The organism is Mesonia aquimarina, from assembly GCF_003667275.1.
In the GTDB taxonomy this organism is placed as follows: Bacteria; Bacteroidota; Bacteroidia; order Flavobacteriales; family Flavobacteriaceae; genus Mesonia; species Mesonia aquimarina.
Window position 1 is genome coordinate 229,770 of sequence record NZ_RCNV01000003.1, and the last position, 57,671, is coordinate 287,440.

The following is a 57,671-nucleotide window of genomic DNA, read 5'->3' on the forward strand; positions in this document are numbered from 1 at the left end:
TGATCTACAATAGAAGAGTTGGCTGTTCCATCTTGATCTACTTGACTTACGTTGTCTTGAGCAAATACAACTGCTCCGAACATTAGCGCTGCTGCGCTCAAAATTACTTTTTTCATGACTTTAAATTTTGATTGTTAATAATTAATTGATTTATATTGATTTAAAAATTAAATCCTAGTTAGATTGCGTTACTCTAGCCGAATTAGCCCCGGCCTGGTTAATACTACTTATATTTGGCACATTTCCACTTTGCGAAACTATCGCTGTATTGTCTGCTTCAATTATCCCGCTACTCTTTTGAGAAACACTAGAAATATTGTAATTATCAGTTTGAGTAACATCTGAAAAATTAGAATGGTTACCCACGCCATTATTCATAGCGCCAGATTGATTGACGAGTGATAAATTGTTATCGCCATTTTGATTGAGTAATGATTTATTATAGTTTCCGGTTTGAGTTACAAACTCGCCATTACTATATGGAAATAAAGCAGCATTACTAGCTGAGGTAACCTGCTTACTCTTGATTTTATTATGATCTCCTGTCTGAGACAGAACAGAAGTATTACCCTCTGTCGCATTTGGCTTTGCAACCTGTCTTGTAACGATGCGGTTATTATCACCCATCTGCATTACATTAGCTGAATTGTTATCAAAAGTTTGTTTTACTCTAGAGAAATTACTCTCACCCATTTGGGTAACATTTGCTAAATTTTGTTCCGCATTACCATTAACTCCCTGTCTAATAATAGACTCGTTATCACTTCCGGATTGTAGCACTTTTGCATCATTTCCATCTCCTTCTTGCTTAACTGTAGATTTCTGAACAAGTGAACCTAAAAGCGGAATACTTACTTGATCTACATCTGCAACGTTATTTTGACCGCTTGCCGTATTTCCTCCAACATTACCAGATTGACTAATAATAGATTCATTAAGACCTGATTGATCTACAAATGCTTTATTATTGGTGAACTCTTGATCAATATCACTAACATTATCGCCTGTCTGATTAACTTCAGCTTCGTTTAAGTTTCCTACTTGATTTACATCGCTGTTGTTTTGAGCAAAGACCACTGCTCCAAACGTTAATGCTACAATATTGATATATACTTTTTTCATGATAAATAATGCTATTCTATTTATTTTAAGTTGCAATTGACTTTTTAATTACCCCTTTAAATCTGATACTAAATTACAGCGGCAATTGCCTCATTTAAAAAAAATCATTTCTTTTTCGACAAAGCGAAAGAAAGAAACGATTAATTACACAAATTCATCATTTTAACCCCTTAACACCTTGTTTTACAGATAATGACAGCATCCGATTAAATTCATTTTATATAGATTAAGTGACAAACATTCATGTTGAAAAGATCAAAAAAGCAGATTCGTAAAACTTTCATCTAAAAAGTTTAGACATAAAAAAAGCTCGAGAAAATTCTCGAGCTTTTTTAGTACATAGTTTAAATTACGCTAATTTATCTGGTAAATAGCAACTCTCTATATTTTGTTAGCGGCCATAACTCATCATCGATCAATAATTCTAATTTATCACAATGATATCTTATAACATCAAAATAAGGACGAACTTCATTGCAATAAGCAAAAGCTTTGTCTTCCTGATTTTCTAACTTATTGGCTTTTTTACGCTCATTAATCATTTCAGTGATTCCTTTGTTGATTTTTTCAATATGCGTAGAAACTTCCTCTATTAATGTTAATTGCTCTGAAGCATGTTTTTTGAAATTAGCTTCACCGTAAATCTCTTTTAAACCTTTTACATTTTCAATCAAAATATTTTGATAACGAATAGCGGTTGGAATTACGTGATTTCTTGCTATATCTCCTAAAACACGTCCTTCTATTTGAATATGCATTGCATACTCTTCAACTTCAATCTCATGACGAGCTTCAACTTCAACTCTATTCATCACGCCTAAGCTTTCATACAACTCAATAGTTTTATCAGAAAGTTTAACCTTTAATGCTTCAGGAGTTTTTTTGTTGTTACTTAAACCACGTTTTTCAGCCTCTTTTTCCCAAGCTTCTCCGTAACCATCACCTTCAAATCTAATTTTCTTAGATTTTTTAATATAATCACGAAGCACATTAAAAATAGCATCGTCTTTTTTCATCTTCTTCTCCTTGATCAACTGATCAACCTCAACTTTAAACTCTTTTAATTGCTTCGCAACAATAGAATTTAAAACAGTCATTGGATTTGCACAATTTGCAGTAGAACCTACCGCTCTAAATTCAAATTTATTTCCAGTGAATGCAAATGGAGAAGTACGATTTCTGTCGGTATTATCTAAAAGAATTTCAGGAATTTTACCAACTACATTTAATTTTAATTCTGTTTTTTCTTGTGGTGACAATTTACCATCAGTTACCTTCTCTAGTTCATCTAACACTTCTGTCAACTGTGAACCTATAAATACAGAAATAATTGCCGGTGGCGCTTCATTGGCTCCTAAACGATGATCATTAGATGCACTTGCAATGGTTGCTCTTAATAACTCTTCATTCTCATAAACCGCCTTTATAGTATTTATAAAGAAAGTTAAAAACTGAAGATTTTTCATTGGCGTACTCCCTGGACTTAAAAGGTTTACACCTTCACTTGTCGCTAAAGACCAGTTATTATGTTTACCGCTTCCATTTACACCTGCGAATGGTTTTTCGTGAAATAACACTTTAAAATGATGACGGTCTGCAACTTTTTCCATTACATCCATCAGCAACAAATTATGGTCTACTGCTAGGTTTACTTCCTCAAAAATTGGCGCTAACTCAAATTGGTTAGGCGCTACTTCATTGTGACGTGTTTTTACAGGAATACCTAATAACATGCATTCGTTTTCCATATCGCGCATAAAATTTAATACACGAGAAGGAATAGCTCCAAAATAATGATCATCTAACTGCTGTCCTTTAGCAGGTGAATGACCTAAAAGTGTTCTTCCAGATAAAGTAATATCCGGACGAGAAGCTGCCAAAGCAGAATCTATTAAGAAATATTCCTGCTCCCAACCTAAGGTAGCATTTACTTTAGTTACTTTTTTATTGAAATATTTTACAACATCTGTAGCTGCTTGATCTAAACTTTGTAACGAACGTAAAAGTGGTGCTTTATAGTCTAGCGCCTCTCCTGTATATGACACAAATACAGTAGGAATACAAAGTGTGCTTCCTAATATAAAAGCTGGTGAAGTTGGATCCCAAGCAGTGTAACCACGTGCTTCAAATGTATTTCTAATTCCTCCGTTAGGGAAACTAGAAGCATCTGGTTCTTGTTGTACTAAAGCGGTACCTCCAAATTTTTCGATAGCAGAGCCATCCTCAACCGTTTCAAAAAAAGCATCGTGTTTTTCTGCTGAAGAACCCGTAAGTGGCTGAAACCAGTGCGTGTAGTGTGTAGCTCCTTTAGAAATCGCCCATTCTTTCATTCCTGTTGAAATATGATCGGCTAAGTTCCGCTCTATTTTAGAACCGTTTTCTATGGCATCCATAACACTTTTATACGAGTCTTTGGTTAAAAACTGACGCATAACCGGTTCGTTGAATACATTTTTACCGAAAATCTCTGATCTTCTAGCAGGATCTTTAACCTCAATTGGCTGTCTGCTTAAGGTTTCTTTTAAAGCTTGGAATCTAAGTTTTGACATGATTACATTTTGTGTGTTGCAAGGCACAAAAGTAGTAATTTTTAAAACACCCCCTTTATTTAAATCAAATTTTCTGTAAAATTTACATTTTATTAAGATTAACCCCTAAAATTTTTAAGAAATAAAAGTTAAACCAATAAATAACGAATATGCCACAAATAAAACTAAGCCTTTGTATCGGCTAAATTCAAATCGTTTTGGCAATAAAACTAAAGGTAACAATACAAGTGCAAAACCTAACATCCAAAAAATATCATTACTTAACACTTCTTCTGACTGAATATTTATAGGAAGAATAACAGAAGTAATTCCTAAAACTGAGGCAATATTAAAAATATTTGAACCTATCAAGTTTCCTAAAGAAATTGCTTTTTCTTTTTTAACAGCAGCTATTACAGAAGCTGCTAATTCTGGCACGCTGGTTCCTATGGCAATCATAGTTACCGAAATAACACGCTCACTCACCCCCATAATTGTAGCTAAATCTACCGCTCCTTCTACCAACCACTCTGAACCGTAATAAAGCGCTACACCTCCAATAAGTAGCCAAACAATTATTTTAAACCAAGAAGTGGTTTGTAATTTTTCATCTACCTCTTCGGCAACTACTTCATCTTTTTTACGAGCTCGCTGAATTAAAATCACTAAATAAACGATCATAATTCCTATTAATATTAAACCTTCTATTCGAGAAATACTACCTCCTGTATAAAGAAACACATAGAGTAAAAAGGAGAAAAACAACATGACAGGCCAATTCAGTTTAAAAAAGTCTCTATCTACTGAAATGGATGAGATCATAGCGGTAATACCTAAAACCAAACCAATATTAGCTACGTTAGAGCCAATAACATTTCCTAAACTGATATCTGAAAAACCATCTAGCGCAGCTTGCAAACTAACCAAGAGTTCTGGCAAAGAAGTTGCAAAAGAAACCACGGTCAAACCAATGACCATAGTAGAGATGTTTAGTTTAAATGATAAAGCCACTGAAGATCGGACTAAAAACTCTCCACCAACAACCAACAAGGTTAAGCCTAAAATTATAAAAACTCCTGCCATCTATTTTTTTTCGCGAAGATAACATAATTTAATGGCAACAAAATTTTTTGTATTTTAAGCAAAAGAAGATTTAAAAAATAGTTTAAGATGAAAAAAAATTGCTTCAATAAATTTTTACTAGTGCTTATTCTTTGTGTATTTTTTTGCGGTTTTACAACTTCGAAGAAATATACATTTAAAAATAATTTAAAAAAAGTAGAGGTAACGTCTCGTATCTACACTATAAACTCAACAACTACAAATGAAGATTTAGTGTTAATAGAAGAAAATCTGCAGCGTAACCTACAAGGAACTTCAGTAGAATTCTCGGAAATTAAACGTAATAAAGAGAAAGAGCTTACACATTTAAGCATTAGCACTAAATTTAAAGACGAAAATACATTCAGAAAGAATATTACTCTACAAAAAACAAGTGCGTTCCCTATAAAATTATCAGCTAATAATACTGATTTACTCATTCAGCATAAAGATAAAAGTATAACCGCTATTTCTAAAAACGGAGTTACTTATAATGAAGAAAAAAGTAATTCCGAAAAATTAGGTGAAAATCCATTATACATTTTTAATGGAAAAAAATTGAATTCAAAAAATAATGAACTTTTATTTGAAGCTAAAGATGGCTATTTAAAAATTACTACATACAATCCAGAAGAAGCCATTGCACGATACGGGAACGAGGCTAAAGAAGGTGCTATACGTATTGAAGAAGTAAAATCAACTAAATTTACCTCACAAAAAACTTTAGTTAACTCAAAACATATTAACGCCATACAATATCCTGATTTAAATAACGATGTAAAAAACAGTATTAATGGTAAAACAAAACCCTTATTTTTCATTAATGGTAAAAAGGCTACAGGAAAAGAAATAAATCAGCTTGAAGAAAATAATATTGAAAAAGTAGTTATCTTAAAAGACAAAAACGCTACAAAAAAATATGGTGAGAAGGGTAAAAATGGTGTCGTAGAAATCACCTTGAAAAAATAAATATGACACCGTAAAACCTTATAATTTTCTTAAATAGAAGATCCTTAACAAATTAACTATTAAGGATTTTGTATTTTTAAAATAAAAATCATGGGACTAAAAACACATTTTTTTAACGGTTTGGCGAAACTCAACAAATTAGTTTTACCTAATTACACCAAGAAAGGCTTAGAATTAGAAAAAGCAACTAAATTGCAGTTAGCGATAATTGGTTGGAAAGCTTGGGTAACAAAACATGCTGGAAAATCAAATCAAAAATTACTTGAAAGTTAATAAGTGATTATAGAGTTAACATCATTTCCACCCAGTTTATTTCTACCTTCAAGAAAAGATAATTCTATTAAAAAATTACATTGAATAATTTTACCTCCTAATTTCTCTATCAAATTACATGCAGCTTGAGCTGTACCTCCGGTAGCTAAAACATCATCGTGAATTAAAATTCTTTCCCCGTTATTTATAGCATCTGTATGAATCTCTAATTCATCGGTACCATATTCTAAATCATAAGATGCTTTAGTTGTTGAAAAAGGCAACTTCCCTTTTTTTCTGATAGGCACAAAACCTACGTTTAATTCTTTAGCCAATAATACACCAAAGAAAAAACCCCGAGATTCAACAGCAGCTACTTTATCAATTTTCTGCTTGTCAAGTTTTTTAATAAATTCAATTAAACAATAATTTACCGCTTCAGGAGATAATAACAAAGGCGTAATATCTTTATAAGAAATTCCTTGCTTAGGAAAATCAGGAACAATTCGTATATAATCTTGAATATTCATTATATATTTTTATGTAAATATAACTAGTTTTAAAAACTAAAAAATAATCATCACGTTTTTTAAAAAAATCTTTTGCAGAACTATAAAAAAGCAATATATTTGCACCCGCAAAAGGCCTCGTGGCGCAACTGAATAGCGCACCTGATTACGGCTCAGGAGGTTGCAGGTTTGAATCCTGCCGAGGTCACAAAACAAAAACGCAATTATCTTACTTATAGATAGTTGCGTTTTTTTATTGTTTTAATAATTAAGGTAATAAAAAAAAGCACTAAAATAATTCAGTGCTTTTTTTTTTAAAACCGTTTAAAATATTAGTTATTTTGTTGCGTTACAGTTGCCATATTTCCATTTCCATTCTGCATTACCGTACTATGCTGATTTTGATTTTTTTGGTTAACGCTAGAAATGTTATTATCTCCTAACTGCTGCACTAGCGAGTAATGATTATGTCCTGTTTGGCGTACATTATTTTCATTATCACTCCCTTCTTGATATACTGTAGATTCGCTATCTTGAACAATCTGATAAACTTTACTGTAGTTATTATCTCCTATCTGGTCAACATCGGAATTCATTCGTTTTCCTTGCTGCTCATCGTAAGCAAAGTTATTATGTCCCTCTTGGTAAATATTAGAATTTAAACTTTTTCCACGTTGTTCAATTAAGGCACTATTATAAGTGCTCCCGGTCTGCTCAATATAAGCAATTGAACTTCCTGTTCCTCCTGTACTTCCACCATTATCTCTATCTTGATCGATAGTTGCCGTGTTTAGATCACTAGTTTGTAAAATTTGTGCTTGGTTTCTTCCATTTTCAGGATTATCATTGTTTTGATAAATATTAGCCGTGTTATTATTTGCTAATTGATCAATATCTGAATTATTCAACGAACTAGATTGTACGACAGTTGCAGTGTTTCCATTTCCATTTTGTAAAACATCAGAAGTATTTCTATCTGCTTGAACACCATTCACTGTTAGCTGTGAAGTTGTAGTTGTATTTCCGTCTCCATTTTGTTCAACAATACTCAAGTTATTTGGTTCAACATCTGCCCCAACAGCTTGGTCAGAACCCTCCTGTGTAATTGTAGCCGTATTACTATCTCCTAATTGATCTATATCTGCTTTATTCTCTCCTCCAGATTGGTCTATTGTAGATGTATTTGTATTTCCATCTTGGTAAACATCAGCAATTTGATCATCATTATGCTGTGTAATTGTAGATGTATTATTATTTTGCAATTGGGTTACTACAGCTTCGTTATTTCTGTTTTCCCCACTATCACCATCAAACTGATTTACAGTTGATTTATTTGATGCTCCGTTTTGCGTTACATCTGCTATGTTAGAGAACCCAACTGTATTATTATCCCCCTGAGTTACATTAGACTCATTACTACCGGTTTGATCTACTGTAGCAACGTTATCGTTACCTACTTGACCTACATTACTATCATTCTGAGCAAAAGTAAATGCCCCAATCATTAGCGCTGCTGCGCTTAAAACTACTTTTTTCATGCTATAAGATTTAAATATTTCTACAGAAATTAATTCTAGTACAAATATGATCTCTAGTCTTTTTTTTAGAAAAAAGAATATAAAATATTTGATGTAAGGTGTTTTTTTACGGATAAACGGTTATACAGAAGATTATTCTAAAATACTATTTACTTAACCCCGAATAAACACCGGCTCATTTTCCTTCTCGGTATATTTTTCACTGAATTGGTAGCCATCATAATCAAACCCTTTAAGATCGTTTAAGCTTTGGGCATCGGTATCAATAATATACCTTGCCATAGAACCGCGTGCTTTTTTTGCGTAAAAACTGATGATTTTCAACTTCCCATTTTTAAAATCTTTAAAAACCGGTGAAATAACCTCAGCTTTCAATTTATCTAATTGTACTGCTTTACTGTATTCATTACTCGCTAGGTTGATGAACAGTTCGTCTTTTGTTAATTCTTTATGGAGTGCTTTGGTAATTTTATCTTGCCAAAATTCATATAAATCATTTTTTCGGCCTAGTCCTAATTTTGTTCCCATTTCTAAGCGATAAGGCTGAATAAGGTCTAAGGGACGTAAAACACCATACATTCCCGATAAAATACGCAAAGTGTCTTGTAACAAGTCTATCTTATCAGCCGGAATAGAATACGCATCGAGTCCGGTATACACATCGCCGGCAAATAAATAAGCGGCAGGACGTGAATTGGATTGGGTATGTTCTTCCTGAAAATCTTGGTAACGTGTATAATTTAGATCAGCCAATTTATCGCTTATGCTCATTAAATCGGCAATTTCTTTTTTACTGAAGCGAGAAAGTTTACGGTTAATTTTAGCTGCATCTTCCACAAATTGAGGCTGCGTTCCGCGTTGTGTTGGTAAAGTACTTTCTTGATCTAACGATTTTGCCGGTGAAACTACAATTTTCATCTACTGGAATTTTAAGTTTACCGTAAAAATAGAATTTATTGAAGAGATTTTTTAGCTTTTTAATTGTTGTTTTTGCAATATGGCTTTATCTGAAAATATCCTAATATATAAATTTCCGTCACCCTGAACTTGATTCAGGGTCTCACTGATTTAACCATGAGATGCTGAAATCTAAGATTTAACGGAGTTAATCAAGCTCAGCATAACAGTATTTAAAAAATACAATTTATTGTACTAAAAAATCGAGAAAGTTTATTAGCAATAGGGATAGCAGCGGCATCCTTTTTTTTCTTTCATAAATGGCAAAAAAAGATATAGCGGATAGCCCGACCTGAAAACGCTAGTTTGATAGGATTGCCCTTATAATACTTCTTTTTGATTTTTGGCATAGTTTCGCCACTTCTCGATACAAAGTTGTATATCTTCCGGAATATCAGAATTAAAACGTAACCACTCCCCTGTTTTGGGATGCTCAAAACCTAGAGTTTTGGCGTGTAAGGCTTGGCGTGGTAATACTTTAAAACAATTATCGACAAACTGTTTGTATTTTGTAAAGGATGTTCCTTTTAGGATTTTATCGCCGCCGTAACGTTCGTCGTTAAAAAGGGTGTGGCCAATATGCTTCATATGCACACGGATTTGGTGCGTTCTACCGGTTTCTAACTTACAAGAAACCATAGTGACATAGCCAAAACGCTCCAAGACTTTATAATGCGTTACCGCCGGTTTTCCTTGATCGGCTTCCTCGCCCTGATAAACGGTATTTTGCAAACGGTTTTTAGGGTGACGCCCAATATTTCCTTCTATTTTTCCTTCCTCTTCATCAACATTTCCCCAGACCAAAGCTACATATTCACGTTCACTGGTTTTATTGAAAAACTGTTTAGAAAGATGCGCCATCGCGTCTTCAGTTTTGGCAACTACTAACAAGCCGCTGGTTTCCTTATCGATTCTATGAACCAATCCGGGTCGGTCGCTACTGTTATTCGGTAGGTTTTCAAAATGATATACCAAGGCATTGATCAGCGTTCCCGAATAATTCCCATGACCGGGATGCACCACCATTCCTGCAGGTTTATTGACTACCAAAAGTGTATCATCTTCATAAACAATACTTAGCGGAATATCTTCCGGGGTTAATAAAAACTCGTATGGGGGATGCTCAAACAGTACTTTTACCTCATCGCCTGCTTTTACCTTGTAGTTTTGCTTTACCGTATCGCCATTTACATAAACGTTTCCATTTTTAGCGGCTTGCTGAATTTTATTACGGGTCGCATTTTCCACAAAATTCATCAAAAACTTATCTACGCGTAAAGGCTCCTGTCCTTGCGAGGCTACAAAACGATAATGTTCGTAAAGCTCATCACTCCCTTCATTAAAATCTTCTTCTTTCTGCATCTTATTCTTCACTATTATAATTTCTAGAACCGTCGCCTAAAATTAGATTGATGACTGTTGTTTTCATTAATTCATCTCCTTCTTGTAGCGTTTTCCCGTTGGCACGCATTTCTAAAACTACATCTTTACCAATATCCGGTTTATAGGTAATATCGCCTATTTTGAAGCCTAAGGAACTTAAGGTAGGGATTACCTGACGTTTGGTACGGCCTATTAATCTTGGGATTTCTATTTTTGCATAACCCGAAGGATTTAAGGTTAAGTATATTTTACGATTTTCCTTTACTTGCTTACCGGCCGCAGGAACTTGCTCGATCACCGAATATCGTGGGAAATCAGGATTATAATTTGCCGAGTCCAGAATTTCTCTTCTCAAATCCATTTCAGTTAATTTTTTATCAACCACATCTAAACTTAATCGCGATAAATCGGGTACCTTAATGCGTTGCTCATGATTAGTGGTATAATCTAACCATTGCATACTGGCAAAACCTAAAATAACCACCAGCAAGCCCGCAATGATTAATTGGATAAGAAATTTTTTACTAAAAATAAATTTGAAAAAGCTCATTATTCTTGAAGATTATTGGGCAAAGATATAAAAACACCCGTATTTTTGTTTGAAATTATACAAGTGAAATTTAAAAAACGTCAATTCACTTAATTTATTTAGTATGAAGAAAAAAATTGCCATCGCTATGGGCGGCTATTCTAACGAATATAAAATTTCTTTGAATAGCGGAAATCTGGTTTATAAGCATATCAACACAAAGGTTTATGAAGCCTATCGCGCCCATATCTTAGAAGAAGGTTGGTTTGTAGTGACCGATGATGAACAAAAATACCCGATTGATAAAGCTGATTTTTCTGTTACGATTAACAATGAAAAAATCAATTTTGATTGTGTTTTTAATATTATTCACGGAACACCGGGCGAAGATGGTATTTTTCAAGGCTATTTAGAAATGCTGAATATCCCACAAACGGCTTGCGATTATTACCACGCAGCGCTAACGTTTAACAAAAGAGATTGTATTAGTATTTTAAAAGCTAACGGAATACAAACCGCTAAAAATTATTTTCTAAATAAAGGCGATGAAATTTTGGAAGATGAAATTATTGATCGCGTTGGTTTACCTTGTTTTGTAAAAGCGAATAAAGCTGGAAGTAGTTTTGGCGTTTCTAAAGTAAAACGAAAAGAAGATTTAATTGAAGCGATTCACTTTTCCTTCCAAGAAGATGAAGAAGTTATTATTGAATCATTTCTGGATGGAACTGAAGTTTCCGTGGGTGTGATTGAATATAACAATGAAGTGGTTGCGCTTCCCGTTACCGAAATTATATCTGAAAATGATTTTTTTGATTACGAGGCTAAATATTTAGGGCAATCGCAAGAAATAACACCGGCAAATATTTCTGAAAAAGATACCCATAGCGTTCAAGAACAAGCAAAGCGCATTTTTAAAATTTTAAAGTTAAAAGGACTTACAAGAGCCGAATTTATTTTTCATAACAATGAACCGCATTTTGTGGAAATTAATACGTGTCCCGGTTTAAGCGAAGCGAGTATTCTACCGCAACAAGCCAAAGCTGCCGGAATCACGTTAAAAGATTTATTCAGCAATGTTATTGAAGCCGCGTTGAAGAATCGCTAAGTCTTCAGTTTTACTTATCTTCACTTTTGAAAAATTAATCGATTATGAAAAGAGCTGTTTTTCCGGGATCGTTTGATCCGATAACCTTGGGACATTATGATATTATAGAACGCGGATTAAAATTATTTGATGAAATTATCCTTGCCATTGGCGTAAATGCCGATAAAAAATATATGTTTTCGCTAGAACAGCGGAAAGAATTTTTAGAAGCCACCTTTGCCCACCAACCCAAAATTAAAATTAAAACCTATCAAGGCTTGACAGTCGATTTTTGTAAAAAAGAGAAAGCCGAATTTATTTTGCGTGGTTTACGTAATCCGGCAGATTTTGAATTTGAAAAAGCCATTGCCCATACCAATCGAAAATTAGAGCAAATTGAAACGATTTTCTTATTGACTTCTAGCGGAAAAAGTTACATCTCCTCTTCTATTGTTCGTGATGTTATACGCAATAATGGCGATTACACCATGCTAGTTCCTGATGCGGTTAGGGTAAAGAAGTAGGTTTTAGAGTTTAGAGTTTAGAGTTTAGAGTTTAGAGTTTAGGGTTTAGGGTTTAGGGTTTAGGGTTTAGGGTTTAGGGTTTAGAAAGTTAACTTATTATTTTTAAGTGAAAAGAATTTTTAAAATAATACTGAAGATACTTGTCGTACTTATTTGCCTTCCAATTTTATATGGCCTTATAAGTTTACTTCTTAGTTATATCAGTATTAATACTACTCCTTCAACTAATAGTACTAACCTAGTGTATCTACATACAAATGGGGTTCATTTAGATATCATTATTCCCAAAAAAAATGCTTCAGAAAAATTATTACAAGATTTAGCCCTAGACGAAACCGATGCCTTTTTATCGTTTGGTTGGGGCGATAAAAACTTCTATTTAAATACACCGGAATGGAGTGATTTAACGTTTAACAATGCAACAAAAGCGCTTTTCTTAAAAAGTGCTACCTGGATTCATTTGACAAAATATCAGCATAAAAGAAGTGATTGGACACCAGTTTATTTGAATAATGCCCAATTAAAAAAGCTTAATACTTACATTTTGAATAGCTTTTATCTAGATAAAAACCAGCAGAAAGTTTTATTACAAGGAAAAGGATATACCGACATAGATGATTTTTATGAAGCAACCGGAAGCTATCATTGCTTTTTTACTTGCAATACTTGGGTAAATCAAGCTTTTATTGAAAGTGATTTAAAAGCGTGTCTATGGACTCCTTTTGATTTTGCCCTAATAGACAAGTACACGGATTGAAAATTAATTTCAATATGTCATGCTGAACTTGTTTAACTTCGTTGAATCTTCAATTTCAGCATCGCATCTGCATAATTCCCGATAATCACTATGAGACCCTAAATCAAGTTTAGGGTGACGTTATTATTTAAGAAGATCAAAACAAACACTTCACTCCTACACCCCCATAATAATTTCTTGGATTTCCAGGGTAATAATAACGTGGTTCGCTGTTGCCAAAGCCAATGGCATTCGGTAAAATGCTTACTGCGTACTGTTCATTAAACACATTATTTATTCCGGCTTGAAAGTTAATCCTTAAAAAATCGATTGCTTTTAATTCATAAGCGGCTTTTAAATTGACTAATTGATAAGCATCACTGTATTTTGAATTCGCGTCGTTCAACGGTATTTCGGAAACAAATAAGGCATTGCTATAGAATGAAAATCCGTTTTTCGTTTGCACATCTAATCCAAGATTTATTTTTCTATCGGGAACGCCGGTAAGTTCATTTCCACTATAATTATTCCCTTGATCGGTAAATTCATCAAATGAATATTCATTAAAACTCGCAGAAAAGTAAGGTTTCAACCGAATAAAATCAGAGAGTTCTACATTATAATTCAGCAAAATTTCTAATCCGTTATGATCGGTTTTTCCGGCGTTAATTCCAACATAGCGATCTTCAGCAACACGCCGCGCGACCAACAAATCGGATACTTGAATCGTGTACACGGAAATTTCTGTATATAAATTTTTAAACCAGGTTCCTTTAAAACCGATTTCATAATTCCAGCCGGTTTCGGGATTTAATTGGGTATTAATTCTTCCTTCGGGGGTTAAGGTTTCATCTACCGTGGGAATTGAAAACCCTTTGCTAATGCTAGCATACATATTTTTAGTGGAAGAAATTTTATAAAGAGCGGCAATTCGTGGTGACCATTCGGTATTGAATTGATAATCGCCCGATTGATCGATTTCATCTTCTACAAACAAATCAGTTATTTCATAATCCGTTTGATTGACATTAAGCCCTCCTTCTATTTTCCAACGTTTAGAAAGTGATAAATTTAACTGACCAAAAAAGTTATAGTAATTTCTATCTTGATCGGCGTTGGCGATTATATTTCCGCGAACGCTTCCTTCACCCGGAAAATCTTCATATAAATTTTCAAAATTACTTCCGCTGTAATTTTCACTTAAAACCTCTGCACCAAAACTCGTTTGTAGCGGAAGCTTAAAAAATTCAGTAGTAAAATTAAAACGCGTTCGTACCCCCAAATTATAACTTTCTTCTTTTAAAATATCAAAAGGTCGCGGCTCATACGCATCTTTATAATTGGTAAAAATACTGGTTGAATTTTTGAAGTCTTCAGAAAATTTATAGGAATACGATAAACCTACTAAAACTTTATCATAGGATTCAAATCCTTTTGCTTGTTTCCACGTAAACGCAGCTTGACTCGGGTTTTCATTAAAATCTGTTTTACTAATCGAACTCGGAATAAAAGCCTTCAAACGCGTAAAATTTCCAATAAAAGATAAGGTAGATTTCGCAGAAGCATATAAATTTCCATTTAAGGTTAACGATTTCCGATCGTACGCTGAATTTTCTCGATAACCTTCTTGCTCTAGATGTGTATAATTTGCGAAAATATTTCCTGAAGTTGAACTAAAACCGGTATTCACCGAATTTTTTAATAATTGATAACTTCCGAAGGTGGAAGAAACTTCAGCAAAATTTTCATTATACCGGGGTTTTTTAGCATATAGGTTTAGTACACCACCCAAACCTGAACCGTAAATACTGGAATTTGGTCCTTTTATAGTTTCAATATGATCGATACTTTCTGGCGCAATATCGTTAATAACCGTTTGTCCGTCGCCAGAACTTATTGGGATTTCATTAAAATATGCTTTTACGCGATTGGTACCATATTGTGCTCGCGCACCAATTCCGCGAATGGAAATTCTGTTGGTATTTAACGCGCCTTCTTGGGTAAAAATACCGGGTTTTCTATTAAAAGATTCGGTTAATAAAGTAGCTGAATTACGCGTTAATTCTTCAGCATCCAAATAATTTACCGCCGCCGGGATCGATTGCATTTCATCTTCAATAGAAGTCGATTGAATCAATACTTTCTCTAAGGAAGTGCTATCTTTTTTTGTAGGATTTTGTTGTGCTTTCGCAGAAATTACCCCGAAAAAGCACAACAACACCCCTATTTCTATTTTTATCAACTGAAAAATAGACTTATTTGTCATTTGGTGTTACTCTCCAAATAATTCCGCCGTCATCATCATTTACTAAAAGTGAACCATCTAAAGCTTGTGCCACGCCAACCGGGCGACCGTGGACTAAGGATTCTTCTTCATTCTGAATAAAACCGGTTAAAAAATCTTCAGGTTGTTGTGGCTTCCCATTTTCAAAAGGGATAAAAACTATTTTATACCCGCTTAAAATTGAGCGATTCCAAGAACCGTGTTGCCCTACAAAAGCACCGTTTTTATATTTTTCAGGAAATTTATCGCCGGTATAAAATTGGAATCCAAGTGAAGCAGTGTGTGAACCTAAAGGAACATCAGGAATAATTGCTTTTTGAACCATTTCTGGATGTGGGTCGTCTTTCCAACGTGGATCTTTAATTTGCCCGTAATACGAATACGGCCAACCATACCAACCGCCTTCTTTAACGCTCGTGGCATAATCGGGAACCAAATTATCGCCTAATTTATCGCGCTCATTTACGGCAGTCCATAATTCACCGGTTATGGGATTCCAGTCCATTCCGACAGGATTTCTTAACCCGGAAGCATAAATTTTTTCGCCGGTTCCATCAGGATTAATTTCTAAAATCCCGGCTCTTCTTTTTTCTTTTTCCATACCGTGTTCTCCCACATTGCTAGAAGAACCCACTGTAATGTATATTTTAGTTTGCTCTTTATTACTTATTAAATTTCTGGTCCAATGATGATTATAACCTCCTGCCGGTAGCGCTAAAATTTTCTCGGGTTCTCCTTCAATTTTTGTTTGTCCTTTCTTATAAGGATACCGAACCAAACCATCAACATTAGCAACATAGAAATAATTGTTAAGAATTAACATTCCGTAAGGCTGATTTAAATCTTCTAGAAATAGAAAACGCTCTTCTACTTTACCGTCGTTATTATTATCACGTAATAATGTTATTTGATTGGCACTACTGCTAGCATCGTTACTTTCGACAACAAAATAATCGCCATTTTCAGCTACATAAGTTCTCCGTGGATGTTTTAAATTATCAGCAAAACGTTCAACGGTAAAACCTGCCGGAGCTATAGGTTTTTCATCTGCTTTCCAATTAACGATCTCACTTCTTTTTCTAACAGATTTTGTGCTAAATGGTGCCGGAAGCGTTAATTTACCCACAGCGGTTTCTACGGTAGTTGAAGTACTATCTTGTTGAATTTCTTCTTTTTCCTGTTCGGTTACTTTTCGGTTATTTTTACAACTCCCAACCAACAAAACAAGGCTGAAAAATAAGCCGAAATAAAGATAATTTCTTTTCATAAAAATTCATTTTTCACTAAAGTAAGCGATTAATAAGAGGAAGATTATTTAAATTTTCTAAATTAATAGTATTTTAACAGAACAAATTCTAGTACTAAAGTTTACGAACAATTATGGCAAGCCATTAGATTTCTTTACTTTTGGGTACTTCAATTTTTATTTTATGAAAAAAGTCCTCTTATTTTTTCTGATTACAAGTTTAGCGAGTTGTGATTTTTCTAAGTATCGTTTAGTCAAAGAATACGATTTTACAACACGTTTTGAAAAATCTGAAGGAAAAGAAACGGCAACCTATCCTGAAATTATAAAGTTTTATAAAGATCTAGACGATGCGTTTACCTCTATTTCTATGGAAGAATACGGAGAAACCGATAGCGGAAAATCATTGCATTTAGTAATTTACAATCCTGATAAAGACTTCGATTTTAAAAATTTACAAAAAGATAAAAATATTCTTTTTATAAATAACGGAATTCATCCCGGTGAAAGTGACGGCATTGATGCTACTATGATGATGTTACGTGATTTTGCACAAGATTCCATCGAACTTCCAGAGAACACGATTATTGCCACCATACCGGTGTATAATATTGGTGGCGCTTTAAACCGTAATTTCCATTCGAGAACCAATCAAAACGGACCAAAAGCTTATGGTTTTCGAGGCAATGCTCAAAATTATGACCTTAATCGCGATTTTATAAAAACCGATACTAAAAATACACGCGCTTTCGCGGAAATATTTCATCAGTTAAAACCCGATTTTTTTATTGATAATCACGTCAGTAATGGCGCAGATTATCAATACACACTTACGCATCTTTTCACCCAGTACAATAAGTTGTCAGGAAAGTTAGGCAGCTATCTAGAAGAAAGTTTTCGAGTGCAATTAGAAGATAGTTTGGCTAAAAAAGATTGGCCAATTACACCCTATGTAAATGTATTTAATGAAAGCCCAGAAGTTGGTTTTTCGCAATTTTTAGACAATCCGCGCTATTCTACGGGTTATGCTTCGCTTTGGAACACTCCGGGAATGATGGTAGAAACGCATATGCTAAAACCTTACAAGAAACGCGTAAAAGGAACCTATGAATTAATGCTTTCGGCAATTAAAATTTTAGATAATGAAGGCAGAAAAATTAAGAATTTAAAAACGGAAGCCGATAGTATTTTTCAGCAAAAAAACGAATATTATTTTAATTATGAAGTAGATAGTTCTAAAACTTCAACACTTGCTTTTAAAGGGTACGAAGCTGAAAAAATTAAGAGTAAGATTACCGGAAAAGATCGCTTAAAATATGATCGAAATAAACCGTACACGAAAGATGTAAACTATTATAATTCTTATAAACCTAGCGATACGGTAAGCATTCCGAAAGCCTATATAATTCCGCAGGCTTGGTGGAAAGTGATCGATTTATTAAAACTGAATCAAATTGAAATGACCGCGTTCGAAAAAGATTCTATTATGGAAGTTGAGGCTTACAGAATTGAAGATTACCAAACGCGAGAAAATGCCTACGAAGGTCATTATCCGCATTTTGCCACAAAAGTTTCTTCTTCAACTAAAAAAGTTAAATTTAGAAAAGGAGATTTTATTGTTGCAACAAATCAACGAGGAATTCGCTATTTATTGGAAACCTTAGAACCTATGGCGGTCGACTCCTTTTTTAATTGGAATTTCTTTGACAGCATTCTTCAGCAAAAAGAACATTTTTCTCCCTATGTTTTTGAAGATTTAGCCTGGAAACTTTTACAGGAAAATCCTAAATTGAAAGAGAAGTATGAAGCCAAGAAAAAAACTGACCAAGAATTTAGTGATAATTGGTATGCACAATTAGATTGGATTCATAAACAAACTTCGTATTATGAAGAAGCGCATTTAGAATACCCTGTTTTTAGGATGCTGAATTAAATATTCTTTTGGAAAAAGCAGCTTGATATTTTCATAAGATTTTTTGAGTGCTTTCTGCGATTTTTCAAAATTTCGCCATTCAACTTTCGTAATTCCCTCCTTCTCTTGCGGAACTAATTTTCCATCAAAGCTGGTTCTCATTTCAAACCAATAGGTTTCTTTCAACTTATATTTGCCATTCCGCTTTAGAATATGGTACGTGGTTTGTAAAAACTGAGTGATTTCAAGCCCTTCGACCATAGTTTCTTCTTCCACTTCCCGAATAGCCGTTTCCTGTATTGTTTCATTTTTTTCTGCCTTTCCTTTTGGCAAATCCCAACGGTTATTTCGATAAATAAATAAAATTTCACCTTTATCATTAAATACCATTCCGCCACCGGCCACAATTGTTTTCAGCTTTTTTTTAAGGTGCTTTAGAAGTTTTTCTTCTTTTTTATGGTAAAGATTTACATAAAACAAGTCGCCATGCACCACTTGTTTGATAATCCTTTTTATCTTTGCCTTTTTTATAGGAATTGATGTATATTGGTCTCCAATATCCTTTTTTGTAGAAAGAATTATAGGAATGTCATTTACAAAAACTTTATACATTTTCAAGTATGATTTTAGATAAAGAAACAGCTAAAAAAACAGCTGAATTGCTTTTGCAAATTAAGGCAATAAAATTAGATCCGCAAGAACCTTTTACATGGGCCAGTGGTTGGAAGTCGCCAATTTATTGTGACAACAGAATTGTACTTTCATACCCACCTATTAGAAACTTTATACGCGAAAACATGGCTAAAAGCGTTGAAGAACTTTACGGAAAACCCGATGTGATTGCAGGCGTAGCTACCGGAGCCATTGGTATTGGGATGTTAGTAGCCGAATATTTAGGTTTGCCGTTTGTTTACGTTCGCCCGGAACCCAAAAAACATGGAAGACAAAACCAAATTGAAGGTTATTTAGAAACCGGACAAAATGTAGTTGTTATTGAAGATTTAATAAGTACCGGAAAAAGCAGCTTAAACGCTGTAAAGGCATTAAAGAAAGCCGGCGCTAATGTTAAAGGCATGCTCGCTATATTTTCTTACGGGTTTGATGTTGCCAAGGAAAATATTGATAGCGAAGAACTTCAAGTAAACGTGTTGAGTAATTACGATAATTTGGTAGATCAGGCCTACCAAACTAATTATCTGAATAAAGAAGAAGCAGAAACCTTAAAAAGATGGCGATTGGATCCTGCCAATTGGTCTCCAAAATAAACTTATGCACTTAGAAAGTAACAAAAATACCGTACAAAAAAGTCAGCAAGAAACCTTTACGTTTTTAACTGATGTTAGCAATTACAATAAAATAATGCCGGAGAGCATTCAGAAATTTGACATTTTAAGCCAAGACAGCTTTTTGTTTCAGTTAAAAGGAATGCCGGAAATCGCATTACAAATACAAGAAACCAATCCTAATGACACTGTTGTTTTAGGCTCTAAAAGTGATAAATTATCATTTACACTTAAAGCAAATATCAAAGCTATTGACGATAATACAAGTGAAGTACAATTACTATTTGATGGTGAGTTTAATAGTATGATGGCGATGATGATAAAATCTCCGCTTAAAAAATTCATCAATACCTTGAGTGATAACTTAGGTAAGCTTTAGTATAACATTTTTACTTCTTTTACTTCAAAAGATTTTAAAACAGCATCTTCAAACATGACTTCTAAATGGCCTTGTTTGGAGATGTTTTTTATGATACCTGGTTCTTGTTTTCCATCAGGGAACTCAAACATAGAGGGTTTTTCTAAACGAAATAAATAGGTTTTGTAACGTTTTATAATTTCTTCTATAGGGAGTTTTATGGCTGACAAAACTTCTTTCTCTACTTCTTCCACCACAGTTTTTAACAAATAATCTAAATCGTAATCTATTCCTGTTTGTAGTTTTAAAGAGGAAGCTTGTGCTAGACCTGAGAAATTGGTTTGATTTACATTTAAGCCAATCCCGATGATGCTGGCTTTAATGGCATCTCCTTGTAGAATATTTTCGATTAATATGCCACATATTTTTTGTTGTTCTGCCAATATGTCGTTAGGCCATTTTAAATTTAATTTAGGTATATTTAGTTTAGAAAGTGCTTTTAAAACACCAATAGCCGCAAGGGCACTAACTTTAAATTGTTGATCTAAAGGAAGTGATAAATCATTCAACAAAATGCTACACGTAAGGTTTTTGCCCTCTTCAGTGATCCAAGTCGACCCCATTTGCCCTTTACCGGCTGTTTGTTTATTGGCTATTACGCAACAGTTTTCGATAGCAGAATTTTCACGAAATAGGTCGCGCAAAAACGTGTTTGTGGAATCAGTGGCAAGAACTTTGATACTACGCATAAAGAATACAGAGTTATTATAGAAATATTGTTATGTCTAGAAGGCAAAAAAAAGCTAAAAAATAATAACTTTGCTGAAAATAAATAAAATTAATGGTAAAAAAAGAAAATAACACAGACCAACTTATTGCGCATATCCTAGAAGGAATTGAAGAAGTTAAAGGACAAGACATTCAGTTGTTAGATTTAAGAGAGATAGATAATACCGTTTGTGATTATTTTGTGATTTGTAGCGGAACTTCAAATACACAAGTCAACGCCATTGTAAACTCCATTCAAAAAACAGTTAGCAAATCTATTAAAGACAAACCCTGGCATGTTGAAGGAACAGAAAATGCCGAATGGGTTTTAATAGATTATGTAAATGTAGTAGTTCATGTTTTCCAGAAACACATTCGTGAGTTTTATGATATTGAAGGACTCTGGGGAGATGCAAAAACAACTACTATAGAAACGAATTACTAAAAAAAATTATCAGCTAAAATGGCGAAAGAGCAAAAAAATAAAAAACCAGAAAACAAAAAGCCTAAATTTAATTCTTATTGGATCTACGCCGGAATTATTCTTATTTTTTTAGGCATCAATTTTTTTGGTGGAAGTTTTAACGAACCCAACGAAATAAATTCGGCAAAGTTTGAAGAATTTCTCAAAGATGGTGATGTAAAAAAATTAGTGGTTATCAATAAACAAAAAGCAAATGTTTATTTAACCGATAAAGCCAAAGAAAAAGACATTCATAAAAAGAAATCAGAGCCCGGTATTATTCCAACAGGAGAAACACCAGCCTATACGTTCTTTTTTGGAGACTTAAAAAAGTTTCAGGAAGATGTCGAAAATATAGAAAAAGAAAATAATGTTTCCGCTAACATTACTTTTGAGCAAGAAACCAATATGTGGGGCGATATCTTATTAACCTTCCTCCCATTTATTTTAATTTTTGGTATTTGGATTTTCATAATGAGAAGAATGAGCGGCGGTGGCGGTGGCGGCGCCGGAGGCCAAATTTTCAACATCGGAAAATCAAAAGCCAAACTATTTGACCAAAATACGGATGTTAAAACTTCTTTTAAAGATGTAGCCGGTCTAGAAGGTGCAAAAGAAGAAGTACAAGAAATTGTAGATTTCTTGAAACAACCTGAAAAATACACGTCCTTAGGAGGTAAAATTCCTAAAGGAGCTTTACTTGTAGGTTCGCCGGGAACCGGTAAAACTTTACTCGCTAAAGCTGTAGCGGGAGAAGCTAAAGTGCCGTTTTTCTCTTTATCAGGCTCAGATTTTGTTGAGATGTTTGTTGGTGTTGGAGCTTCCAGAGTTCGAGATTTATTTAAACAAGCGAAAGAAAAATCTCCTGCCATTATTTTTATTGATGAAATAGATGCTATTGGTAGATCTAGAGGAAAAAGTAACTTTTCAGGATCTAACGATGAGCGCGAAAATACCCTGAATCAGCTATTAACAGAAATGGATGGTTTTGGTACCAACACCAATGTAATTGTACTTGCAGCTACTAACCGCGCCGATGTTTTAGATAAAGCTTTAATGCGTGCAGGACGATTTGACCGTCAGATATTTGTTGATTTACCTGATGTTCGTGAACGTAAAGAAATCTTTGAAGTGCATTTACGTCCACTTAAAAAGATAGCAAACGAATTAGATGTAGAGTTTTTAGCAAAACAAACTCCGGGATTCTCGGGAGCAGACATTGCTAATGTTTGTAATGAAGCTGCTCTAATTGCTGCCCGTAAAGGAAACAAAGCTGTAGGTAAGCAAGACTTTTTAGATGCTGTAGACAGAATTGTTGGCGGCTTAGAAAAGAAAAATAAAATTATTACACCAGAAGAGAAAAAAGCAATTGCATTTCACGAAGCCGGTCACGCAACCGTAAGCTGGATGCTTGAGCACGCTGCTCCTCTTGTTAAAGTTACAATTGTGCCCAGAGGACAATCTTTAGGAGCTGCTTGGTATTTGCCAGAAGAAAGGCTTATCGTCAGGACTGAACAAATGCTAGATGAAATGTGTGCTACGATGGGTGGTCGTGCTGCAGAAAAGGTGATTTTTAATAAGATTTCTACCGGAGCATTAAGCGATTTAGAGAAAGTTACCAAGCAAGCAAAGGCAATGGTGACCGTTTATGGCTTAAATGACAAATTAGGAAATCTTACCTATTACGATTCTAGCGGACAAAGCGAATATAATTTTACAAAGCCTTATAGTGAAAAAACCTCTGAATTAATTGATAAAGAAATTTCTAATATTATTGAAACACAATATGAGCGTGCGCTTGCTTTATTAGAGGAACATAAAGATAAGCTCACAGAACTTGCAGAAATATTGTTAGAAAAAGAGGTTATTTTTAAAGATGATCTTCAACGAATTTTTGGTGATAGACCTCACGCAAAAAATAATTCGGATAATATAAAGTTGAAATCAGAAGAAAAGCAAGAAGATTATGCTGCTGAAAACACTTCTAAAGTAAACAAAGGAGAAAAACAAGAAACCACTCCAAAGGAATAAAAACGGTAAATAAACCTTAAAAAATCTTGATTTAGCTATGGGTTAAATCAAGATTTTTTATATTTGGACTAAAACCTATAAAAATTTTTATTATACCCCTTAAAAAAGCCTATGAGTCTATTTAGAAAATTTTTACGATCTAAATCTAAATCAGACAAAAATAAAGATTCCAAGGATCCGGAACAGAGTAAATACATGCCTGAACCAGAGACCCCTACCGATGAAAATTTTATGATTAATTTTAAAAAAAACGGGGGTAAATTTTTATACTGTACAGATAAAAATGAGGTGTTAGACGTTTTTCGAGAAATTTTAAAGGAGAATAATTGGCACGACGCTGAAGCTTGCTGTTTTGATGAATCTTTGCAAGAAATGTTTAAAACATCAGATATTAATTTTTCAAAAAAGATTAACGGTTCTTTTTTCTTATCTACTTGTGAATATCTTATAGCGAATACAGGGGCTTTATTGGTTTCATCAAATCAAATAAAAGAAACAAAATTACACGAACTTCCGCATGACTTTATCATTTTTGCAGCAACAAGTCAGCTTATAGACACTATTGGCGAAGGTTTACGCGGAATTAAAACAAAAAATAGGAATAAAATTCCGACAAATATTACCACTATCAAAACTTTTGAAAATAAAGAAGAGAGTGATTTTATGAGTTACGGAAGTACTACAAAAAACCTATATTTGCTGCTTTTGGAAGATTTATAATATGAAGGAATTTATTACGAGGGGCGTATCTGGTGCGTTTTATGCTTTTTTATTGATTACAACTGTCCTCGTATCAGAATACAGCTTTTGGGCTTTAATCTTTATTTTTGGTATCATCAGCTTGTACGAATTGCAAAAATTACTTCAGCTTAACAGCTACCTTTCCTATTTTATCTTTATAGGTTTCCTACTTTTTTTCAGCATCTTTCAATTAAATAACTACGCATTAACGGCACTTTTAATTTTCACACTTTTAATTAAAATTTTACTGCTGAAAGATTTAATGATTATTCATAAAATACCCCTTTTTGAAGGAAAGAAATATTTACTTGTAATTTTTTACTTAATTTCTTCCTTTATATTTATGACATTAATTCCATATTATGAAGGGAATTATGCTCCAGAACTACTTTTAGGATCATTCATGCTAGTTTGGGTGAACGATAGCTTTGCTTACTTAGTCGGCAAAAATTTTGGACGTACAAAGCTATTTGAACGTATTTCTCCTAAAAAAACTGTAGAAGGCTTTTTAGGAGGTTTCTTTTTTTCTTTACTGGCAAGTTATGTAATTTACAATTATACTACTATATTTGACTATAAAATTTGGTTAGGCATAGCAACCATAATCAGTATATTTGGTACATTAGGAGATCTTATACAATCTAAGCTAAAAAGACAAGCCAACGTGAAAGACAGTGGAGCATTAATGCCGGGTCACGGTGGTTTACTTGATAGATTAGACAGTATTCTTTTTGCCAGCACATTTATTTATGCTTATTTATTAATTATACAATATGTTTCATAAAGAAGGCTATAAAATTATAGGAGTTACCTTTTTAATCTGTTTAGGTATCAATCTTCTATCAATCTATTTTATAGAAAAAACCTGGGTAGTACAACTAATTCTTGCACTTAGTATTATCATTTTTATTTTAATTCTTCAATTTTTTAGAAATCCGAAGCGTGGTACAATTATAGATAATTACCAAGCGGTTGCTCCTGTTGATGGTAAAGTAGTGGTTATTGAAGAGGTATTTGAAAAAGAATATTTCAAAGAGAAAAGATTACAAGTCTCAATATTTATGTCTCCAATAAATGTTCACGTAACACGTCATCCTGTTAGCGGTAAAGTAACTTACAGCAAATATCATCCGGGAAAATTTTTAGTCGCATGGCATCCAAAATCCAGTGAAGAAAATGAGCGGACTAGCGTTGTTGTAAAAAATGAACAATTTGGAGAAGTTTTATACAGACAAATTGCGGGAGCAATGGCAAAACGCATTGTAAATTATGCTGAAGAAGGTCAAGAAGTTATTCAAGGAACAGATAGCGGGTTTATTAAATTTGGTTCTCGTGTTGATGTTTTATTACCTTTAAATGCAAAGGTTGACGTTTCGTTAAATCAAAAAGTAAAAGGAGGCGTTAGTGTTATTGCAAAACTGTAATTTCTTATGATGGATAAAGAGTTAGATCATGAATTTAAAGAAGCTTTTAAACGTGCAAGCGAAACTTCTTTACGCTTTCCTCCAGACTTGATGCTTCATTTTTATGCTTATTATAAACGTGCTACAGGAGATAATACACCGCATCAATTAGAAAATTTAGACGAAACACAATTAGTAGGTGCCTTTAAAATGAATGCGCTTTTTCAAGTAAAACATTTATCGCAAGATGAAGCCAAAAAGAAATATATTTCATTAGTAAATAAGCATATTCCTAAATAAAAAAGATTGCCAATCATTAGACTATTTTTTATCAAATAAAATTTTATTTAAGCCATCCTCTTTTTATTGCATAATTAGCAAACCACACTAGAAATACGGCAAAAAGTGTCACCATAATAGGCATAGCAATTGCACCCGGACCATAAACTTCTGTTGCTTTTGCAATAAATAGACTATGATACATTTGCACAATAACTCCCAACAAAGAAATAATTAATACCGGTTTAGCCCACTTTTGTTTTAAAACCAGCCCCAAACAACCAATAGCTCCTCCAAACACTGCTAAAGCATAAGCAATTTCTGTCCATAAAGGATATTTTGCATATAGATTTTGCTCTGCTTCGGGTAATGCGTTGATAGCTTCGGCATCCATTAACAGGTGATTAAAAAAAGCAAATACGCCCATTAAATTCCAAATGAGTAAAATAATACTCACTATTAAAAACCAGGTTGGAGTTTTTGTTCCCTGCATAAGTTCAATTTTTGATTTACTAATAAATTGGAAAATAATAAAAATGTTTTAATACGCTTTTATCATTGTTGCATTTTTTTTACTGTTGATAGTAAAATTCTCTTAGGAATTAATGGCAATAATAGTAACATTATTTTTTGAGACAGACCAATACCTGTTTTTTTTACAAGCTTCCCTTTCATCATAGCTTTATAACCTTCTTTTGCAACTTCATTCACGCTAGCTGGATTATTGAAAAGCATTGTTTTATCCATCCCGGAAACCTTACCAAAATTTGTTTTAGTTGCCCCTGGTAACAATGCTGTTACGCTAACTTTTGAATCTGCAACTTCTCCAGCAATAGCTTGACTAAAGGAAGTTACATAAGCTTTTGTAGCAAAATACGTAGCTTGATTTGGACCGGGCATTAAGCTGGCAATTGAGGAAATATTCAAAATTTTACCTGAATTTCTTTCCAGCATTTCAGGTAAAAATAACCGAGTTAAGCTAGTTAGTGCCATTACATTTAACTGAATCATTGCTAAGTCTTCTTCCAGTTTTCTATTTACAAACTTCCCAACACCCCCAAAACCAGCATTATTAATAAGGTATTCAACTTCAATATTTTTACGTTTTAAGTGATCGAAAACTTCTTTAGGAGCATTTTCTACTGTCAAATCTTTTACTATAACAAGAATAGTTGAATTATACTCAACCTCTAATTCATTTTTTAAAGCATTCAATTCATCTTCGCTTCTTGCAATAATGACTAAATCTCCGCTTGCGGCGTGAATCTCCGCCAACGCTTTACCTATTCCGCTACTTGCACCCGTTATTAACGCTACATTTTTCATTTTTAATGTATAAAATTATACAAGTAATTTTATCCAATCCGCAAACCATTTTCTAGCTTCGCTTCAGGCTGAATGATTGTGATATCCTTTCCATTTACCGCACCTAACACCAAACATTCACTCATGATATTGGCAATCTGTTTCTTCGGAAAATTTACCACCGCGACGACTTGCTTTCCCAACAAATCTTCTTTTTTATAACGTGTGGTGAGTTGTGCAGAAGTTTTTTTAATTCCTGTTTCCTGTCCAAAATCTATATGCATTTTATAGGCCGGGTTTTTCACTTCAGGAAAATCTTCAATTTCTATAATTGTCCCAACACGCATATCAACTTTTTGAAAGTCATTCCAATTTATTTCCATTGCATATTATTTTTCCCATAAAATTAGAAGAATTTTAGTAACTTAAAATTTTAAATTATTTTATTCATGGCATTAACGGAATCAAACGAATTAACATTAGGCACTAAAGCTCCGGATTTTAAGCTCTTAGACACCATAACCAATATAAAATTTTCTTTATCGCAAATCAAAGGAAAAAAAGGAACGGTTATTATGTTTATCTGCAATCATTGTCCGTTTGTAAAACACGTAAACGAAGAGTTAGTCCGTTTAGCTAACGATTATCGCGTATTAGGTTTTGGGTTTGCTGCCATTTCTAGCAATGATGTTAAAAAGCATCCTGAAGATCAACCGGCTTTAATGTATAAAACGGCGCAAGAACTCAATTATACTTTTCCATATTTATATGATGAAACACAAGAAATAGCAAAAGCTTACCAGGCTTCTTGCACGCCAGATTTTTATGTTTTTGATGCGGATTTAGAATTAACTTATCACGGGCAATTAGATGATTCTCGCCCACAAAATGGACTCCCGGTTACCGGGCGAAGTATGCGAGAAGCCTTAGACGCTATCTTAAATAACCGCAAAGCTCCTACTCCGCAAAAACCAAGTATTGGTTGTAATATTAAGTGGAAAGATTCTTAACTAAAAAAGCCTCACAATTTAAGTTGTAAGGCTTTTTTGAATAGAAAATTAAATTATTTTTTTGGAATATTTTTAAGTACTTCTAAAAAGAATTTCCAGAATTTTTGTGTAGAAGAAATACTTGCACGCTCATCCGGAGAGTGTGCTCCACGAATAGTAGGTCCAAAAGAAATCATATCTAAATTAGGATAATGACTTCCAATAATTCCGCATTCCAAACCGGCGTGACAAGCCGCAACATTTGCCTTCTCCCCTATTTGCTTAGTATATAATTCATCTAAAACTTTTAAAATTGATGAATCTGGGTTGGGCGCCCAACCCGGATATTCACCGGAGAAATTCACTTCAAATCCGGCAAGTTCAAATCCGGCACGTAAGGAGTTTGCTAAATCCCATTTATTAGATTCTACAGAAGAACGCGTTAAACAAGAAATTTCTGCCGTTCCATTTTCTACACTTACTTTGGCTATATTATTAGAAGTTTCCACTAAACCTTCAATATCAGGACTCATTCTGTAAACACCATTATGTGTTACATATAAAGCATTTAATAATTCTTTTTGAGCGCTTGCTTTCATTACTTTTTCCGGCACAGCTATTTCTTCTGCAAGAATATGTAAATTCTGCTCTAACGTCTTGTATTCCGTTTTAATAGCTTCACCTAATTCGTTTAAACTTTTCTGAAAAGCTTCCGCTTCTGCTTTTGGCACTACAATTTCAGTAACACTTTCTCTTGGAATTGCATTACGTAATCCACCTCCTTGTATACTAGCAATTTGTATTGCAGTTTGTTCTTGTAAACCATATAAAACTCTATTCATTAATTTATTGGCATTCCCCAACCCTTTAATGATATCCATTCCTGAATGTCCGCCGTTTAAACCATTTACCGTGATTTTATATGCCTTAGAATTTTCTTTTGGAGTTTCTTCTGCGTAATTTTTCATTGCTGTTAAATCTACGCCTCCGGCACATCCAATACCAATTTCATCATCTTCTTCGGTATCTAAGTTTAACAAAATTTGTCCGTCAAGTACATTTTCATCAAGCTGTTTTGCTCCGGTCATTCCGGTTTCTTCATCGATCGTGAAAAGTGCTTCAATAGCCGGATGCTCAATAGTATCGCTTTCTAAAACTGCCATCATCGTTGCTACGCCCAATCCATTATCGGCACCTAAAGTTGTTCCTTTTGCTCGCACCCAATCACCATCAACATACATTTCGATTCCTTGTGTAGCAAAATCAAAATCGGTATCGTTATTCTTTTGGTGAACCATATCTAAATGCGATTGCAACACAATAGTTTGGCGATCTTCTAAACCGGCAGTAGCAGGCTTTTTTATAATGACATTTCCTGCGCTGTCTTCTATAGTTTCTAAGCCTAGATTTTTACCGAAATCTTTCATAAAAGCAATTACACGTTCTTCTTTTTTAGAAGGACGCGGCACTGCATTTAAATCGGCAAATTTATTCCACACTTGACTTGGTTCTAAATTTCTTATTTCTTGACTCATTTTTTTTGATTTACTAGGTTTGTATTAAATGTTTCCACCTGATGAAACATCGCAATTCTTATAAATAATCGCGTTCTTTACAAGAATTCTCGCAAAGATATTGTTTCTCCATTCAACTATAAAATTTGTAGAAGCTGATTTAGTTTGTATTTTTAGGCTGTGAAGAAAAAGATTCAACTTAGCTTAGCCATATTATTCCCGCTTCAAGTATTGGGAATTTCTTTTTTAGCTGATTATCCGGAATTTATTGAGACCTATTATAGCAACGGAATTTATCCGAAAATCTCCTTATTCTTTAGGTTTATATTGGGCTGGATTCCTTTTTCTATCGGTGATTTTTTATATGCTTTTTTAGTTATTTTATGTATTCGGTGGATTTTTATTCGAATAAAAACACGTTTCAAACAGCCTAAAAAATGGTTATTGCAAGCCACTGCCACTCTCTCTTTTCTATACGGGATTTTTCATCTTTTTTGGGGCTTCAACTATTATCGTTTACCGCTACATCAATCACTGGAAATTAAAAATCATTACACAGAAACGGAGTTGATCGACTTCAGTAGAAAGTTAATTGATGAAACGGCAGCATTACATCAGCAACTGGTAAGCGCAGATACTATAAAAGTAGATTTTAATTTCAGTCATCTTGAACTAAAAAAAATGGCCACCAACGGTTATCAAGATTTGGAAGCGGAATACCCACATCTTTACTATCGACAAAAAAGTATAAAGCCCTCACTTTTTACGATTCCATTAACCTATATGGGCTTTAACGGATACCTGAATCCATTTACAGGCGAAGCGCAAATCAACAATTGGATACCTGAATTTAAACTCCCCAGCACCATTAGTCACGAGATCGGACATCAACTGGGTTATGCCAAAGAAAACGAAGCTAATTTTATTGCTTGTTTAAATACTATGAATCATCAAAACACGCATATGCGCTATGCCGGTCACACCTTTGCCTTAAAATATTGTTTGGGTGATTTACTTTTACAAAACCCCTGTGCTGCCGAAAATTTAATCGCTCAACTTCCGTTGGGAATTCGAAAAAATTATCGTGAAGTCGATTTATTTTGGCAAACCCATGAAAATCCGCTTGAACCTTATTTTAAGGAATTTTATGGCGGCTATTTGCAAGTTAACAATCAACCACAAGGCATTGATAGTTATAATTATGTGGTGGCTTTATTAGTTAATTATTTTAAAGGTAAAAATTCTTTATAACAACACTTTAAATTTAAATTCATTAATAATTTTTCAAAGAAGTTTTAGAATTTCGCGCAATTAATATTACCTAAAACAAACATAGATTAAACTTATACATTTAATTCCTAACACAATAAAATTATGCTCGTAAAACATTAAGTACTTATTAAACAAGGTCTTACATGATCCCGTAATTACTTCCTATAAAAATTTATATTTGTACAGATATAACTAACCCAAACCTACTGAATAATACAAATTAGAGCCTATGAAATACAAATTTCATTTACTAATTTCATTCTTTATCATCTTAGCATCTTGCGGTACAGACGAACGAGAAATGATTAAAACCGAAAAAGTTTTAGCTGAAAAATATAACGCAGAAAGTTTTAAATTGAACTTTGTCACCGTTAATAAAACAGCCTACGGCCAAACAACAGAAGATAGAAAGTTACTTTCCATTGCTCTTAAAAACACAAATGATATCGAAAAAATTTTCAAAAACAACACCTATTCAAATGCACGTGCTCAGTCGATCGCAACCTATATTATAGATTCACTCCGTTTTGAAAGTTTGCCATTTCAACCTCGTATCTTAGAAATTAATTTTATAAGTGAAGTAGGTTTTTCCCTCTTAAAAGATGAAGCTAAAAAAACATATACATTTACATTAGATAAATAAATATTTTAATTTTACCTTATACAATGTGATATGAAAATATCTCAGAAAAAAACCTGGCCAACAAAAGATGCTATGGTTCAGATATACGAAAAAAATCTCTGGGGTGGTAAGAATGCTGAATTTTATTCAGGATTGGGCTCGCATCATCCGCAAGTTGTAAAATCTTATGTAGCGGTCGTATCTAGCTTTTTAAAAAGCTTGGAAAGCCCTCCGGTGGTTTGTGACTTAGGCTGTGGCGATTTTAACATAGGGAAGGAGTTGGTACAATATGCCAGCAACTATATTGCTATCGATATTGTGCCCGGTTTAATCGACCATAACAAACAAACATTTAAAAGAAATAATTTAGAATTTTACAGCCTCGATATTGCAAAAGATGAACTACCCTTTGGAGACTGCGCTATCGTAAGACAAGTGCTGCAACATTTATCGAATGCTGAAATAAAAAATATAGTGAAAAAATTATATAATTATAAATATATAATTTTAACCGAACACCTCCCGGAAGAGGATTTTGAACCCAATAAAGACATCATTTCAGGACAAGGTATTCGGCTAAAAAAACAAAGCGGTATAAACCTCCTTACAGCTCCTTTTAATTTTAAGGTGAAAGAAGAAAAACAGCTTTTATCTATGAAATCTCCAGACTTTAAAGGGAATTTAGAGACTATGCTTTACCGAGTAAAATAAGTATGTTATAACAACACTTTTATACTATTTTTATAAATCAAAAAATCATTACTTTTCCTATAGATTCAAAGTTTATGCAAAAGCAAATTAGCAGCATTCAAAATAAGACTGTAAAAAAACTTGTTCAATTACAAGAAAAATCGCGTGCTCGACGGAAAGAGAAATCTTTTATCATAGAAGGACTTCGGGAAATAAACCTTGCTCTAGCAGCAGATTACGAATTAGAAACAATTTATTGTTGCCCAGATATTTTTGAAGAGCCGGAATTACTAATGGAGAATTTTTCTCAGTTCGATACCATTGAGCTTTCCAAAGAAGTTTATCAAAAAGTGGCTTACCGCGGAAGTACCGAAGGAATTTTAGCACTCGCAAAAGCAAAAGAAAACAGTTTAGCAAGCTTACAATTCAATTCAGAAAATCCGTTGATTTTAGTTGCTGAAGCTCCGGAAAAACCCGGTAATATTGGCGCACTTTTACGAACTGCCGATGCAGCAAATGTAGATGCGGTGCTCATAACCAATCCTAAAACCGACATTTACAACCCGAACATCATCAGATCAAGTGTGGGTTGTGTATTTACCAACCAGATTGCCAGCGGAAGTACATCAGAAATTATTACCTATTTAAAAGAAAAAAACATCGCGATTTACACCGCTATTTTACAAGAATCTGAAATTTACACGAATCAAGATTTCACCTCAGCAACTGCAATTATCGTAGGAACTGAAGCTGATGGGCTAAGTGAAGAATGGCGAAAAGCTGCAAAACAAAATATTCACATCCCGATGCAAGGAAAAATCGATTCGATGAATGTATCTGTTGCCGCAGGAATTTTAATTTTTGAAGCGAAACGACAACGGGGGTTTGAGTAATTTTGAAGATAGTTTTAAGTTAACATATTGAATTGGTGTTATACGATTAAGAAGCAAGACCGCTTCGCTTTTAGAAACAAGAAACAAGACTTCTCATTTGATATTTCAAACGAAACGGCGATAAGTTTTTAATTACAACTGATACGTAACTTTCAACAATAAAATTCGGGGTTGAAGAAAAGTTCTCCTGTCGCTGATTAGAAAATTTGAAGCAGTATTATTTCTTCTAAAATTCACATCAAAAACATTCATAGCTTCAACACCAAATCCCCAAGCACTCGATTCTTGCTTGTAGCGTAAACTTGCGTTTCCGATTTGAAATGTACTGGATTGATTGGTATTTTGATTTAAATAATAAGTATATTCATAATCCCCTTCAAATAAAAAATCTTTAAAAAATCGATACTTTATAGTTGCTCTGGGATTGAGTTGTGTAAACCGTGTTGCTTCTTGATCTTTGGAAGAAAAAACACTAAATGATTGTCGAAACGCAATTTCTATGGTTGGAAAATTCTTTTTATAATATTTTCCTTTAACGGAGTACGAGTAATTATTAGAATTATAATCTATACGTTCTGTATTTACAATTCGCGCATAATCTCTTAAATAAGTGTTTCCGTTCACGCTAAGCGTTAAACCAGATTTAAAACGTTTGGATACCGAAACATTTCCGGAATAGGTGTTTTCCGGTAAATCGGTCAGAATACTGGTGTTGATGTAATTGATTCCTTCCAATTGCGTAACTTCCCGAATACTTTGTTCTCGCGCGGCGTACCCCAAACGAATACTGTAATTAATTTTACTGTAATAGCTATAATTTCGATAGGAGACATCTAAATCATGATACAATTCATTTTCTAAATTTTCATTTCCGCTGTAAATGCTGTTAAAACTCATCAACTGAAAACGATTAGCAAATTTTTCGGCATCAGCAAAGGTGGAATTTAAACGATAATCAAACCGGAATTTTTCTACATCATTAATATCCCATTTTGCCATGGCTTCCGGTAAAATAACTGCTTTTTGATTATTGACGATTTCTGAATCAAATTGTTTTGCGCGCCAAGAATACAAATGTGCAAATGCACCGGCGCGGGTTATCCATTTACCAAACATCGCTTTATATTGAAAACCGCCAAAAACATCGATTAACTTAAAATCTAACTGATTATTAAAACCGGCATCTTGAAAATTATTGATGCTTCCATCATCCAACGCTTGATATTCAAACGTATTAAAATCTTTATTTAAATAATTAATTCCCGCGGAAGGATATAAATGATTGGTATTGTTTAAAACCCAATAATGTTTTGCGTCTAATTGAAATAATTGTGAGGAAGAGGAATTGTTTTTTAATAGATTGATATCCTCATTTGGTGTTTCTACAATCGGAATAATCTCATTAAAAATAGGCTGATTAAACAACCAATCAAAATTATTGTCTTTTTCGTTATATTCAAAATTGGTATTGATACTTAGCGTGTGCTTATAAGAAAACTTTTTATTAATACTATTTACATTTGTTATCGAGAACGAACGTGTATCATTATAATCGTTAAAAAAGATATTTTCATTGGCGCTTCTAGAAATGGTTTGATCCCGAATTTCAGCATCAGCATACTTTATAAGAAAATTGGTTTGTACATCCCAATCGTTTAAATTATCGTAACGTAATTTCACTTTCCCCAAGGAAAAAAACTGACTACTTTTATCTTGATTTACACGGTATTCATCTTCTTGTTCTTGACTAAAATAATTGATTTCTTGAACGGTTCTACTTTCTGAAAAAGCATCTTTTACAATTGCATAAGCATCTAAACGAAGGTATTTTGCCAAACGTTCTGACCAACTTGCGGCGCCTAATTTATTTTTGTTTAAAAATCCGTTATTACCGCTAAATAAACTTGCTGAAGGTTGTGTGGCAAATTTATTCTGTGTTCCGCGAAGTGCATAAAAACCGCCTTCAAAATCCATTAAATCTGAATACGAAAAGGCACTTTCACCTGTATTATTAAAATCTCCTAAAACGTTTATACTTCTTTTGGGACTGTAATAAAATATATTTGGATTTACATAATACCGCTCTTTTATGCCACCGCCAACTTCAGATTCACCAAAAGCGAAATTCTTTTTCCCTTCTTTCAGTTTGATATTAAGCACCATACGCTGACTATCATCTAAACCTTTTAGCATCGCAATTTCGGGATCGTTATCTAGCGCTTCTACTTCTTTTACAGCATCGGCAGGAATATTATTAACGCCCAATTTTGGGTCGCCTGTAAAAAACTCTTGCCCTTCGATCATGAGTTTTTTAACTTTTTTTCCGTTTACTTTTACGTTTCCTTCTCGATCTACTTCTACCCCGGGTAATTTTTTAAGAATATCGCGTAGTTTGCGTTCATCGCCGGTTTTAAATTGATCTACTTTATAGCGAATGGTATCTTCTTTTACCACGACTGCCATTTCTTGCTCAATGACCACTTCTTCTAAACTTTCGGTACGTTTAAAAAGTGTATAATTTTTAGTATCACTTTTAGCAATATTCACCGAATCGAGTTGTTTCCCAAAAGCTAAATGCGTAATTTTTAAGGCATAACTTTTTTTCGCTATTAAATCGAGTTTATAGCGACCTTGCTGATCCGTAATAGAAAAAGTAGTTTGTAAAGTAGAATCTTGCGGTGTGGCAATTACATTGGCATGCGCAATAGGATTTTGCAGACTATCTTGGATAATCCCCGAACGTTGCACTTCTTGCGCTTGTAAAGAAACTACGAATAGGATATAAAATAAACCGAAGAAAAAAAAATTTTTCTTCGGTTGAATTGATTTGCAGTTATTTATTAAAATCGTCTTTAACAATGAATATTATTTTCTATTTCTAAACTCCTCTTGGGTATACAGTTCCTCTTCTTTTGGAAAATCTATTTTTACTTTTTTATTTAAAGTGATTTTTCTAGCATAATGCCTTCTTCCTAATTCGTAAACCTCTAAAATAAAACCAGGTAAGCCGTAATAACGATAAGGCCCATAACTAGCAGGGATTTCTTCTGTAAACCAAGCTATTATTGGGTCTTTATTTTTAATTCTTTCGCTATTAAAATAGGTAATCGCCTTTCTACATTTATAACCTAAAATAGATTTGGTTTCATCTGTAATTTTCCAAGGTGTAAATATATTTTTGTATTTTACATAAAAAACTTTACCTCCAATATTACGTATTGAGTAAGGAATATTTTCAATATATAATTGTTCCGTCATCATTGAGTACATGTAAGGAGCAAGACCATTATCAGGTTTCATGATAGGAATTTTTTCAGTAAGCGCACCCTCATTATTAAATTTCACTTTAAAATATGAGCGATCTCCTTTTAAAGCCATTTTAGCATTATTTGCTTGGCTTACATAAAAATCTTTTCGCCGATGATCTGAAATTTTAGAAGTGTCAATAGTCATGCTTTTATATTCAGTACCAAACTCGATTTCTCCTGATTCTTGAGCCTTAACAATAAAGCCTAATAAGACCAATAAAATAAAACAAACTATATTTTTCATTTGATTACTGCATTCTATTATGTTCATTAAAGAATTACCAACCTCTCAACTCTTTTGCTTTTTCTTCTGTAATAATTTTATCTTTATTAGGAATTTTAATGTCTATACTTTCTTTAAAGCTAATATTTCGCGCATAAATATATCTGGTATTATTAAAATACTCTACACCTAAAATTAAACCTGGTAATCCTCGGTATCTTACAGGTCCAACTCCTACAGGAATATTTGGAGTAAACCATACTATAATCTCCTTTTGTTTTCCTTTTACTTCATATTTATGGATAGCTTTTATGCATTCGTAACTAATAATCTTTTTGGTTTCTTTAGTAATTTCCCAATTAAAAATCCTACTATCTTCTATACAATACTCTTTTCCATTAACCTCATGCATAGTACAAAGTTTATTTTCGTTTTGCCTATAAATAAATGGAAACAAAAAATTACTAGCCCTTTCAGCACTGTACATCTCATCATCTTTAGTCATAATAGGGATACGCTCTAAAGCTGCATATTTATCATTTACTTTCAACTTTACATAAGATTCATCATAAGCCAAGGCTCGTTCTTTCATTTTTTCTAATTTCACAATCATTGCTTTTTGATCTTTATCTGAAAAATAAGCGGTATCCATCATGATCCCACGATATTCAACGCCATATTCCACTACAAAAGAGTTGGATTTTTGTGCTTTTAAGATTAAAAAAGGAAATAAAAACAGAAATAAAAAAGCAGAAAATTTCATATACTTAATATAAACGGTTTACAACTCATAAATATATAAACTTTTTAGGAAGCCGCAAAAGCTGTTGTTTTTACAGCTTATTCTAGATATATTGCGACTACTTTAATTATCCATTAAAAATTAATCATTAGTAATTCCGTCTATGACCCCAGAAACATTATTTTATATATTAATTGGTATCATCGTTCTCAATTTTATAGTCGATCAAATTTTAGATGCGTTAAATGCAAAACACTATAACGATCAACTTCCCGCAGTTTTACAAGATGTGTATGATGATGAAGAATACCAACGCTCGCAAGCCTATAAAAAAACACGCTATAAATTTGGGATTCTTAGCTCAACTTTTTCGTTGCTTATAACTCTCGCTTTTTTCTTTTTAGATGGTTTTGCTATAGTAGATGAATTCGCCAGAAACATCAGTAATAATCCTATTTTAATCGCCTTAATTTTCTTCGGTAGTATTATGTTGGCGAGCGATATATTAACCACGCCATTTTCATATTACAGCACGTTTGTAATTGAAGAAAAATTCGGTTTTAACAAAACCACTAAAAAAACATTCTTTTTAGATAAACTAAAAGGTTGGTTAATGGGCGCAATTTTAGGAGGCGGAATTTTAGCACTTATCATTTGGTTTTATCAATTAACGGGAGAAAATTTTTGGATTTTCGCGTGGATTTTAGTCGCCGTTTTTTCATTATTCCTCAATATGTTTTACAGCAAATTAATTGTTCCACTTTTTAATAAACAAACCCCTTTAGAAGAAGGTTCACTGCGGAATAAAATTGAAGAATATGCGAAAAATGTCGGTTTCACCTTAGATAATATTTTCATCATCGACGGTTCTAAACGAAGTACAAAAGCCAACGCTTATTTTTCCGGCTTCGGAAAAGAAAAAAGAATCACCCTTTTTGACACCTTAGTAAACGATTTAGAAGAAGATGAAATTGTAGCAGTTTTAGCGCATGAAGTTGGTCATTATAAGAAAAAACATATTATTTTTAACTTAACAGCTTCCATCATAACCACCGGTTTCACCTTGTGGTTACTTTCATTATTTGTCGGAAATCCATTACTTTCGGAAGCACTTGGTGTTAACCAACCGAGTTTTCACATCGGTCTAATTGCTTTTGGAATTTTATACACGCCAATTTCTGAAATCACCGGATTATTAATGAATTTACTCAGTCGCAAATTTGAATATCAAGCAGATCGTTACGCACAAAAAACCTGGAATGCAGCTGATTTAGTTTCAAGTCTAAAAAAATTATCAAGCAAAAGTTTGAGTAATTTAACACCTCATAAAGCCTATGTGTTTTTTCATTTTTCGCATCCCACATTATTGCAACGAATTCAGCATTTAAAGGCTAGCGAGAAAAATTCTTTTTAGTATATTAGTTGCTATGATGATGACCCAAGAAGATTTAGCTAAAGAAAACAAAAAAATAGCCAAGCAATATAAAGAATTGCTTCGGGTAAGTTACCGCACGCTTAGCGAGGAGGATAAAACCCTTATTAGACGTGCCTTTGAAATTGCGGTAGATGCACATAAAGAGCAGCGAAGAAAATCTGGTGAAGCCTATATATTTCATCCAATTGCGGTAGCTAAAATAGTAGCTTCAGAAATCGGTTTAGATGCTACATCCATTGCGGCGGCTTTATTGCACGATGTTGTAGAAGACACAGATTATACCTTAGCCGACATTGAGCAAATGTTTGGAGAAGTGGTTGCTAGAATTGTTGATGGGCTTACCAAAATAAGTCATTTAAAATCTGAAAAAGATGTTTCGCTTCAAGCGGAAAATTTCAGAAAAATGCTGCTTACCTTAAATGATGATATTCGCGTTATCATTATAAAAATTGCAGATCGACTCCATAACATGCAAACCATGGATGCGATGCGGTCTGATAAGCAATTAAAAATCGCTTCAGAAACCCTTTACATCTATGCGCCGCTTGCCCATAGAATTGGACTATATAACATAAAAACAGATCTCGAAGATTTAAGTTTAAAATATACCGAACCGGAAGTATATCGCGATATTTTCAATAAAATCAAAGAAAGTAAAGAAGACCAAGATGAATACATTAACTCGTTTTCTAAAGTTATTTCTGATTCCTTAGATAAGGAAAATTTTGATTATGAAATAAAGGGACGACCTAAATCTATTTTTTCTATCCGAAAGAAAATATTAAAGCAAAATATTTCTTTTGATGAAATCTACGATAAATTCGCCATCAGAATTATCTACAAAAGTGAACAGCAAGATGAAAAATTCTTGGCTTGGAAAATTTATTCTATAGTTACCGATCATTTTCGTCCTAATCCTACTCGTCTACGCGATTGGATTTCTTCACCTAAATCAACCGGTTACGAAGCTTTACATATCACGGTAATGGGACCAAAAGGCAGGTGGGTAGAAGTGCAGATTCGTAGCGAACGGATGAATGAAATTGCCGAAAAAGGCTACGCAGCCCATTATAAATATAAACATGGTGAGCAGCAAGATGATGAAAACCTAGACCAATGGCTTAATAAATTACAAGATGCTTTAGAAAACAGCGAGGTAAATGCAGTAGATTTTGTTGAACAATTTAAACTGAATTTATACGCTAAAGAAATTTTTGTATTTACACCAAAAGGAGATTTAAAATCACTTCCAAAAGGGGCAACACCTTTAGATTTTGCATTTAGCATACACACCGAAATTGGCATGCAAACTCGCGGCGCGCGTGTTAATGGAAAGCTAGTTCCTTTAAGTCATGAATTAAAAAGTGGTGATCAAGTAGATATTATTACTTCCGGTCACGCAAAACCTACTAACAACTGGCTAGATTACGCTACTACTGCAAAAGCACGTTCTAAAATTAAATCGTCATTAAAAGACGAGAAAAAATCGATTGCCGCAGAAGGAAAAGCTGTACTTATACGAAAATTACGTACCCAGAAAATTCCGTTTAACGATAAGACTGTCAATGAGCTTGTTCGTTATTTTAAATTAAAAACAAGTCTTGATTTATTTTACCGCGTAGGTATTGGCACCATAGATAATACCGCTTTAAAAGAATATGCTGCGTCTAGAAGCAATGCACTAGTGTCTTTCTTTAAAAGTAAAATCACCCGAAAACCAAGTGTTTCCGAAGATCTTGACAAAGATGAAATTACCACTAATTATGATCAGCTGGTTTTTGGTAAAGACGAACAGAAATTAGAATACAAACTTGCCAATTGCTGTAACCCAATTCCCGGCGATCCAGTTTTTGGATTTGTTACTGTAAACGATGGGATAAAAGTGCATAAAAAGAATTGCCCTAACGCCATTCAGTTACAAAGTAATTATGCTTACCGAATCATGACAGCCAAATGGATAGATTCTTCACAAGAAGATTTTAGAGCTGTTATTAAATTAACCGGATTAGATAACTTAGGGCTAGTGAGCGAAATTACCAAAGAGATTTCTAACAACTTACACGTAAATATGCGGACCATTGCTTTTGAAAGTAATGAAAGTGTTTTTGAAGGAAAAATTACAGTAATTGTTAAAAACAAAACCATTTTAAAGAAATTAATAGATCGCCTTAAAAAAATAAGTGGAATTGATAAGGTAACACGCGAATAAAGCGTAAATTTGCATCCTGAATTATGGAAACTACCGATAAGAATAATAACGACCAAGCCGTTGTAAAAAACGTATTTACAAAGTTTTTAGAAGAAAAAGGCCACCGAAAAACGCCCGAGCGTTTTGCCATTCTTCAAGAAATTTATGATAGTGAAGAGCATTTTGATATAGAATCGCTCTACATTACCATGAAAAATAAAAACTACCGCGTAAGTCGTGCAACACTTTACAATACAATAGAACTTTTATTAGATTGCGGACTGGTAAGAAAACATCAGTTTGGTAAAAACCAAGCGCAATATGAAAAATCGTATTTTGACCGTCAGCACGATCATGTCATTTTAACAGATACCGGTGAAGTTATCGAGTTTTGCGATCCAAGAATTCAATCAATTAAACAGACAATAGAAGAAGTTTTTGATATAGAAATCACCAATCACTCTCTCTATTTTTACGGAAACAAAAAATCATCCAAATAATTATTTTATGGCTGTAGATTTGCTACTAGGCTTACAGTGGGGCGACGAAGGAAAAGGGAAAATTGTAGACGTGCTCACTGCTAAATATGATATTATTGCTCGTTTTCAAGGCGGGCCAAATGCCGGGCACACTTTAGAGTTTGATGGTATAAAACATGTTTTGCATACCATTCCTTCAGGAATATTTCACGACAAGGCAATCAACTTAGTGGGTAATGGTGTTGTTATTGATCCTGTTATTTTCAAAAAAGAATTGGATAATTTAGGGAAATTCGATTTAGATTACATTTCTAAATTACTCATTTCCAGAAAAGCCCATATCATTTTACCAACTCACCGTTTATTAGATGCTGCTTCAGAAACTGCAAAAGGAAAAGCCAAGATCGGCTCAACTTTAAAAGGAATCGGTCCAACATATATGGATAAAACCGGACGTAATGGCTTACGTATTGGGGATTTAGAAATGGATAATTGGCAAGAAAAATATCGTGCTTTAGCTAATAAGCACGAATCTATGATTGCGTATTATAATGTTGATATTCAGTATAATTTGCAAGAATTAGAGAAAGATTTCTTTGAAGCGGTAGACACTTTAAAGAAGTTAACCTTTATCGATTCTGAAGAATATCTACACCAAGCGCAAAAAGATAAAAAAAGCATCCTAGCTGAAGGAGCACAAGGTTCTTTATTAGATATTGATTTTGGAACTTATCCGTTTGTAACCTCCAGTAATACAACTGCCGCAGGTGCTTGTACCGGATTAGGTGTAGCGCCTAATAAAATTAACGATGTTTTTGGAATATTTAAAGCCTACACTACGCGTGTTGGTAGCGGCCCCTTCCCTACTGAACTTTTTGATGAAGATGGAGCAAGAATGGCCAAAGTTGGAAACGAGTTTGGAGCAACCACCGGAAGAGCCAGACGTTGCGGTTGGCTAGATTTAGTAGCCTTAAAATATGCTGTTCAAGTTAATGGTGTTACGCAATTAATGATGATGAAAGGTGATGTACTAAGCGGATTTAAAAGCTTAAAAATTTGTACAGGCTACAAATACAAAGGTGAAACAATTAATCATTTACCTTTTAATATTGAAGAAGAAAACATTTCACCGATTTATACCGAAATAGCGGGATGGAAAGAAGATCTTACTAAAATTACTAGCGAAGATGAATTTCCTGAGAATTTCAAAAAGTATATTGCCTTTATTGAAAAGGAACTCGAAATCCCGATTACGGTAATTTCTGTAGGTCCCGATAGAAAGCAAACTATTTTACGATAGAAAAATTGACCTATGGTTAATCAAAAAACGCTTCAATTTATTTTGGAGCGTTTTTTGATTATATAAAAACATCTTAGTTTTTTATTAATTAGTATTTTTGACCAAAATTTAACGATTGAAAAACGTACAAGCCTACATATTTTTTGCCTTCATTTTTTTTTCTTTTCAACTGCAAGCGCAAAAGAAAATTGATTATGATAGTGAGCGGACAATAAAGAATGAAGAAAAATACCCCGGTGCTCTTATTTTCAGTAAAGTAGACAAACAAGTATATTTTACACACGAAGGAATTGAAGTTTGGTGTGATCAAGCCATCTTTTATGAGCAAGACGATTTTTTTAAAGCCTTCGGAAATGTGCAAATGAAACAGGGCGATACGGTTACCCTAACCAGTAAGTACGCAGAATATGATGGAAATACACAATTTGCCTTTGCCAGTAACAACGTAAAATTAAAAACCCCATCAAATACACTAACCACCGACACCCTTTTTTTTGACAGAAAAAAACAAGAGTCTTTTTACCGCAGTGGCGGAACTGTTAAAGACACCGCAAGTACTATTACCAGTGTAATTGGACGCTATTACATGCAGCAAGAAAAATATTCTTTTGTAAATGATGTGGTGGTGACCAATAAAGATTACATCATCAATTCGCAACAGCTAGATTTTTATACCAATACGGGACATGCTTATTTGTATGGTCCCTCTACCATTACCAGCGATCAGAGTAAAGTCTATTGCGAAAGAGGTTTTTATGATACAAGAAATGATAAAGGCTATTTTGTGAAAAATTCAACCGTCTATTATGAAAACAGAAAATTAGAAGGCGACAGTATTTATTTTGATCAAACTAAAAATTTTGCTTCAGCAACTAATAATATAAAAGTTACAGATACAGCCAATAGTTCTGTGGTAAAAGGCCATTATGCCGAAGTTTTTAAAGCCAAAGATTCTGTTTTTATAACAAAACGTGCCGTAGCTTCTATGCAACAAGAGCTAGATTCTATCCATATTCATAGCGATACACTTATGATTACCGGTAAAACTGAACATCGTATTATTAGAGGTTTTTATAAAACACGCATGTATAAAACTAATATGAGCGGAAAATGCGATTCTATTCATATTAACGAACGTAATGGACTTACACAAATGTTAGGAAAACCGGTAGTTTGGTCGGGTAATAATCAATTAACCGGAGATACCATTCATTTACTTAATGATACGTTAAGTGACAAATTGGATAGTTTAAAGGTTTTCTACGATGCTTTTATGATTCAAAAAGATAGTGTTGGAGGCTATAATCAGGTAAAAGGAAAAGAAATGTACGGATTGTTTAATGAAGAAAACGAACTTTCTGAAGCTAATTTTATTAAAAACACCGAAACGATTTATTATTCCAGAAACGAAGAACAGCAACTTATCGGTATTGATAAAATGCTTTCCTCCTCAATTAAAATATTGTTCGAAGACCGTCAAGTTACTGATATTTTTTATTACAATCAGCCGGAGGGCGAAATGCTATTGCCAGAGAATTTCCCCGAAAACGCTCGAAAATTAAGAGGTTTTAATTGGCGAGGTGAAGAACAATTAACTAAAAAATCTGATTTGTTTTTAGATGATCCTCCACTCAATCTTCCAAAGATTAATGGAATTCCGTTGCCGGAAGAAGAAGATCACTTTTTTGATGAACAAGAAAAAGGCGAAGATCCTTTGCTAAATGAAAAATCGCGATTATCACCGGAGAAACTTCAAGAACAGGAATCAGAAAAAAAAGAAACTCAAAAAAATCCACCTGAAATCCTAAAGAAAAAACCTTAATTTGAAAGATGATTTTCTAACATATCAAGCACAAACTACTCCACATCCTTTAGGTATTGAAGTAGCATCTGCAGAAGGAAGTTACATTTATAGTACGTCAAAAAAAGCCTATTTAGATTTTGTAGCGGGAGTTTCTGCCTGCAGTTTAGGGCATCGCCACCCAAAGGTAATCTCAGCAATTCAAGCGCAATTAGATAAGTATTTGCACGTAATGGTCTACGGCGAATATGCACAAAAACCAGCCATAGAGTTTTCTAAACTTATTGCAAAAAATTCTAATATTCCTTCGGCAAAAACCTATTTAGTCAATAGCGGAACCGAAGCTATTGAAGGCGCCTTAAAATTGGCCAGGAGATATACCGGAAGACAAGAAATAATTGCAGCAAAAAATGCGTATCATGGAAACACTATGGGCTCGTTGAGCTTGATGAGTTTTGAAGAACGTAAAAAGCCGTTTTTACCTTTAATTCCGCAAGTAAATTTCATTAATTTTAATCAAGAAAAAGAACTTCAAAAAATCACCAAGAATACTGCCGCAGTTATTTTAGAAACAATACAAGGTGGCGCCGGTTTTATTTTACCTGAGAAAAATTATTTAGCAGCTGTAAAAAAACGTTGTCAAGAAATGGGAACATTACTCATTCTAGATGAAATACAGCCTGGTTTTGGAAGAACCGGAAAACTTTTTGCTTATCAACACAGTACAATTATTCCAGATATTTTAGTCATAGGCAAAGGTATGGCAGGTGGTTTACCCGCCGGTGCATTTGTTGCTTCCGCAGAAATTATGGATAGCTTAAGTGATAATCCAAAAATGGGACACATTACTACCTTTGGTGGAAATGCCGTTATTGCTTCCGCTGCCTTAGCAACTTTAAAAGAAATTGCAAGTTCAAATATTATAAGCCAAACTATTGAAAAAGAAAAGTTTGTAAGAAAAAGGCTTGTTCATCGTCATATTAAAGAGGTTCGCGGTAAAGGATTAATGTTAGCACTGATCGTTTCGTCAGAAGAAATTGCTAACCAATTAATTTTAGAAGCTCAAAAAGAAGGCTTAATTTTGTTTTGGCTTTTATTTGAAAAAAGAGCTGTAAGAATAACGCCGCCACTTACTATTACTGAAGAAGAATTAGAAAAAGGCATTGGCATTATTTTAAAAATTCTAGATACTATCGACTAAAAAATTACCTGTTAATTATTTTGTTAACAACAAAAAAAGGCTTTCTGCAATTATTAAAGATTCATAATTAACTTTAATACTGTAGAAATCCGTAAAATTTCGTGTATGCATTTAAGTCAAAACGAAGAACACAATTTCTCTCTTACGAAATTTGAGTCGATGCTCAAGACAAATGATATTTTGTTTTTTGATTCAAACGAATTTGAAGTAATTATTTATCATTATTTAGAGAACGGAAAGTTTGCACTCGCCAAAAAGGCCGTTAAATTAGGATTAGAACAACATCCTAACAATACGATTTTACAGCTTTATAAGGTTGAGATTCTAATTTTTGAAGACAAGCTTAAAGAAGCTGATACTATCCTAAATAACTTACACGATTTAGAACCTTCTAACGAAGAAATTTATATACAAAAAGCCAATATTTTTTCTAAACGTGATGCGCATCAACAAGCCATAGAAATGCTTGAATGTGCTTTAGAGATTTCTGCAGATGAAGTAGAAGTACATGCACTTATTGCCATGGAATATATGTTTTTGGAAGATTACGAAAACGCCAAATTAAATTTCATGAAGTGCCTAGAGTTAGACAATCAAGATTATGCAGCTTTGTATAATATTATTTATTGTTTTGACTTTTTGGAACAGCAACGACAAGCCATCGATTATTTGAATATGTTTTTAGATAAAAACCCCTATTCTGAAGTGGCTTGGCATCAAGTAGGAAAACAATATTTTGATTTAAAAGATTATGAACGGGCACTAGCAGCATTTGACTTTGCGGTAATTTCTGACGATACTTTTATAGGAGCTTATATGGAAAAAGGTAAAGTTTTAGAAAAAATGAAACGCTTTACCGAAGCCATTGAAAATTACCATATCACCTTAAAGCTAGACGATCCTACTGCCTTTGCTTATTTACGCATCGGAAAATGTTATGAAAAATTAAAACAATCAGATTTAGCCTTACAATATTTTTCTAAAGCCGTTAATGAAGATCCATTATTAGACAAAGCTTGGCTAGCCATAACCGATTTTCATTTAAAAAAATTAGACTATCAAAAGTCATTATACTACATTAAAAAAGCAATTGCTATTGATGAAGAAAATGTGTTGTACTGGAAAAAATATGCCACTATAAATAATCGCCTTAACTTTTATGAAGAAGCTGAAAAGGGCTATAAAAAAAGTTTAGAACTTGGTAATTATGAATTAGAAACTTGGATAACCCGCTGTGATTTACTTATTAATTTAGGAGAGTACGAAACGGCAATAAATGTACTTTACCAAGCTATGGAGTTTTATCCAGATACTGCAGAAATAGAGTTTCGTTTAGCAGGGTTGTATTTTTTAAACAACCAAGGAGAACGAGGTTATTTTCACCTAAAAAATGCTCTAGAGTTAGACGCCGAATATTCCATTGTTATTGAAGAATTATTCCCATTAATTTTTAGAAGAAACAGCGTAAAGAAAATGATTGATGATTATCAAAATAAATAAATTGATTAATTTATGTCAATCAAAAAATTATCAACTATATAGAATTTAGTATTTTTATGGCTTCATAAAAATTCTATGCAAAAAAGAAGTTTTAAAGAGTATTTAGTGATAAGCCTTAAAGGAGTCGCTATGGGAGCTGCAGATGCTGTTCCCGGAGTTTCCGGCGGAACGATCGCATTTATTTCAGGTATCTACGAAGAACTAATTACCACAATTAGTAATATAGATTTTGGTTTACTTAAGACTATCAAAACAGAAGGTTTTGCTTCTTTTTGGAAAAAACTCAACGGTAATTTTATTCTAGCATTACTTTGCGGTATTATCTTGAGTTTTGTTTCATTCATGCAATTAGCTAAATATTTAATTGAACATGAACCTGTTTTAATTTGGTCTTTTTTCTTTGGTCTAATCGTGGCCAGCATCTATTTTATAGGTAAACAAATTGATTCCTGGAATCCGAAAGTTATAATTTCTCTAATTCTCGGCGCTGGCACAGCTTTTTACATCTCTACTTTGCCTCCGCTTTCCAGTAATTCAGGAGCTTTCTTTTTATTTATCGCTGGAGCAATTGCTATTTGTGCAATGATTTTACCAGGAATTTCAGGTTCTTTTATTCTTCTTATTTTAGGAGCCTACAAAACCTTAAGCGATGCTATACACGATTTAGATTTAAAAAAAATTGCATTATTTACAGGAGGTGCCATTATTGGTTTATTAAGTTTTAGTAGAATACTAAAGTGGCTTTTTAAACATTATCATAATTGTACATTGGCTGTTCTTACCGGTTTTATCTTTGGTTCCTTAAATAAAGTTTGGCCCTGGAAAATTACCACAAAAGTGTGGGATAGAGAATTAGGAAAAGAAATTGATTTTTCAGATATTTCAAACGTGGGAACACTCAGTATCCATCAACAACAATCACAAGATTTTGAAACGCTAAAATTAATATCAGAGAAAAGTGTATTTCCCTCAAGTTATTCAAGCCTTAATCAAGGAATAGATGCTCAAGTTATATGGGCCATTTGTCTAATGATTATTGGCTTTTTAACCATTTTTTTATTGGAGAAATTAGGTAACACAAAAGATTAATGCAACGAACACGTACGTTTAAAGATAAATTTTTTCTGGTTCTAAAGGGTTTAGCTATGGGTGCGGCCAATAAAGTTCCTGGAGTATCTGGTGGTGTGGTTGCATTTGTAGTGGGTTTTTATGAAGAGTTTATTTATTCACTACAAAAGATTAACGGAAAAGCTTTTTTTTTACTTTTAAAAGGTAGATGTAAAGCCTTTTATCAATACATTAATGGAAAATTTCTAGGCCTACTTACCTTAGGAATGGTAATAAGTTACTTTAGTGTTTCTAAAATTTTAGATTACTTAATCGATTACTTTGAACTCTATGTTTGGGCCACATTTTTCGGAATGATCATCGGTTCAATTTACTATATCGGAAAAGATTTTAACCTGAAATCATTAAAAAACCTTCTCTTTATTGGGGTTGGAATTCTAGCAGGAGTTGCTATAAGTTTATTAGAGCCGGCTACCGAAAATGACAACCTTTGGTTTGTGTTTTTTTGCGGAATTATTGGGGTTTCCGGGATGACTTTACCAGGACTTTCAGGCTCATTCATCTTAATTTTAATAGGAAATTATGTACTCCTTTTAGTCGATTCTGTTAACGCTCTTTTTGATACGCTGACCGATCTTGCTAAACTAGATTTTTCATTTATAGAAAACCCGGAACGCATTCGCTTATTAAAAGTTTTAACTTCATTTACTGCTGGTTCTGTGGTAGGTTTGGTTACCTTATCTCATTTACTCGGTTTTGTATTAAAACATTATAAAGACATTACTTACGCAGTCATCATAGGGTTTATTACCGGTTCTTTAGGAGTTGTTTGGCCTTGGAAAGAAAAAATATTCAAAACAAATGCTACCGGAGAAGTTTTAAAAGATCGTAACGGAAATGCCATTTTAGATAATTACGATCGTTATATGCCAGATTTTTCAGATTCCAGTACTTGGATTGCCTTGTTCTTTATTATAATCGGTATATTCGTTGTGGTTGGTTTAGAACGTTATGGAAATAAAAACAAGAATAACGCATGAGAAACTTTGGGCTCATTGGAAAAAACATAGCATATTCCTTTTCAAAAAATTACTTCGAACAAAAATTTGCAGTTGAAAATATTGATGCCAACTATCAAAATTTTGATCTTGACCAAATTGATGATATCAAAAAAATCATTTTAAATCAAAAATTGAACGGGGTAAATATTACCATTCCATATAAAGAAAAAATTCTTGCACACTTAGACTCTATTGATGAGGAAGCTTTTAAAATTGGAGCTGTCAATACAGTAAAAGTTGTAGGGCAAAAATTACTAGGCTATAATACCGATTGTTTAGGATTTATGAAATCACTTTTCCCACTACTGGAAAAACAACATCAAAATGCCTTAGTCTTGGGAACCGGCGGGGCTGCAAAAGCCGTGACTCACGCTTTAAATTCATTAGGGATTGATTATAAAAGTGTTTCTAGACAACCCAAAGAATATCAATTTTCTTATGAAGAAATTAATGAAGAAATTTTGCACGATCATCCACTAATTATAAATTGTACTCCTTTGGGCACCGCACCAAATATAGATGATGCACCACCAATTCCTTATCAATATTTAAATCAGCAACATTTATTGTATGACCTGGTTTATAATCCACCCCTAACTACATTTCTAGCTAACGGCAAAAAACAAGGATGCAAACTCTCTAACGGACATAAAATGTTAGAATATCAAGCAGAACAAGCCTGGAAAATTTGGAATAACCACTAAATCATCAAGCTTTTTTAGTTTTTTTTGCAGAGTATTCCGGGAGTTACTATCTTTCAAGTCTATAAATCATTGAACCTAAACATTGAAAGATATGTCTGAAAAGGAAAACAATCCGCAAAACGAAGAAAATCACAAACCTGCAGAAGAGCAAAATACTTCTTCTACCGAACAGCAACCACCAAAAGAAGAATCGTCTACCAAAGAAGATTTACCTAAAAATACAGAAGATGCTGTTGTTAAAGAAGTAGCTTCAAAAGAAGGAGAAAAGTCGAAAGAGGTATCCGAAAGAGAAGACAAGCAACTTCCTGAAGAAGATTTAGTTGAAGACAATTCTGAAGCGAAAGAAAAAAACGCACAAGAAGAGTTAGATGATTCTATTGCAGAGGATAGTGAAGACGAAGAAAATGTAAAGCGGCATGAAATAGAAATGAAGGATTACCACGCCATGGAAATGAGCGAATTGGTAAAAGAGCTTTCAAGGTTGGTTAAAAATGAAAAAATTCAGGCGATACGTGATCACGTTCAGGAAATAAAAACAGAATTTGACGCTAAGTTTGAAGAAGAAATGGAGCAGAAAAAAGAAGATTTTCTGGAAGAAGGCGGCAATATAATCGATTTCCACTATTCTACTCCACAAAAAAAAGAATTCAACTCTAATTATTTTGAATATAAAGAAAAGCGAAATAATTACTACCAAAAACTTAAGCAAAATTTAAATGAAAATTTAAAACAACGCTTAGGAATTATTGAAGAATTGAAAGGTATGATTGGTGTCGGTGCCGACATGAATAGCAACTTTCAACAATTTAAAGAATTACAAGATCGTTGGAAAAAAGCCGGTCCTGTACCGCGTGATCAATACAATGACCTGTGGCGAACCTATCATCATCACGTAGAACATTTTTATGACTTTTTGCACCTAGACCGCGAGTTTAGAGACATGGACTTTAAACACAATTTAGAGCAAAAACTAAAAATGATTGCACGTGCCGAAGAATTAGCACAAGAAAAAGACATTAATCGGGCTTTTAGAGAACTGCAAATGCTTCATAAAATGTGGAAAGAAGATGTAGGTCCGGTTGCTAAAGACTATCGTGAAGATATCTGGGAAAGGTTTAGTGAAGCAACACGAAAAATTCATGAAAACAGGCAAGCCCATTTTGCAGAATTAGATAAGGATAAAGAAAAAAATCTAGAAGTAAAGCAAGAAATAATTCAGCATATCAAAGAAATTGCTGACAAAGAAATTGCTTCTCACAATAAGGCACAACAAGCCATCAAAGAAATTGAAAAATTACGTGAATCATTTTTTAAAGCTGGAAAAGTACCTAGAAATGTAAACGAAAAAACTTGGTCGAGTTTTAAAGAAAATGTGCGGAAATTTAATCGTAAGAAAAATGCTTTTTATAAAGACCTAAAAAAGGAACAATACGACAATTTAGAAGAAAAACTTAAACTTATTGAAATTGCCGAAAACCATCAAGATAGTGATGATTTTAAAGAAGTAACGCCTATCATGAAAAAGATTCAGAACGATTGGAAAAAAATAGGTCACGTTCCTAGAAAAGATAGTGATAAAGTTTGGAAGCGCTTTAAAAAAGCCTGCAACCATTATTTTGATAAAATGCATGAATCACGCAAAGAAGAAAATAAAGAAGAGCACGAAGCCTTTGAGCATAAAAAACAATTGCTTGATGATACAAAAGCTATAGAGCTTTCTGGTAATCACGAAGAAGACCTAAATACGATAAAAGCACAAATTGCAAAGTGGAAAGATTTAGGACGTGTTCCTTACAATAAACGCTATATTGAAGGGAAATTTAATAAAGCCTTAGATCAACTTTTCGGGCAATTAGATGTTGATAAAAAGCAAGCCGAAATGATGAAATACGAAAACCGTATTCAAGCATTAGATCAGGCTGATGATAACCGAAAAATTGAAAAAGAAGCCTTTTTCCTTCGCAAGAAAATTGATGAAACTAAAGCTGAAATAAATCAGTTGGAAAACAATATGCAGTTCTTCTCTAATGCTGATGAAAGCAATCCATTAGTAAAAGAAGTACTTAATAATATCGAAAAACATAAACAGCAACTAGAAACTTGGAAAGCAAAATTAAAGAAAGTAAGATCCTTATAAGTTAATTTTATAATTCACCCTTAATAACTTTTTAAATGGCATCAGGAATTTTTGCAATCTTAGATGATATTGCTGCTTTAATGGACGATGTGGCTGCGATGAGCAAAGTAGCCGCAAAAAAAACAGCTGGTATTTTAGGAGACGATTTAGCTGTAAATGCAGAAAAAGCGTCCGGCTTTGTATCGTCTCGTGAAATACCGGTATTGTGGGCAATTACTAAAGGCTCTTTGCTAAACAAAATCATTATTTTACCAATTGCATTTTTACTGAGTGCTTTTTTGCCCATTGCTATAACCATCATTTTATTACTTGGTGGATGTTATTTAGGCTTTGAGGGAGCCGAAAAAATATTTCATTATTTTGTACCAGACCACAGTAATTCTAAAAAAGAGGAGCTCAAAAAGGTAGAAACAAAAGAAGAAATTTTAGCTATAGAAAAAGAACGCGTAAAATCTGCAATTGTTACCGATTTTATTTTATCAGTAGAAATTGTAATCATTACTTTAGGAACGGTAGTGGGCGAACCGATTCTAGAACAAATTCTTGTTGTTAGCGCCATTGCAATTTTAGCCACAATTGGCGTGTACGGAATAGTTGCTCTAATTGTTAGAATGGATGAAGCCGGTTATTATTTAATTGAAAATAGCAACCGAAAAACTGGTTTTAAGTTTAATTTAGGAAACTTTTTAGTTGCCGCTCTTCCCAAAGTAATTAAAGGCTTAACCTTTATTGGGACAATTGCTCTTATGCTCGTTTCAGGAGGAATTTTCGTCCATAATATCGACTTTATTCATCATTTAATTCCGGAAGCTATTCCTTCTATTTTAGCTGAATTTATTGTCGGACTTATTTTTGGTTTCGCTTGTTTATTAGTAGTCAAGCTTTTTATAAAAATTAAAAACAGTATTACGAAATAGTACTCCATTAATAATAAACTATTTTTCTAATTTTTTAGCAAGCTGATCGGCTATACTGCTAGTCCGCTCATATTTTAAAATAATTGTTATCAGGTAAAGTTAATTCTAATAGCATTCATTTGTAGATTGTAAAACCTTATTTATTCTTCTATCAGCAGAAAAATTCGCAGGAATACAGAGAGAAGTTCATAAAAATTTGATAACCAAAATAGTTTAACAAGAAACGACCCTAGATTTCTCAAATGGGTTAAGTAGTACTCATAAGATAAAGCATCTATTGCTTTTTTAAATTGCTGTTATAAATATTTAGATATCTCATTTCAATAAAATCATTAAAAAAACTTCAAGAAAAAAACCCTTTCGATTACTTACTCGAAAGGGTTTTACTATAGTATAAAAAATAGTTAGAAAATTATTTCCCTTCCATTCTATCTTTTAAAGCTTGTAAGTCTGCATTTGCATCTCCAAGTGTTGGCTTGTCTTCTTGTTTAGATTTCTTAGCCGCTTGCTTTACAATTTTAGCCTCTTCTTCTTTGTGAATAGACATATGAGAAGCAACCACTCGTTTAAATTCTTTATTGAATTCAATGATTACAAATTCAGCCTCATCTCCTTTTCCTAACTTAGAACCATCTTCTTTTTCTAAGTGACGTGTTGGTACAAAAGCAGTGATATCTTCATTAAATTCAATCGTTGCTCCTTTATCTACCATCTCGTCAATTTTTGCAGTGTGCTTAGTTCCTACTGCAAACTCTTCTTCATACTTATCCCAAGGATTAGCTTCTGTTTGTTTGTGACCTAAGCTTAGTTTACGTCCTTCAACATCAAGTTCAAGTACTACAACTTCTAGCTCATCTCCAACATTACAGAATTCTGATGGATGCTTAATTTTCTTCGTCCAAGAAAGGTCAGAAATATAAATTAATCCATCAATTCCCTCTTCTAATTCTACGAATACACCAAAGTTAGTAAAGTTACGCACCACACCTTTGTGACGAGAACCAACTGGATATTTAGAAGTAATATCTGTCCAAGGATCTGGTGTTAATTGCTTAATACCAAGTGACATTTTACGCTCTTCTCTGTCTAATGTTAAGATTTGTGCTTCCACTTCATCTCCAACATTTACAAAATCTTGAGCTGAACGTAAGTGCGTACTCCAAGACATTTCAGAAACGTGAATTAACCCTTCAACGCCTTCTGCTACTTCAATAAATGCACCGTAATCTGCAATTACAACAACTTTTCCTTTTACTTTATCTCCAACTTTTATGTCTTGATCTAAAGCTTCCCAAGGATGCTTGCTTAACTGCTTAAGACCTAATTGAATTCTTGTCTTAGCCTCATCGAAGTCTAAGATTACAACATTCAATTTCTGATCAAGCTCTACAATCTCGTTTGGATGGTTAATTCTTGACCAAGAAAGATCTGTAATGTGAATTAATCCGTCAACTCCACCAAGATCAACAAACACACCGTAAGAAGTAATATTCTTCACAGTACCTTCTAATACTTGACCTTTTTCTAATTGACCGATAATTTCTTTTTTCTGCTCTTCAATATCAGCTTCAATAAGTGCTTTATGAGAAACCACAACGTTTTTGAATTCGTGGTTGATTTTCACCACTTTAAATTCCATTGTTTTTCCTACGTAAGCATCGTAATCTCTAATTGGCTTCACATCAATTTGAGAACCTGGTAAGAACGCTTCAATTCCAAAAACATCTACAATCATACCACCTTTTGTACGGCATTTTACAAAACCGTTTACAATAGTTCCTTCTTCATGAGCTCTGTTTACGCGTTCCCAAGCTTTGATAACACGTGCTTTACGGTGAGATAATACTAATTGACCTGTTGCGTCTTCGCGTACATCAATTAATACTTCAACTTTATCACCTTCTTTAAGATCTGGGTTGTAGCGAAATTCGTTTAACGAAACAACGCCTTCACTTTTTGCATTGATATCTATAATTGCATCACGATCTGTAATGTTAATTACAGTTCCCTCTACAACTTCGTCATCTAATGTGTCTACAAAATTTTCTGCAACTAATTGCTCAAATTCTTCTAGCTTTTCATCATCAATCGGGTCAATTCCTTCTTGGTAATTATGCCAGTTAAATTCTTTTAAAAATTTTTCAGGATTTTCTTGTTGTTTAGAAGGTGCCGGTTGAGAATCGGTTTTCATTCCTTCTACTTCCTGAATTTCAGTGTTTTTTGTGTCTTCAGCCATTGCTGATATAAAAATTTGTATTCTATATTTCTTCGGAAAATTAAACAGCTAAATATAGAAGCGTTTATAAAAAATAAGTTTTTCCCTTTCACTTTCCGAATTGCTGTGAAAAAGGAGTGCAAAAATACAACTTATTTTTTGATATTCAAATCTTTAAAAGAATTCTATTCTAATAACTTTTAAGCCTGAATTTTTTCTTCTGCTAATTGAAGTATTTTTTGAAATTGCTCTTCTGGATTTAAGTTAGAATTGTCTATTACAATAGCATCTTCAGCTTTTTTGAGCGGAGAATCTTCTCGAGAGCTATCAATGTTATCGCGCTCTTCTATATTCTGAATTACTTCCTCAAAAGTAACTTTTTCGCCTTTTGCAAGTAACTCGTCAAACCGACGTTTGGCACGTGTTTCGGCAGAAGCGGTCATAAAAATTTTTAATTCTGCTTGCGGAAAAACAACCGTTCCTATATCGCGACCATCCATCACGATTCCCTTTTTCTTTCCGAGTTCGTGTTGCTGTTTTACTTGCATTTTTCTAACCTCAGGAACAGCAGCAATCGCACTTACAAATTGAGAGACATTTAAAGTTCTAATATCATTTTCAACATTAGTTCCGTTTAAATAAATTTCAGCAAAACCCTTTTCAGCATTAAAATGAAATTCTAATTGAATTTCAGCTAAAGAATTTATAAGTTCTTCTGTATAAAAATACTTTTCTGAAATCAAATTTTGCTGCATTGCATATAGGGTAACCGCCCGGTACATAGCTCCTGTATCTACATAAACGTAGCCTAATTTTTTAGCTAATTGTTTGGCTACCGTACTTTTTCCGGTAGATGAAAATCCGTCGATGGCGATGATTATTTTCTTCAAGCTATGCAGTTTTAGAAAGCGAAAATACTGCTATTTTAAAGAAGTAGCCAATTTCTTTGGAAAGAAAAATTTATAGTGAATAAAATATAAGTCTAAAATTATTGTAGATCTATATTTAATCCAAAAAAGCTAGAACTCGCAGCGCTATTGTAACGTGCATAACTGTAACTTAATCGCAGTTTATTGAATTTTATAGAAAAACCACCACTTAAACCGGCAAAAGAACGCTGATCTTCAATTCTTAATTCCTCTCCTCTTCTAAAACTGTAACCTAAACGAATATTAAAGCCGCCTTCCGGAAAAAGTTCTACGCCTAAAATGGTATGACGCAAAGCATTATTAAAAAAACCGGGATCGTTTGCTTGCACATTTCCATCTAAATCAGTTTCATCGCGGGCAGTATTTCTAAAAGCAATATTCCATTGCTGTAAATTTTCTAACGTAATATGCCATCGTACAGGAATATCTTTTACTTTTTGAGAAATTCCTAAACCAACTTCCAAAGGTAATTTTTCATAAACTTCATCGTAGGCTGTAAATTGCGTTCCGGCATTTCGTAAAACTCCAGCAATAACCAAGTCCCAATCTTCGTAATAATAGGTAACTCCCAAATCTAAAGCACCACCAAGCGAAGTATATTGCTCTAATTTTGATGAGATTAGTTTTACGTTAGCCCCAATATAAAAGTCAGAAAAAGGAATATTATAAGCGTAACCTAAAGAAAGTGCTACTTCTCCTCCTCCGAACTCTCCGGTTGCTTCCCCAAATTCATTGTACCCGTTAAAAGTCCCGTAGTTTATATAATTTACACCAGCATGAAAAACCTGTGTCCTTCTATCATACAAATAGGCGTAAGAAGCTGTTCCATAATTTACATCGCCTAAATAGTTGACGTAGTTTACAGAAAGTTGGTTATCCATTTCGGCATTGATATTTGCCGGGTTAAAAATAGCAGAAGTCGGATCGTAATCGTAAATGGTAAAATTTTTTCCACCCAATGCAGCTTGCCTAGGTGAAGCCACCAAGTTTAAAAACTGATATGTATATTTTCCTCCTATTTGTGCTTGTAAAGTAAAAGCAACAAAAAAGCAAGAAAGAAAAACCCAGGTTTTTTGCATAGACGCAAACATAAACGATTTACAGTGATAGAAACGTTAGACTTTTTATTTTATTTTTCAATAAATAATAATCTACTTTACTATTATCAATTCAATTGA

The 57,671-nt window shown here is 33.6% G+C and carries 54 protein-coding genes and 1 tRNA gene (1 of these 55 only partly in view); 32 read left to right on the forward strand and 23 right to left on the reverse strand.

Annotated features, from left to right (window positions below; genetic code table 11):
* From D9R05_RS06505 to D9R05_RS06520, 4 genes are all read right to left on the reverse strand, one after another.
* Window positions 1-116, reverse strand: partial view of a hypothetical protein gene (locus D9R05_RS06505; protein WP_121666405.1) — the beginning only. Its footprint begins 1,240 nt before the window's first position; the window shows 116 of its 1,356 coding nt (coding positions 1-116); it begins with the start codon at window positions 114-116; the stop codon falls past the left edge of the window.
* A gap of 58 nt (window positions 117-174) precedes the next feature.
* Window positions 175-1,122, reverse strand: coding sequence for a hypothetical protein (locus tag D9R05_RS06510; RefSeq protein ID WP_121666406.1), 948 nt, complete (start codon window positions 1,120-1,122; stop codon window positions 175-177).
* Between the two features lie 359 nt (window positions 1,123-1,481).
* A complete protein-coding gene (locus D9R05_RS06515) occupies window positions 1,482-3,671 on the reverse strand; it encodes a glutamine synthetase III family protein (protein WP_121666407.1) in 2,190 nt (729 codons plus the stop codon).
* Between the two features lie 114 nt (window positions 3,672-3,785).
* On the reverse strand, window positions 3,786-4,733 hold the full coding sequence (locus D9R05_RS06520) for a calcium/sodium antiporter (protein ID WP_121666408.1): 948 nt from the start codon (window positions 4,731-4,733) through the stop codon (window positions 3,786-3,788).
* 87 nt (window positions 4,734-4,820) lie between these two features.
* Between D9R05_RS06520 and D9R05_RS06525 the strand changes: the two genes are divergently transcribed.
* The gene (locus D9R05_RS06525) at window positions 4,821-5,720 is read left to right on the forward strand and encodes a hypothetical protein (RefSeq protein WP_121666409.1); all 900 of its coding nucleotides are present in this window, start codon (window positions 4,821-4,823) and stop codon (window positions 5,718-5,720) included.
* Window positions 5,721-5,810: 90 nt separating this feature from the next.
* Complete coding sequence (locus D9R05_RS06530) at window positions 5,811-5,993, forward strand: SsrA-binding protein (RefSeq protein WP_205589274.1); 183 nt, start codon at window positions 5,811-5,813, stop codon at window positions 5,991-5,993.
* Here the strand turns inward: D9R05_RS06530 and D9R05_RS06535 are convergent.
* Window positions 5,990-6,502: an adenine phosphoribosyltransferase gene (locus D9R05_RS06535; protein WP_121666411.1), complete on the reverse strand. Its 513-nt coding sequence runs from the start codon at window positions 6,500-6,502 to the stop codon at window positions 5,990-5,992. The genes D9R05_RS06530 and D9R05_RS06535 overlap by 4 nt on opposite strands.
* 113 nt (window positions 6,503-6,615) lie before the next feature.
* Here D9R05_RS06535 and D9R05_RS06540 point away from each other — a divergent pair.
* Window positions 6,616-6,689, forward strand: a tRNA-Arg gene (locus D9R05_RS06540).
* 124 nt (window positions 6,690-6,813) lie between these two features.
* On the opposite strand, the gene D9R05_RS06545 is transcribed toward D9R05_RS06540, so the two are convergent.
* From D9R05_RS06545 to D9R05_RS06560, 4 genes are all read right to left on the reverse strand, one after another.
* Window positions 6,814-8,019, reverse strand: a complete 1,206-nt coding sequence (locus D9R05_RS06545) for a hypothetical protein (protein WP_121666412.1) — start codon at window positions 8,017-8,019, stop codon at window positions 6,814-6,816.
* Window positions 8,020-8,172: 153 nt separating this feature from the next.
* Window positions 8,173-8,937: a peroxide stress protein YaaA gene (gene yaaA / locus D9R05_RS06550; protein ID WP_121666413.1), complete on the reverse strand. Its 765-nt coding sequence runs from the start codon at window positions 8,935-8,937 to the stop codon at window positions 8,173-8,175.
* Window positions 8,938-9,297: 360 nt separating this feature from the next.
* Window positions 9,298-10,338 (reverse strand): RluA family pseudouridine synthase, encoded by a 1,041-nt coding sequence (locus D9R05_RS06555; protein WP_121666414.1) that lies wholly within the window; start codon window positions 10,336-10,338, stop codon window positions 9,298-9,300.
* Between the two features lies 1 nt (window position 10,339).
* Complete coding sequence (locus tag D9R05_RS06560; RefSeq protein ID WP_121666415.1) at window positions 10,340-10,909, reverse strand: PASTA domain-containing protein; 570 nt, start codon at window positions 10,907-10,909, stop codon at window positions 10,340-10,342.
* A 103-nt stretch (window positions 10,910-11,012) separates the two neighbouring features.
* Between D9R05_RS06560 and D9R05_RS06565 the strand changes: the two genes are divergently transcribed.
* The 3 genes from D9R05_RS06565 to D9R05_RS06575 all read left to right on the forward strand — a co-directional run bounded on the left by D9R05_RS06565 (window position 11,013) and on the right by D9R05_RS06575 (window position 13,253).
* Entirely contained in the window at window positions 11,013-11,993 is a 981-nt protein-coding gene (locus D9R05_RS06565; RefSeq protein ID WP_121666416.1) for a D-alanine--D-alanine ligase, read from the forward strand.
* Between the two features lie 44 nt (window positions 11,994-12,037).
* Window positions 12,038-12,496 carry a pantetheine-phosphate adenylyltransferase gene (coaD, locus tag D9R05_RS06570; protein WP_121666417.1) on the forward strand — a complete coding sequence of 153 codons (459 nt, stop codon included), beginning with the start codon at window positions 12,038-12,040 and terminating at the stop codon, window positions 12,494-12,496.
* 241 nt (window positions 12,497-12,737) lie between these two features.
* Window positions 12,738-13,253, forward strand: a complete 516-nt coding sequence (locus D9R05_RS06575) for a DUF2459 domain-containing protein (RefSeq protein WP_162984914.1) — start codon at window positions 12,738-12,740, stop codon at window positions 13,251-13,253.
* A 136-nt stretch (window positions 13,254-13,389) separates the two neighbouring features.
* Here the strand turns inward: D9R05_RS06575 and D9R05_RS06580 are convergent, their stop codons facing one another.
* Both D9R05_RS06580 and D9R05_RS06585 read right to left on the reverse strand, forming a co-directional pair.
* Window positions 13,390-15,498 carry a TonB-dependent receptor family protein gene (locus D9R05_RS06580; protein ID WP_121666419.1) on the reverse strand — a complete coding sequence of 703 codons (2,109 nt, stop codon included), beginning with the start codon at window positions 15,496-15,498 and terminating at the stop codon, window positions 13,390-13,392.
* Complete coding sequence (locus tag D9R05_RS06585) at window positions 15,488-16,783, reverse strand: PQQ-dependent sugar dehydrogenase (protein WP_121666420.1); 1,296 nt, start codon at window positions 16,781-16,783, stop codon at window positions 15,488-15,490. The genes D9R05_RS06580 and D9R05_RS06585 overlap by 11 nt, the downstream gene beginning before the upstream one ends.
* A gap of 163 nt (window positions 16,784-16,946) precedes the next feature.
* On the opposite strand from D9R05_RS06585, the gene D9R05_RS06590 reads away from it, so the two are divergent.
* Window positions 16,947-18,695 carry a M14 family metallopeptidase gene (locus tag D9R05_RS06590; protein WP_121666421.1) on the forward strand — a complete coding sequence of 583 codons (1,749 nt, stop codon included), beginning with the start codon at window positions 16,947-16,949 and terminating at the stop codon, window positions 18,693-18,695.
* Here D9R05_RS06590 and D9R05_RS06595 read toward each other — a convergent pair.
* On the reverse strand, window positions 18,663-19,286 hold the full coding sequence (locus D9R05_RS06595; RefSeq protein WP_121666422.1) for an NUDIX hydrolase: 624 nt from the start codon (window positions 19,284-19,286) through the stop codon (window positions 18,663-18,665). The two genes, D9R05_RS06590 and D9R05_RS06595, sit on opposite strands and share 33 nt — an antisense overlap.
* 8 nt (window positions 19,287-19,294) lie before the next feature.
* On the opposite strand from D9R05_RS06595, the gene pyrE reads away from it, so the two are divergent.
* Window positions 19,295-19,939 carry an orotate phosphoribosyltransferase gene (gene pyrE / locus D9R05_RS06600; protein WP_121666423.1) on the forward strand — a complete coding sequence of 215 codons (645 nt, stop codon included), beginning with the start codon at window positions 19,295-19,297 and terminating at the stop codon, window positions 19,937-19,939.
* A gap of 4 nt (window positions 19,940-19,943) precedes the next feature.
* A complete protein-coding gene (locus D9R05_RS06605) occupies window positions 19,944-20,336 on the forward strand; it encodes an SRPBCC family protein (protein WP_121666424.1) in 393 nt (130 codons plus the stop codon).
* On the opposite strand, the gene D9R05_RS06610 is transcribed toward D9R05_RS06605, so the two are convergent.
* The gene (locus D9R05_RS06610; protein ID WP_121666425.1) at window positions 20,333-21,064 is read right to left on the reverse strand and encodes a biotin--[acetyl-CoA-carboxylase] ligase; all 732 of its coding nucleotides are present in this window, start codon (window positions 21,062-21,064) and stop codon (window positions 20,333-20,335) included. The two genes, D9R05_RS06605 and D9R05_RS06610, sit on opposite strands and share 4 nt — an antisense overlap.
* Window positions 21,065-21,156: 92 nt before the next feature.
* Between D9R05_RS06610 and rsfS the strand changes: the two genes are divergently transcribed.
* From rsfS to D9R05_RS06640, 6 genes are all read left to right on the forward strand, one after another.
* Window positions 21,157-21,528, forward strand: a complete 372-nt coding sequence (gene rsfS, locus D9R05_RS06615; RefSeq protein WP_121666426.1) for a ribosome silencing factor — start codon at window positions 21,157-21,159, stop codon at window positions 21,526-21,528.
* An 18-nt stretch (window positions 21,529-21,546) separates the two neighbouring features.
* Window positions 21,547-23,577 carry an ATP-dependent zinc metalloprotease FtsH gene (ftsH, locus tag D9R05_RS06620; protein ID WP_121666427.1) on the forward strand — a complete coding sequence of 677 codons (2,031 nt, stop codon included), beginning with the start codon at window positions 21,547-21,549 and terminating at the stop codon, window positions 23,575-23,577.
* Between the two features lie 111 nt (window positions 23,578-23,688).
* The gene (locus D9R05_RS06625) at window positions 23,689-24,297 is read left to right on the forward strand and encodes an LUD domain-containing protein (RefSeq protein WP_121666428.1); all 609 of its coding nucleotides are present in this window, start codon (window positions 23,689-23,691) and stop codon (window positions 24,295-24,297) included.
* A gap of 1 nt (window position 24,298) precedes the next feature.
* Window positions 24,299-25,102 (forward strand): phosphatidate cytidylyltransferase, encoded by an 804-nt coding sequence (locus D9R05_RS06630; RefSeq protein ID WP_121666429.1) that lies wholly within the window; start codon window positions 24,299-24,301, stop codon window positions 25,100-25,102.
* Window positions 25,092-25,742: a phosphatidylserine decarboxylase family protein gene (locus D9R05_RS06635; protein ID WP_121666430.1), complete on the forward strand. Its 651-nt coding sequence runs from the start codon at window positions 25,092-25,094 to the stop codon at window positions 25,740-25,742. Before D9R05_RS06630 ends, D9R05_RS06635 begins: the two co-directional genes overlap by 11 nt.
* 6 nt (window positions 25,743-25,748) lie before the next feature.
* Window positions 25,749-26,021 (forward strand): acyl-CoA-binding protein, encoded by a 273-nt coding sequence (locus D9R05_RS06640; protein WP_121666431.1) that lies wholly within the window; start codon window positions 25,749-25,751, stop codon window positions 26,019-26,021.
* Window positions 26,022-26,064: 43 nt separating this feature from the next.
* On the opposite strand, the gene D9R05_RS06645 is transcribed toward D9R05_RS06640, so the two are convergent.
* From D9R05_RS06645 to D9R05_RS06655, 3 genes are all read right to left on the reverse strand, one after another.
* Entirely contained in the window at window positions 26,065-26,493 is a 429-nt protein-coding gene (locus D9R05_RS06645) for a hypothetical protein (RefSeq protein ID WP_121666432.1), read from the reverse strand.
* Between the two features lie 62 nt (window positions 26,494-26,555).
* A complete protein-coding gene (locus D9R05_RS06650) occupies window positions 26,556-27,326 on the reverse strand; it encodes an SDR family NAD(P)-dependent oxidoreductase (RefSeq protein WP_121666433.1) in 771 nt (256 codons plus the stop codon).
* Window positions 27,327-27,355: 29 nt separating this feature from the next.
* Complete coding sequence (locus D9R05_RS06655; protein WP_121666434.1) at window positions 27,356-27,688, reverse strand: tRNA-binding protein; 333 nt, start codon at window positions 27,686-27,688, stop codon at window positions 27,356-27,358.
* 66 nt (window positions 27,689-27,754) lie between these two features.
* On the opposite strand from D9R05_RS06655, the gene D9R05_RS06660 reads away from it, so the two are divergent.
* Window positions 27,755-28,315 (forward strand): thioredoxin family protein, encoded by a 561-nt coding sequence (locus tag D9R05_RS06660; RefSeq protein ID WP_121666435.1) that lies wholly within the window; start codon window positions 27,755-27,757, stop codon window positions 28,313-28,315.
* Between the two features lie 53 nt (window positions 28,316-28,368).
* Here D9R05_RS06660 and D9R05_RS06665 read toward each other — a convergent pair whose 3' ends face one another.
* Entirely contained in the window at window positions 28,369-29,829 is a 1,461-nt protein-coding gene (locus D9R05_RS06665; protein WP_121666436.1) for an aminoacyl-histidine dipeptidase, read from the reverse strand.
* A gap of 159 nt (window positions 29,830-29,988) precedes the next feature.
* Between D9R05_RS06665 and D9R05_RS06670 the strand changes: the two genes are divergently transcribed.
* The 4 genes from D9R05_RS06670 to D9R05_RS06685 all read left to right on the forward strand — a co-directional run bounded on the left by D9R05_RS06670 (window position 29,989) and on the right by D9R05_RS06685 (window position 33,285).
* Window positions 29,989-31,059 (forward strand): DUF3810 domain-containing protein, encoded by a 1,071-nt coding sequence (locus D9R05_RS06670; protein ID WP_121666437.1) that lies wholly within the window; start codon window positions 29,989-29,991, stop codon window positions 31,057-31,059.
* A gap of 250 nt (window positions 31,060-31,309) precedes the next feature.
* The gene (locus D9R05_RS06675) at window positions 31,310-31,723 is read left to right on the forward strand and encodes a hypothetical protein (RefSeq protein WP_121666438.1); all 414 of its coding nucleotides are present in this window, start codon (window positions 31,310-31,312) and stop codon (window positions 31,721-31,723) included.
* Between the two features lie 30 nt (window positions 31,724-31,753).
* A complete protein-coding gene (locus D9R05_RS06680) occupies window positions 31,754-32,413 on the forward strand; it encodes a class I SAM-dependent methyltransferase (protein ID WP_121666439.1) in 660 nt (219 codons plus the stop codon).
* Between the two features lie 74 nt (window positions 32,414-32,487).
* Entirely contained in the window at window positions 32,488-33,285 is a 798-nt protein-coding gene (locus D9R05_RS06685) for a TrmH family RNA methyltransferase (protein ID WP_121666440.1), read from the forward strand.
* A gap of 132 nt (window positions 33,286-33,417) precedes the next feature.
* Here D9R05_RS06685 and D9R05_RS06690 read toward each other — a convergent pair whose 3' ends face one another.
* Genes D9R05_RS06690 through D9R05_RS06700 form a run of 3 tightly spaced genes read right to left on the reverse strand, consistent with a single transcriptional unit; the run spans window position 33,418 to window position 37,579 of the window.
* Window positions 33,418-36,144 carry a TonB-dependent receptor gene (locus D9R05_RS06690; protein WP_121666441.1) on the reverse strand — a complete coding sequence of 909 codons (2,727 nt, stop codon included), beginning with the start codon at window positions 36,142-36,144 and terminating at the stop codon, window positions 33,418-33,420.
* Window positions 36,145-36,150: 6 nt separating this feature from the next.
* Window positions 36,151-36,837: a GLPGLI family protein gene (locus D9R05_RS06695; protein WP_162984915.1), complete on the reverse strand. Its 687-nt coding sequence runs from the start codon at window positions 36,835-36,837 to the stop codon at window positions 36,151-36,153.
* A gap of 34 nt (window positions 36,838-36,871) precedes the next feature.
* On the reverse strand, window positions 36,872-37,579 hold the full coding sequence (locus D9R05_RS06700) for a GLPGLI family protein (RefSeq protein WP_121666443.1): 708 nt from the start codon (window positions 37,577-37,579) through the stop codon (window positions 36,872-36,874).
* A 142-nt stretch (window positions 37,580-37,721) separates the two neighbouring features.
* Here D9R05_RS06700 and D9R05_RS06705 point away from each other — a divergent pair, with 142 nt between their 5' ends.
* The 12 genes from D9R05_RS06705 to D9R05_RS06760 all read left to right on the forward strand — a co-directional run bounded on the left by D9R05_RS06705 (window position 37,722) and on the right by D9R05_RS06760 (window position 53,349).
* Window positions 37,722-38,972, forward strand: a complete 1,251-nt coding sequence (locus D9R05_RS06705) for a M48 family metallopeptidase (protein WP_121666444.1) — start codon at window positions 37,722-37,724, stop codon at window positions 38,970-38,972.
* 19 nt (window positions 38,973-38,991) lie between these two features.
* Entirely contained in the window at window positions 38,992-41,202 is a 2,211-nt protein-coding gene (locus tag D9R05_RS06710) for a RelA/SpoT family protein (RefSeq protein ID WP_121666445.1), read from the forward strand.
* A gap of 23 nt (window positions 41,203-41,225) precedes the next feature.
* Window positions 41,226-41,681, forward strand: coding sequence for a Fur family transcriptional regulator (locus D9R05_RS06715; protein ID WP_121666446.1), 456 nt, complete (start codon window positions 41,226-41,228; stop codon window positions 41,679-41,681).
* 7 nt (window positions 41,682-41,688) lie between these two features.
* Window positions 41,689-42,960 (forward strand): adenylosuccinate synthase, encoded by a 1,272-nt coding sequence (locus D9R05_RS06720; protein ID WP_121666447.1) that lies wholly within the window; start codon window positions 41,689-41,691, stop codon window positions 42,958-42,960.
* 115 nt (window positions 42,961-43,075) lie between these two features.
* Entirely contained in the window at window positions 43,076-44,782 is a 1,707-nt protein-coding gene (locus D9R05_RS06725) for an OstA-like protein (RefSeq protein WP_240462956.1), read from the forward strand.
* 1 nt (window position 44,783) lies between these two features.
* On the forward strand, window positions 44,784-45,962 hold the full coding sequence (locus D9R05_RS06730) for an aspartate aminotransferase family protein (RefSeq protein WP_121666448.1): 1,179 nt from the start codon (window positions 44,784-44,786) through the stop codon (window positions 45,960-45,962).
* A 105-nt stretch (window positions 45,963-46,067) separates the two neighbouring features.
* Window positions 46,068-47,462, forward strand: a complete 1,395-nt coding sequence (locus D9R05_RS06735) for a tetratricopeptide repeat protein (protein ID WP_121666449.1) — start codon at window positions 46,068-46,070, stop codon at window positions 47,460-47,462.
* Window positions 47,463-47,537: 75 nt separating this feature from the next.
* Complete coding sequence (locus D9R05_RS06740; RefSeq protein ID WP_121666450.1) at window positions 47,538-48,551, forward strand: DUF368 domain-containing protein; 1,014 nt, start codon at window positions 47,538-47,540, stop codon at window positions 48,549-48,551.
* The gene (locus D9R05_RS06745; protein ID WP_121666451.1) at window positions 48,551-49,570 is read left to right on the forward strand and encodes a DUF368 domain-containing protein; all 1,020 of its coding nucleotides are present in this window, start codon (window positions 48,551-48,553) and stop codon (window positions 49,568-49,570) included. The genes D9R05_RS06740 and D9R05_RS06745 overlap by 1 nt, the downstream gene beginning before the upstream one ends.
* Window positions 49,567-50,295, forward strand: a complete 729-nt coding sequence (locus D9R05_RS06750; protein ID WP_121666452.1) for a shikimate dehydrogenase family protein — start codon at window positions 49,567-49,569, stop codon at window positions 50,293-50,295. Before D9R05_RS06745 ends, D9R05_RS06750 begins: the two co-directional genes overlap by 4 nt.
* A gap of 91 nt (window positions 50,296-50,386) precedes the next feature.
* Window positions 50,387-52,432 (forward strand): DUF349 domain-containing protein, encoded by a 2,046-nt coding sequence (locus D9R05_RS06755; RefSeq protein WP_121666453.1) that lies wholly within the window; start codon window positions 50,387-50,389, stop codon window positions 52,430-52,432.
* Between the two features lie 35 nt (window positions 52,433-52,467).
* Complete coding sequence (locus D9R05_RS06760) at window positions 52,468-53,349, forward strand: DUF808 domain-containing protein (RefSeq protein WP_121666454.1); 882 nt, start codon at window positions 52,468-52,470, stop codon at window positions 53,347-53,349.
* A gap of 412 nt (window positions 53,350-53,761) precedes the next feature.
* On the opposite strand, the gene rpsA is transcribed toward D9R05_RS06760, so the two are convergent.
* The 3 genes from rpsA to porQ form a co-directional block, all read right to left on the reverse strand.
* Window positions 53,762-55,585: a 30S ribosomal protein S1 gene (gene rpsA, locus D9R05_RS06765; protein WP_121666455.1), complete on the reverse strand. Its 1,824-nt coding sequence runs from the start codon at window positions 55,583-55,585 to the stop codon at window positions 53,762-53,764.
* A 179-nt stretch (window positions 55,586-55,764) separates the two neighbouring features.
* Window positions 55,765-56,454: a (d)CMP kinase gene (cmk, locus tag D9R05_RS06770; protein WP_121666456.1), complete on the reverse strand. Its 690-nt coding sequence runs from the start codon at window positions 56,452-56,454 to the stop codon at window positions 55,765-55,767.
* Between the two features lie 98 nt (window positions 56,455-56,552).
* Window positions 56,553-57,572, reverse strand: a complete 1,020-nt coding sequence (gene porQ / locus D9R05_RS06775; protein WP_121666516.1) for a type IX secretion system protein PorQ — start codon at window positions 57,570-57,572, stop codon at window positions 56,553-56,555.
* Window positions 57,573-57,671 lie beyond the last annotated feature (99 nt).

Excerpts from the sequence above, each read along its gene's own strand:
- D9R05_RS06510 (WP_121666406.1), bottom strand. The coding sequence starts at position 1,122 with ATGAAAAAAGTATATATCAATATTGTAGCATTAACGTTTGGAGCAGTG.
- D9R05_RS06515 (WP_121666407.1), bottom strand. The coding sequence starts at position 3,671 with ATGTCAAAACTTAGATTCCAAGCTTTAAAAGAAACCTTAAGCAGACAG.
- D9R05_RS06520 (WP_121666408.1), bottom strand. The coding sequence starts at position 4,733 with ATGGCAGGAGTTTTTATAATTTTAGGCTTAACCTTGTTGGTTGTTGGT.
- D9R05_RS06525 (WP_121666409.1), top strand. The coding sequence starts at position 4,821 with ATGAAAAAAAATTGCTTCAATAAATTTTTACTAGTGCTTATTCTTTGT.
- D9R05_RS06530 (WP_205589274.1), top strand. The coding sequence starts at position 5,811 with ATGGGACTAAAAACACATTTTTTTAACGGTTTGGCGAAACTCAACAAA.
- D9R05_RS06535 (WP_121666411.1), bottom strand. The coding sequence starts at position 6,502 with ATGAATATTCAAGATTATATACGAATTGTTCCTGATTTTCCTAAGCAA.
- D9R05_RS06545 (WP_121666412.1), bottom strand. The coding sequence starts at position 8,019 with ATGAAAAAAGTAGTTTTAAGCGCAGCAGCGCTAATGATTGGGGCATTT.
- yaaA (WP_121666413.1), bottom strand. The coding sequence starts at position 8,937 with ATGAAAATTGTAGTTTCACCGGCAAAATCGTTAGATCAAGAAAGTACT.
- D9R05_RS06555 (WP_121666414.1), bottom strand. The coding sequence starts at position 10,338 with ATGCAGAAAGAAGAAGATTTTAATGAAGGGAGTGATGAGCTTTACGAA.
- D9R05_RS06560 (WP_121666415.1), bottom strand. The coding sequence starts at position 10,909 with ATGAGCTTTTTCAAATTTATTTTTAGTAAAAAATTTCTTATCCAATTA.
- D9R05_RS06565 (WP_121666416.1), top strand. The coding sequence starts at position 11,013 with ATGAAGAAAAAAATTGCCATCGCTATGGGCGGCTATTCTAACGAATAT.
- coaD (WP_121666417.1), top strand. The coding sequence starts at position 12,038 with ATGAAAAGAGCTGTTTTTCCGGGATCGTTTGATCCGATAACCTTGGGA.
- D9R05_RS06580 (WP_121666419.1), bottom strand. The coding sequence starts at position 15,498 with ATGACAAATAAGTCTATTTTTCAGTTGATAAAAATAGAAATAGGGGTG.
- D9R05_RS06585 (WP_121666420.1), bottom strand. The coding sequence starts at position 16,783 with ATGAAAAGAAATTATCTTTATTTCGGCTTATTTTTCAGCCTTGTTTTG.
- D9R05_RS06590 (WP_121666421.1), top strand. The coding sequence starts at position 16,947 with ATGAAAAAAGTCCTCTTATTTTTTCTGATTACAAGTTTAGCGAGTTGT.
- D9R05_RS06595 (WP_121666422.1), bottom strand. The coding sequence starts at position 19,286 with ATGTATAAAGTTTTTGTAAATGACATTCCTATAATTCTTTCTACAAAA.
- pyrE (WP_121666423.1), top strand. The coding sequence starts at position 19,295 with ATGATTTTAGATAAAGAAACAGCTAAAAAAACAGCTGAATTGCTTTTG.
- D9R05_RS06605 (WP_121666424.1), top strand. The coding sequence starts at position 19,944 with ATGCACTTAGAAAGTAACAAAAATACCGTACAAAAAAGTCAGCAAGAA.
- D9R05_RS06610 (WP_121666425.1), bottom strand. The coding sequence starts at position 21,064 with ATGCGTAGTATCAAAGTTCTTGCCACTGATTCCACAAACACGTTTTTG.
- rsfS (WP_121666426.1), top strand. The coding sequence starts at position 21,157 with ATGGTAAAAAAAGAAAATAACACAGACCAACTTATTGCGCATATCCTA.
- ftsH (WP_121666427.1), top strand. The coding sequence starts at position 21,547 with ATGGCGAAAGAGCAAAAAAATAAAAAACCAGAAAACAAAAAGCCTAAA.
- D9R05_RS06625 (WP_121666428.1), top strand. The coding sequence starts at position 23,689 with ATGAGTCTATTTAGAAAATTTTTACGATCTAAATCTAAATCAGACAAA.
- D9R05_RS06630 (WP_121666429.1), top strand. The coding sequence starts at position 24,299 with ATGAAGGAATTTATTACGAGGGGCGTATCTGGTGCGTTTTATGCTTTT.
- D9R05_RS06635 (WP_121666430.1), top strand. The coding sequence starts at position 25,092 with ATGTTTCATAAAGAAGGCTATAAAATTATAGGAGTTACCTTTTTAATC.
- D9R05_RS06640 (WP_121666431.1), top strand. The coding sequence starts at position 25,749 with ATGATGGATAAAGAGTTAGATCATGAATTTAAAGAAGCTTTTAAACGT.
- D9R05_RS06645 (WP_121666432.1), bottom strand. The coding sequence starts at position 26,493 with ATGCAGGGAACAAAAACTCCAACCTGGTTTTTAATAGTGAGTATTATT.
- D9R05_RS06650 (WP_121666433.1), bottom strand. The coding sequence starts at position 27,326 with ATGAAAAATGTAGCGTTAATAACGGGTGCAAGTAGCGGAATAGGTAAA.
- D9R05_RS06655 (WP_121666434.1), bottom strand. The coding sequence starts at position 27,688 with ATGGAAATAAATTGGAATGACTTTCAAAAAGTTGATATGCGTGTTGGG.
- D9R05_RS06660 (WP_121666435.1), top strand. The coding sequence starts at position 27,755 with ATGGCATTAACGGAATCAAACGAATTAACATTAGGCACTAAAGCTCCG.
- D9R05_RS06665 (WP_121666436.1), bottom strand. The coding sequence starts at position 29,829 with ATGAGTCAAGAAATAAGAAATTTAGAACCAAGTCAAGTGTGGAATAAA.
- D9R05_RS06675 (WP_121666438.1), top strand. The coding sequence starts at position 31,310 with ATGAAATACAAATTTCATTTACTAATTTCATTCTTTATCATCTTAGCA.
- D9R05_RS06680 (WP_121666439.1), top strand. The coding sequence starts at position 31,754 with ATGAAAATATCTCAGAAAAAAACCTGGCCAACAAAAGATGCTATGGTT.
- D9R05_RS06685 (WP_121666440.1), top strand. The coding sequence starts at position 32,488 with ATGCAAAAGCAAATTAGCAGCATTCAAAATAAGACTGTAAAAAAACTT.
- D9R05_RS06695 (WP_162984915.1), bottom strand. The coding sequence starts at position 36,837 with ATGAAAAATATAGTTTGTTTTATTTTATTGGTCTTATTAGGCTTTATT.
- D9R05_RS06700 (WP_121666443.1), bottom strand. The coding sequence starts at position 37,579 with ATGAAATTTTCTGCTTTTTTATTTCTGTTTTTATTTCCTTTTTTAATC.
- D9R05_RS06705 (WP_121666444.1), top strand. The coding sequence starts at position 37,722 with ATGACCCCAGAAACATTATTTTATATATTAATTGGTATCATCGTTCTC.
- D9R05_RS06710 (WP_121666445.1), top strand. The coding sequence starts at position 38,992 with ATGACCCAAGAAGATTTAGCTAAAGAAAACAAAAAAATAGCCAAGCAA.
- D9R05_RS06715 (WP_121666446.1), top strand. The coding sequence starts at position 41,226 with ATGGAAACTACCGATAAGAATAATAACGACCAAGCCGTTGTAAAAAAC.
- D9R05_RS06720 (WP_121666447.1), top strand. The coding sequence starts at position 41,689 with ATGGCTGTAGATTTGCTACTAGGCTTACAGTGGGGCGACGAAGGAAAA.
- D9R05_RS06735 (WP_121666449.1), top strand. The coding sequence starts at position 46,068 with ATGCATTTAAGTCAAAACGAAGAACACAATTTCTCTCTTACGAAATTT.
- D9R05_RS06740 (WP_121666450.1), top strand. The coding sequence starts at position 47,538 with ATGCAAAAAAGAAGTTTTAAAGAGTATTTAGTGATAAGCCTTAAAGGA.
- D9R05_RS06745 (WP_121666451.1), top strand. The coding sequence starts at position 48,551 with ATGCAACGAACACGTACGTTTAAAGATAAATTTTTTCTGGTTCTAAAG.
- D9R05_RS06750 (WP_121666452.1), top strand. The coding sequence starts at position 49,567 with ATGAGAAACTTTGGGCTCATTGGAAAAAACATAGCATATTCCTTTTCA.
- D9R05_RS06755 (WP_121666453.1), top strand. The coding sequence starts at position 50,387 with ATGTCTGAAAAGGAAAACAATCCGCAAAACGAAGAAAATCACAAACCT.
- D9R05_RS06760 (WP_121666454.1), top strand. The coding sequence starts at position 52,468 with ATGGCATCAGGAATTTTTGCAATCTTAGATGATATTGCTGCTTTAATG.
- rpsA (WP_121666455.1), bottom strand. The coding sequence starts at position 55,585 with ATGGCTGAAGACACAAAAAACACTGAAATTCAGGAAGTAGAAGGAATG.
- porQ (WP_121666516.1), bottom strand. The coding sequence starts at position 57,572 with ATGCAAAAAACCTGGGTTTTTCTTTCTTGCTTTTTTGTTGCTTTTACT.